This window comes from Salinigranum sp., from assembly GCF_041641895.1.
Lineage (GTDB): Archaea > Halobacteriota > Halobacteria > Halobacteriales > Haloferacaceae > Salinigranum.
On the sequence record NZ_JBEPXO010000022.1, the window covers coordinates 1 to 43,631 of the forward strand.

Annotated in this window: 40 protein-coding genes and 3 pseudogenes; 32 read left to right on the forward strand and 11 right to left on the reverse strand. The window is 65.7% G+C overall.

All coding sequences use genetic code 11. The features are described 5' to 3' along the window. Positions 1–332: 332 nt before the first annotated feature. Positions 333–1,337: a hypothetical protein gene (locus ACESK5_RS06625; protein ID WP_372910763.1), complete on the forward strand. Its 1,005-nt coding sequence runs from the start codon at positions 333–335 to the stop codon at positions 1,335–1,337. Continuing rightward, positions 1,334–2,863, forward strand: coding sequence for a M20 family metallopeptidase (locus tag ACESK5_RS06630; RefSeq protein WP_372910764.1), 1,530 nt, complete (start codon positions 1,334–1,336; stop codon positions 2,861–2,863). The genes ACESK5_RS06625 and ACESK5_RS06630 overlap by 4 nt, the downstream gene beginning before the upstream one ends. Positions 2,864–3,048: 185 nt before the next feature. On the opposite strand, the gene ACESK5_RS06635 is transcribed toward ACESK5_RS06630, so the two are convergent. Both ACESK5_RS06635 and ACESK5_RS06640 read right to left on the reverse strand, forming a co-directional pair. Continuing rightward, positions 3,049–4,149 carry an amidohydrolase family protein gene (locus ACESK5_RS06635; RefSeq protein ID WP_372910765.1) on the reverse strand — a complete coding sequence of 367 codons (1,101 nt, stop codon included), beginning with the start codon at positions 4,147–4,149 and terminating at the stop codon, positions 3,049–3,051. A gap of 154 nt (positions 4,150–4,303) precedes the next feature. After that, positions 4,304–5,623 carry an aspartate aminotransferase family protein gene (locus ACESK5_RS06640; RefSeq protein WP_372910766.1) on the reverse strand — a complete coding sequence of 440 codons (1,320 nt, stop codon included), beginning with the start codon at positions 5,621–5,623 and terminating at the stop codon, positions 4,304–4,306. Positions 5,624–5,713: 90 nt separating this feature from the next. Here ACESK5_RS06640 and ACESK5_RS06645 point away from each other — a divergent pair, with 90 nt between their 5' ends. From ACESK5_RS06645 to ACESK5_RS06675, 7 genes are all read left to right on the forward strand, one after another. Further along, positions 5,714–6,523 (forward strand): succinylglutamate desuccinylase/aspartoacylase family protein, encoded by an 810-nt coding sequence (locus ACESK5_RS06645; RefSeq protein ID WP_372910767.1) that lies wholly within the window; start codon positions 5,714–5,716, stop codon positions 6,521–6,523. 914 nt (positions 6,524–7,437) lie between these two features. Beyond that, positions 7,438–8,421 (forward strand): winged helix-turn-helix domain-containing protein, encoded by a 984-nt coding sequence (locus ACESK5_RS06650; RefSeq protein ID WP_372910768.1) that lies wholly within the window; start codon positions 7,438–7,440, stop codon positions 8,419–8,421. Positions 8,422–8,622: 201 nt separating this feature from the next. Beyond that, positions 8,623–8,766: a DUF2080 family transposase-associated protein gene (locus ACESK5_RS06655; protein WP_372910769.1), complete on the forward strand. Its 144-nt coding sequence runs from the start codon at positions 8,623–8,625 to the stop codon at positions 8,764–8,766. Further along, positions 8,766–9,995 carry an RNA-guided endonuclease InsQ/TnpB family protein gene (locus ACESK5_RS06660; protein WP_372910770.1) on the forward strand — a complete coding sequence of 410 codons (1,230 nt, stop codon included), beginning with the start codon at positions 8,766–8,768 and terminating at the stop codon, positions 9,993–9,995. Before ACESK5_RS06655 ends, ACESK5_RS06660 begins: the two co-directional genes overlap by 1 nt. Before the next feature lie 118 nt (positions 9,996–10,113). Next, positions 10,114–11,484, forward strand: coding sequence for an FAD-dependent oxidoreductase (locus tag ACESK5_RS06665; protein ID WP_372910771.1), 1,371 nt, complete (start codon positions 10,114–10,116; stop codon positions 11,482–11,484). Next, positions 11,481–11,954, forward strand: coding sequence for an ester cyclase (locus tag ACESK5_RS06670; protein ID WP_372910772.1), 474 nt, complete (start codon positions 11,481–11,483; stop codon positions 11,952–11,954). Before ACESK5_RS06665 ends, ACESK5_RS06670 begins: the two co-directional genes overlap by 4 nt. A 412-nt stretch (positions 11,955–12,366) precedes the next feature. Beyond that, the gene (locus ACESK5_RS06675) at positions 12,367–12,666 is read left to right on the forward strand and encodes a hypothetical protein (protein WP_372910803.1); all 300 of its coding nucleotides are present in this window, start codon (positions 12,367–12,369) and stop codon (positions 12,664–12,666) included. Positions 12,667–12,701: 35 nt separating this feature from the next. Here the strand turns inward: ACESK5_RS06675 and ACESK5_RS06680 are convergent. From ACESK5_RS06680 to ACESK5_RS06695, 4 genes and pseudogenes are all read right to left on the reverse strand, one after another. Further along, positions 12,702–13,017, reverse strand: a pseudogene (locus ACESK5_RS06680) (IS5/IS1182 family transposase); the annotation flags it as partial. Positions 13,018–13,120: 103 nt separating this feature from the next. Next, entirely contained in the window at positions 13,121–14,467 is a 1,347-nt protein-coding gene (glnA2, locus tag ACESK5_RS06685; protein ID WP_372910773.1) for a gamma-glutamylputrescine synthetase, read from the reverse strand. 276 nt (positions 14,468–14,743) lie between these two features. Continuing rightward, positions 14,744–15,415: an AIM24 family protein gene (locus ACESK5_RS06690; protein WP_372910774.1), complete on the reverse strand. Its 672-nt coding sequence runs from the start codon at positions 15,413–15,415 to the stop codon at positions 14,744–14,746. A gap of 1,560 nt (positions 15,416–16,975) precedes the next feature. Continuing rightward, positions 16,976–17,278: a PadR family transcriptional regulator gene (locus ACESK5_RS06695; RefSeq protein ID WP_372910775.1), complete on the reverse strand. Its 303-nt coding sequence runs from the start codon at positions 17,276–17,278 to the stop codon at positions 16,976–16,978. A 287-nt stretch (positions 17,279–17,565) separates the two neighbouring features. Here ACESK5_RS06695 and ACESK5_RS06700 point away from each other — a divergent pair, with 287 nt between their 5' ends. From ACESK5_RS06700 to ACESK5_RS06715, 4 genes are all read left to right on the forward strand, one after another. Further along, the gene (locus ACESK5_RS06700; RefSeq protein WP_372910776.1) at positions 17,566–18,918 is read left to right on the forward strand and encodes a bacterio-opsin activator domain-containing protein; all 1,353 of its coding nucleotides are present in this window, start codon (positions 17,566–17,568) and stop codon (positions 18,916–18,918) included. Positions 18,919–18,965: 47 nt separating this feature from the next. Beyond that, positions 18,966–19,274: a HalOD1 output domain-containing protein gene (locus ACESK5_RS06705; protein ID WP_372910777.1), complete on the forward strand. Its 309-nt coding sequence runs from the start codon at positions 18,966–18,968 to the stop codon at positions 19,272–19,274. Then, positions 19,271–19,453 carry a hypothetical protein gene (locus ACESK5_RS06710; RefSeq protein WP_372910778.1) on the forward strand — a complete coding sequence of 61 codons (183 nt, stop codon included), beginning with the start codon at positions 19,271–19,273 and terminating at the stop codon, positions 19,451–19,453. Before ACESK5_RS06705 ends, ACESK5_RS06710 begins: the two co-directional genes overlap by 4 nt. A gap of 78 nt (positions 19,454–19,531) precedes the next feature. Further along, entirely contained in the window at positions 19,532–19,807 is a 276-nt protein-coding gene (locus tag ACESK5_RS06715) for a hypothetical protein (RefSeq protein ID WP_372910779.1), read from the forward strand. Between the two features lie 218 nt (positions 19,808–20,025). Here ACESK5_RS06715 and ACESK5_RS06720 read toward each other — a convergent pair whose 3' ends face one another. Next, positions 20,026–20,784, reverse strand: coding sequence for a YhjD/YihY/BrkB family envelope integrity protein (locus ACESK5_RS06720; RefSeq protein WP_372910780.1), 759 nt, complete (start codon positions 20,782–20,784; stop codon positions 20,026–20,028). Between the two features lie 227 nt (positions 20,785–21,011). Here ACESK5_RS06720 and ACESK5_RS06725 point away from each other — a divergent pair, with 227 nt between their 5' ends. From ACESK5_RS06725 to panB, 4 genes and pseudogenes are all read left to right on the forward strand, one after another. Then, positions 21,012–21,224, forward strand: coding sequence for a hypothetical protein (locus ACESK5_RS06725; protein WP_372910781.1), 213 nt, complete (start codon positions 21,012–21,014; stop codon positions 21,222–21,224). 78 nt (positions 21,225–21,302) lie between these two features. Continuing rightward, positions 21,303–21,533, forward strand: coding sequence for a hypothetical protein (locus ACESK5_RS06730; RefSeq protein ID WP_372910782.1), 231 nt, complete (start codon positions 21,303–21,305; stop codon positions 21,531–21,533). Continuing rightward, positions 21,526–22,026, forward strand: a pseudogene (locus ACESK5_RS06735) (metal-dependent hydrolase). The gene ACESK5_RS06730 and the pseudogene ACESK5_RS06735 overlap by 8 nt, the downstream one beginning before the upstream one ends. 110 nt (positions 22,027–22,136) lie before the next feature. Next, positions 22,137–22,970 (forward strand): 3-methyl-2-oxobutanoate hydroxymethyltransferase, encoded by an 834-nt coding sequence (panB, locus tag ACESK5_RS06740; RefSeq protein WP_372910783.1) that lies wholly within the window; start codon positions 22,137–22,139, stop codon positions 22,968–22,970. Positions 22,971–23,856: 886 nt separating this feature from the next. Here the strand turns inward: panB and ACESK5_RS06745 are convergent. Then, on the reverse strand, positions 23,857–24,618 hold the full coding sequence (locus ACESK5_RS06745) for an IclR family transcriptional regulator (protein ID WP_372910785.1): 762 nt from the start codon (positions 24,616–24,618) through the stop codon (positions 23,857–23,859). 239 nt (positions 24,619–24,857) lie between these two features. On the opposite strand from ACESK5_RS06745, the gene ACESK5_RS06750 reads away from it, so the two are divergent. From ACESK5_RS06750 to ACESK5_RS06760, 3 genes are all read left to right on the forward strand, one after another. Next, positions 24,858–25,646, forward strand: coding sequence for an SDR family oxidoreductase (locus tag ACESK5_RS06750; RefSeq protein ID WP_372910786.1), 789 nt, complete (start codon positions 24,858–24,860; stop codon positions 25,644–25,646). A gap of 19 nt (positions 25,647–25,665) precedes the next feature. Next, the gene (locus tag ACESK5_RS06755) at positions 25,666–26,490 is read left to right on the forward strand and encodes a fumarylacetoacetate hydrolase family protein (protein WP_372910787.1); all 825 of its coding nucleotides are present in this window, start codon (positions 25,666–25,668) and stop codon (positions 26,488–26,490) included. An 83-nt stretch (positions 26,491–26,573) separates the two neighbouring features. Further along, entirely contained in the window at positions 26,574–27,677 is a 1,104-nt protein-coding gene (locus ACESK5_RS06760; protein WP_372910788.1) for a mandelate racemase/muconate lactonizing enzyme family protein, read from the forward strand. Positions 27,678–27,755: 78 nt separating this feature from the next. Here ACESK5_RS06760 and ACESK5_RS06765 read toward each other — a convergent pair whose 3' ends face one another. Next, positions 27,756–28,481: a metal-dependent hydrolase gene (locus ACESK5_RS06765; RefSeq protein WP_372910789.1), complete on the reverse strand. Its 726-nt coding sequence runs from the start codon at positions 28,479–28,481 to the stop codon at positions 27,756–27,758. A 183-nt stretch (positions 28,482–28,664) separates the two neighbouring features. Here ACESK5_RS06765 and ACESK5_RS06770 point away from each other — a divergent pair, with 183 nt between their 5' ends. The 7 genes from ACESK5_RS06770 to ACESK5_RS06800 all read left to right on the forward strand — a co-directional run bounded on the left by ACESK5_RS06770 (position 28,665) and on the right by ACESK5_RS06800 (position 35,273). Next, on the forward strand, positions 28,665–29,498 hold the full coding sequence (locus ACESK5_RS06770) for an NAD-dependent epimerase/dehydratase family protein (protein ID WP_372910790.1): 834 nt from the start codon (positions 28,665–28,667) through the stop codon (positions 29,496–29,498). Then, the gene (locus tag ACESK5_RS06775; protein WP_372910791.1) at positions 29,498–30,442 is read left to right on the forward strand and encodes a nucleoside hydrolase; all 945 of its coding nucleotides are present in this window, start codon (positions 29,498–29,500) and stop codon (positions 30,440–30,442) included. Before ACESK5_RS06770 ends, ACESK5_RS06775 begins: the two co-directional genes overlap by 1 nt. Before the next feature lie 2 nt (positions 30,443–30,444). Beyond that, positions 30,445–30,885 (forward strand): universal stress protein, encoded by a 441-nt coding sequence (locus ACESK5_RS06780; RefSeq protein WP_372910792.1) that lies wholly within the window; start codon positions 30,445–30,447, stop codon positions 30,883–30,885. Positions 30,886–31,020: 135 nt separating this feature from the next. After that, positions 31,021–31,650, forward strand: a complete 630-nt coding sequence (locus ACESK5_RS06785; RefSeq protein WP_372910793.1) for an ECF transporter S component — start codon at positions 31,021–31,023, stop codon at positions 31,648–31,650. 69 nt (positions 31,651–31,719) lie between these two features. Next, positions 31,720–32,499: an energy-coupling factor transporter transmembrane protein EcfT gene (locus ACESK5_RS06790; RefSeq protein ID WP_372910794.1), complete on the forward strand. Its 780-nt coding sequence runs from the start codon at positions 31,720–31,722 to the stop codon at positions 32,497–32,499. Then, positions 32,496–34,253: an ABC transporter ATP-binding protein gene (locus ACESK5_RS06795; protein WP_372910795.1), complete on the forward strand. Its 1,758-nt coding sequence runs from the start codon at positions 32,496–32,498 to the stop codon at positions 34,251–34,253. The genes ACESK5_RS06790 and ACESK5_RS06795 overlap by 4 nt, the downstream gene beginning before the upstream one ends. A gap of 78 nt (positions 34,254–34,331) precedes the next feature. Further along, positions 34,332–35,273: a nucleoside hydrolase gene (locus ACESK5_RS06800; protein WP_372910796.1), complete on the forward strand. Its 942-nt coding sequence runs from the start codon at positions 34,332–34,334 to the stop codon at positions 35,271–35,273. Positions 35,274–36,092: 819 nt separating this feature from the next. On the opposite strand, the gene ACESK5_RS06805 is transcribed toward ACESK5_RS06800, so the two are convergent. After that, entirely contained in the window at positions 36,093–36,740 is a 648-nt protein-coding gene (locus tag ACESK5_RS06805) for a helix-turn-helix domain-containing protein (protein ID WP_372910797.1), read from the reverse strand. Positions 36,741–36,932: 192 nt separating this feature from the next. Here ACESK5_RS06805 and ACESK5_RS06810 point away from each other — a divergent pair, with 192 nt between their 5' ends. The 3 genes from ACESK5_RS06810 to ACESK5_RS06820 all read left to right on the forward strand — a co-directional run bounded on the left by ACESK5_RS06810 (position 36,933) and on the right by ACESK5_RS06820 (position 40,444). Further along, on the forward strand, positions 36,933–37,376 hold the full coding sequence (locus ACESK5_RS06810; protein ID WP_372910798.1) for a VOC family protein: 444 nt from the start codon (positions 36,933–36,935) through the stop codon (positions 37,374–37,376). 83 nt (positions 37,377–37,459) lie between these two features. Further along, positions 37,460–39,388 carry an ABC transporter ATP-binding protein gene (locus tag ACESK5_RS06815; RefSeq protein ID WP_372910799.1) on the forward strand — a complete coding sequence of 643 codons (1,929 nt, stop codon included), beginning with the start codon at positions 37,460–37,462 and terminating at the stop codon, positions 39,386–39,388. 165 nt (positions 39,389–39,553) lie between these two features. Further along, positions 39,554–40,444, forward strand: coding sequence for a carbohydrate kinase family protein (locus ACESK5_RS06820; protein ID WP_372910800.1), 891 nt, complete (start codon positions 39,554–39,556; stop codon positions 40,442–40,444). Positions 40,445–40,494: 50 nt separating this feature from the next. On the opposite strand, the pseudogene ACESK5_RS06825 reads toward ACESK5_RS06820, so the two are convergent. Next, positions 40,495–41,866, reverse strand: a pseudogene (locus tag ACESK5_RS06825) (FAD-dependent oxidoreductase). A gap of 428 nt (positions 41,867–42,294) precedes the next feature. Here ACESK5_RS06825 and ACESK5_RS06830 point away from each other — a divergent pair. Together ACESK5_RS06830 and ACESK5_RS06835 are read left to right on the forward strand one after the other, a co-directional pair. After that, positions 42,295–42,849, forward strand: a complete 555-nt coding sequence (locus ACESK5_RS06830) for a hypothetical protein (protein WP_372910801.1) — start codon at positions 42,295–42,297, stop codon at positions 42,847–42,849. Positions 42,850–42,963: 114 nt separating this feature from the next. Continuing rightward, positions 42,964–43,464, forward strand: a complete 501-nt coding sequence (locus ACESK5_RS06835; protein WP_372910802.1) for an MOSC domain-containing protein — start codon at positions 42,964–42,966, stop codon at positions 43,462–43,464. Positions 43,465–43,631 lie beyond the last annotated feature (167 nt).

Consider the following 43,631-nt stretch of genomic DNA (forward strand, 5'->3'; position numbering starts at 1 on the left):
GACGACATCATCGCCAACTCGATCGACTACTACCCCATCGAGGAGGACAAGTGGGTCGAGACCTGGGAGCGCGCCCGACAGAAGGCCTCGTCGTAGACGTCGGCGTCGGCGTCAGCGTCAGCGTCAGCGTCACGAGCGCGGCCGACTGTGCCGACTCACGACTCGCTCGCTGCCCGCCGGCGTTCCCGTCCGTCGCATCGCACCTCCAGTGAACCACCTCCGACCGCGCCGTCTCCCCACCGTACGATGAGCCACGACCGTTCACCCGCCACCGACCGTCCCGCACAGCCGCTCCCCTCGAAGCACACCGCCACACCGATCCGAGGCGACTGATGGTCCGAGACCGAGACCGAGACCCGCCACCGACGTATCCGCCGGTCGACCTCGACGTCGCGCTCCCGGCCGGATTCCCGGCCGTCCACGAGGCGTACCGGATCCTGCGCGACCAGAAGGACATGGTCTGTGGCGCGTACGCGCTCACGTACCTCCTGCACGCGTACGGACAGACCGAACGCGACGGGGTTGCGATCTCGGTCGACGCCGTGGCTGCGGCCGCAGGCACGACGCTGGAACCCCGGAACGAAGCACGTCTCGCGGCCGTTCGTGAGGCAGTCGCCGCCGGAGAGGTCCCCCCGGCCCGTGCCGGACTGTGGTATCCGCACGACCACTTCGCGTACGACCTCGCCACCGTCGAGGACGAGGGCGGGACGAGTCCACACGGTCTCGTCGTCGCGTGTGAGGCGGCGAGCGACGGGGCGCTCACGGCGATTCCCGTCCCAGCGTGTCGGCGTGACGACGCCGCGGACGGGGAGGAAAACGAGGATGGGGACGCGGGCGCGGTCCAGCTGACCGCAGACCGGTTCGCCGACCTCCTCGGTGCGGTCTGTGACGGGACGCTCCACGCACAGGTGATACTCAACTACAACCTCGCACAGACCCTCGCGCCCGCGAGCCTCCTGGGGCACAAGTACAACCTCCTCGCACTCCTCACGCGGTGGGACGACCCCGACTACTTCCGACGGCTGAACTGGGACGTCGGCCACTTCACGACGCTGGCGGGGAGACTCACCCGCGGGTCGAGCGACACGCGATACCTGCTCGTCCGGGACTCGTACCGCTCGTTCGGCTGGCGAGGCTATCACCTCCAGCCCGAGGAAGCCATCCACGCGGGCCTCGTGCGTGCGGACGACCACCGTGACGGAGGACTCCTGCTGGTGACGCCGACGCGGGACGTCGACGACGCACTCGCCTGGCTCGACAGCCACGACCTCGAGACCGAGGCGTGGGACAATGGAAGCGCATACAAACCCCGGACGCGCCCGTTCGACAACGGATGACCGAAGGCCTCACACCGACGGAGCAGCGGGTACTCGACGCCGGAACCGAGTGGATCGACGAGAACGCCGACCTCCTGCTGTCGTTTCTCGACGCACTCGTGGGACGTCCCGGACTCTCGGGCGAGGAGGGGGTGAGCGACGACCCCGACACGCCCGTCGGTGTGCTGTCCGACCAGCTCGACGCCACGCTCGACGCACCGGGGTTCCACGTCGAGACACAGCGGCTCCGCCCCGAGCACGACTACGTCGACGTCCCCCGCGAGAACCTGTACACGGTCGTCGAGGGAGCCGGCGACGGGGGGTTCGTCTGCACCAGCCACACCGACGTCGTCCCGGCGGGTGACCCGACTGCGTGGCCGGACGACGACCCGTTCGCCGTGACCGAGGGGACGGTCCACTGGCGCGGGGGGACGACCGTCGACCTCGAACTCGACGGGGAGCTGCACACCCGAGAGATCCGCGAGAAGATGGCCCGCGTGTGGCGCCTGCGCGACCGCGAGTCCGCGCCGGTCCTCGTCGGCCGCGGGGTCTACGACAACAAGTCGTCGAGCGTCTGTCTCGTCGGGAGCCTGCTCGGGCTGCAGGCGGCGCTCGGACCGACCGACACGCGACTGGGCGGTGACCTCGTTCACGGCCACCTCGTCGACGAGGAGGTCTACCAGGTCGGCGTCAAGGAGATGGTCGGCTGGCGCGGCGGCGAGAACTGGCTCGGTGACCGCTACGACTCGCTGGCGGACTTCACGGCGGTCGTCCTGGAAGGGTCGTACGGGTTCGTGCCGGTCATCGGCCACCGTGGGCTCGCGTGGGTCGTCCTCGAAGCGACGGGGACGGCCGCTCACGCGTCGACGCCCGAGCTCGGTGCGAACGCCGTCCTCGGGATGTCACGCGCGCTGGTGGCCCTCGAGGAGGAACTGCCTGCCCGGCTCGGCGAGCTGTTCGTCTCGGAGGACGTCCTCGGGCGGTTGACGGTCGCACCGGGGACGACCGTCGTCGGTGGCGGCGTCGAAGCTGTCGAGGCCGACAGCAGACGGGTAGACCGCAGCGGTCTCAACTCGGTCCCCGACTGGTGTGAGGCGACGCTCGACATCCGCCTGCCGCGGTGGACCGACTTCCCCGAAGGGGTCGACGACATCTGTGACCGCCTCGTCGACCGCGTCGAATCGGTCGCGAGCGAGGCAGCACCGAACGTCACGTTCGAGGCACGCGTCCCCGACGACAACTTCTTCCCACCCGTCGCGCTGAGCGCCTCGACCGAGGCGGCGACGGACCACCCGCTGGTGCGGACTGCGGCGACGACGACGGCCAGCCGACTCGGCTACGACCCCGGTGTGGACGTCGCACCGGGTGCGACGGACGCCGCGTTCCTCTACCACGGGACCCGGATCCCGACGCTCGTCGAGTACGGCCCTGCCGGGGGACTCTCACACGAGGCGCTCGAGTACGTGGAACGCGACCAGGTCGTCGAGGGAGCGAAGGTGATGCTCGAACTGACGCTCCGAGAGCTCGGCGTCGTCGACGCCGCGTGACGCCCTTCAAGTCCCGTCCCACGAGTGTCGTCCTCACGAGCGACTGAGGACCGCTTCGGACAGACTCCAGTGGCGAGTGTGGAGCTACGTCACGGGCGCGGGCACGGACATAGACAGACACACTCGTGACGGACTCGACAGACGCGAAGGGGACGCGAAGAGGACGCGAACGAGGGCGAGCCGACTCAGAGGTCGTACAGCGAGTGTGCGTTCTCACGGAGCACGTTCCGTGCCACCGTCTCGGCGTACCGTTCGTCGAGGAAGCCGTCGACCACGAGGTCTTCTAGCACCGTGGTGAGGTCGGCCCGGATGCGGTCCGCGGCGAGCACGTAGAGTTCGGGGATGCAGAACGCGTCGCTCCCGTACATGACTTTACTCGTCGGCGTCACCTCGAACACCTGCCGGAGCAGCGGTTCGACGCCGTTCTGTACGAACGGGAGCGCGAGCGAGATGTCGAGGTACGCCTCCTCGAACGTGGAGGTCACGTACCCCGCCTGGCGCACGTACGGGTAACTCGCGTGCAGGAGGACGACCGGCGTCTCGCGGTGTGTCCGCAGCAGGTCGTAGAGGTACGTCGGGTCGACGAAATGCGGGTGAGCGTCGGCGTCGCCGAAGCCGGTGTGGAGCTGGACCGGGGCGTCCGCCGCTCCGGCGAGGGCACAGGCGCGGTGCAGGAAGAAGTCGACGAGCGGCTTCGACTCCAAACGACCGTCCCAGCCGTCCTCGAGTGTATCGAAGGCTGTCCGCGCGTCACTGCGGTCTGGCGCGCCGACGTCCAGGCCAGTTCGATACGCGACGATGGACTTCAGCGCCACGTAGTCGCCGGCGAGTGCCTCCGTCACGGTCGTCTCGAACTCGTCGACGACGTCGGCGAACGTGTCGTGTGCGTCGACGAGGTCCTCGACGACGGGTTCGATACGCAAGATGGGGCGGACGTCGGCGTCGGTGTACGCTTCGAACTCCATCGGTGAGAGGTCGGGGAAGCCGTCGTCGGCCAGGATGACCTCCGTCCCTGTCTGGCCGATGAGTTCACGGCTGTACGACTCGAGGTCGACCGCCGAGCGACGTCGCAGGAGTTCCGCCTCGTCGTCCGCGTCGAAGTGGGTTCTCAAGAGTGACAGGGCCGCCCGATAGTTCAGCGTGTGGCGGGCGTGGCGTGGGGAGAGTTCACCCTCGGTGAAGAACGTGCTGAACGCCTCGCGGATCGTCTCCGCCGACTGTGGCTCGACCGCGTGTGCGTGATTGTCGACCAGTGGTGTGGAGTCGACGACCTCGGCGATGGTCATACGTGACGATGTGTGACTCGGGACTTGAAGCCTCGCGTCGTTGCGGTCGCGAGACCGAGTCCGAGTCAGAGACCGCATCCACTCTGGTTCTCGCTCTCGTCGCTCGTGTTCGCACCCTCGACGCCCGTGGTCGCGCTCTCGACGCCGCGACCACTCACCAGCCCGCGTACCGCTCTAGGAGTTCCGGGTCGAGCGTCTTCGTCCGTGCGTCGGCGATGGCGGCTGCGAGCAGTTCACAGCCACGGTCCAGCTCCGTCTCGGAGATGGTGAGCGGTGGCGTCAGTTCGAGGACGTTCGAATCCATGCCGACGTAGAAGACGGCGAGGCCGTGCTTCCGCGCCCAGAGACAGGTCTTCGCGGCGAGTTCCGAATCGGGAGCGTGGCCCTCGGCGGAGACGAGTTCGACCCCCTGCATGAGGCCACGACCGCGGACGTCGCCGACGACCGGTGACTCCTCGGCGAGCTCTGTGAGCGACGCGCGGAGGCGGGCCCCGAGTCGTCGTGCGCGTTCCGTGAGGCCCTCGTCCTCGACGACGTCCAGCGTCGCGTGTGCCGCAGCGACCGGAAGCGGGGCGGCGGCCGTCGTCATCATGTGCCCCGCGGGTTCGAAGTCGACGATGTCGGCTCGACCGACGACCGCGCTGATCGGGAGTCCGCTCCCGAGTGGTTTTCCGACGACGACCGCGTCGGGCTCGATACCGGCGTGCTGGTGAGCGAACAACTCGCCCGTCCGGCCGAGCCCCGCCTTGACCTCGTCGACGACGAGATAGGCCCCGTACTCGGTACAGAGCTCCGAGACCCCCTCGAGGAACCCCTCCGGCGGGACGAGCAGCCCGCCGTCGCTCTGTAGTGGTTCCGTGACGACGCCGGCGACGTCGTGGTCTCGAAGGGCCGACTCGACACTGCCGAGGGCTCGCTTGGTGAGTGCTGCCTCGTCGACGCCGTCGAGCCGAGCGCGATACCGATTCGGGAACGGGAGGGTCACGACGGTGTCGGCGTCGAATCCTGCGAGCGCACTGTGTCCCGAGATGGTCGCCGCACCGGCCGTGATGCCGTGGTACGACCCCTCGAAGGTGACGACCGTGTCACCGTCGCCCGCTGCCGGGAGCGCCTTCGAGATCAACTCGCCCGCCTCCGATCCCGAGTGACCGAACCACACCTTCGTCTCGAACTCGGCGTCGAGCAGGTCACGGAGTCGTTCGGCGAGCGCGACCACCGGTTCGTGCGGAACAGAGAGGACCGAGTTCGCGGTGGCCCGGTCGAGCTGTGCCGCGACCCGCTCGCGGACGAGCGGGTGTCGGTAGCCCGTGTTCGCCACCGCCCACGACGCGGTGAAGTCGACGAGTGTGTCTCCCTCTACCCCTGTGAGTGTCGCCCCCTCCTGTGACTCCATGACGAACGGGAAGAACCGAATCTTCATCGCGTCGGAGAGGACGGCCGCGTCGCGCTCGAGAATGTCACGCTCTCGGGCCATAGCACAGATGCTCGGGTCGAGTGGATAAATCGGTCGCCGACCTGTCCCCCGACCCATAGCCTTTTGTGTCGTTCCCGCACCATCGACAGTGTGCGAGTCGAGACACTCGGGTCGGGAACCCCGAAGACTGCAATCGTAGGGGGTGTCCACGGCGACGAACCGTGCGGTCAGGTGGCTATCGATAGGGTCCTCGACCGAGACCCCGACGTCGACCGCCCGGTCCGGTTCGTCGTCGCGAACGAGGAGGCACTCTCGCTGGGGTGCCGATACGTCGAGGCGGACCTGAACCGCGTCTTGCCGGGCGACCCCGACAGCGACGTCCACGAGGAGCGACTGGCCGCGGAACTCCTCGCAGCGGTCGAGGGCTGCACCCCGCTCGGCATCCACTCGACCCGGTCGTACGCGGAGCCGTTCGGCGTCCTCGCGGATCCGACGCCCGCGAAGTGTCGGCTGTTCAGACGGATGAACGTCTCGGCCGTGCTCGACACCACGGGCCTCTCGTCGGGCCGGTGTGTCGACCACGGCTTTCTCGACGTCGAAGCGGGGTTGCAGGGAACGGACCAGGCCGTCGACAACGCGGTCGCGTGCATCGAGTCGTTCCTGACGGCGGCGGGCGCACTCGACTCCGCGGTCACCCCTTCGGAGACGGAAACAGGGACGGGAACGGGAGTAGAGACGGAGACGACACTCTACGAGGTGACCGAGATTATGGAGAAAGAGCCCGGACACGAGTATCGGTTCGTGGCGGAGAACTTCGAGTGGGTCGAGCCCGGGGCGGTGTACGCCGAACGCGACGGCGAGCCGATGGTCGCCGACGAGGCGTTCGTCCCCGCACTCTCTTCGAGCGATGGTCACGCGACCATCCTCGGCTACCGGACCCGTCCCGCCGGCGTGCTGTGAGGTGAGCGCCCACGACGCGACCCGTCAGAACGGCCTTGTTGAACCCCTCAATAGATAGTTCGCCCGAGGGCCCGAGCGAACGTCACCGGATGGGTGAGCGGCGTGAGGACCTGTCCGATTCCCCGCTCGGAATCGTGGAAGATGCCGAGCTGTCGGAGGAGGCTCGGTCGTGGAGATGCGCTTGCCGGCGAGTTTGTTCTGGTCGTCGAACGCGAACACCGCACACACATCGAACGCGACCTCTCGGCCGGTCCCCGAGAGCCCTCGCCAGCTCCCCTCGTAGGTCCCGCTGATGGTGGTCTCTAGAATTACGGACGTACAAGGAGAAAGCCACGGCGTTCACGGCGGGGATGAATCCGCTAGTTCTCCCACAATCACCGGTGTTAAGCCCCTGACAGCGAATCGCGCGGTACGCTCAACGGGCACACACTGGCGGTTGGATTGGGGTCCGCCCGGACGACGAAGGCTACCATACCGTCCCCGCAAGGGCGTCTCCGAGGTCGTGGCGACACGGCAGGCAAAACGCGACCCTCGCTCGATTGTGTCTGCCCATCGTGGCATGAATGGTAAGGCAGGCCGATGGCACGGCCCGTGCCCGGACGCGGGGAAACCCGCGACCGGGGGCGTCCCCGCCGTCTCTCCGAGACGAACGAGAGGCACGGTGCAAGCGAATACCGCGTCCATTCGGACGCGCAACACGCCACACCCCTCGCGGGGCCGACGTATCGCGCACACACCCGGTATCGCCTCACCGGACCTCATCCGGCTGGCGAGAAGTTGCCAGCGGGGACGTGGGTGCGCCCGCTATCCCGCGCTGGAATCCTCGCCCTTCAGGGAGGGGAGGATGTCAAAAACAGGACGCGTGTCTCGTACTCGCCCTACCGTTTTTCCATTGGCGTGCGGTAACTTATCCCATGGAAAACCGGAACGCGACCGAATCACCGCTGGACTCAGCGGCTGGCGCGGCCGGCGCTCGTGCAGTCAACGCCTTCAAGCGAGTCGGTGACGAGACACGCCTGGCCATCCTGCTGGCACTGTGGGAAGCCTACGAACCGTTCGCCGGCGACAACGCACTGTCGTTCTCGGAACTCCTCGATCAGGTGGACTACGACACGTCCGGGAACTTCAGCTACCACCTCCAGAAACTGGAGGGACACTTCGTGGAGTCGACATCCGATGGGTACCGGCTGAAGCAGGCCGGCCACAGACTCGTCCGGGTGATTATTGCTGGGAGCGGTCTCACAGACGGCAGACTTCCACCGACCGAAGTCGACGTGGACTGCCAGATGTGCGGTGCACCGCTCGCGGTTACCTACGAGAACGAGCAGCTGTACACGGTCTGTACCGAGTGCGAGGGACGGTTCGCGTCGGACGATCGAAAGCCACCGGGAGCCATTATGGGGTTCTCGTTCGATCCGGCTGGCCTGTCGCGCTCGTCCCCCGAGGAGATTTTCGCGGCCTCGGTCGTGCGTGCGATGGGGAAGTTCACGATGCAGATGGGTGGTCTCTGCCCCGATTGCTCCAGCCCAGTGGACGGATTGATTCACATCTGCGAGGACCACGACTCGGACGCCATCTGTCCGAACTGTGGCCGACGGGATGAGATCCAGGCACGCTGGGTCTGTACGACGTGCAAAAACGCTGGACACGGACCGCCAGGACCGAATCTCGCCCTGCATCCCCGCGTGGTTGCGTTCTATGCGGATCGGGGACTCGATATCGGATACAACACGAACGACTTCAGGAACATCGTTCGCATGCTGAGAGCGATGTCGAATCACGAGCAGGAAGTCGTTTCGACGGATCCAGTCCGGGTCCGTGTCACGATTCGATACGAGGGTGACCAACTGCGCGTGATCATCGACGAATCGATGCACATCGTCGAAGTCGAGAACTGATAGCTGCAGGGCTCGTGCCTCGTTTACCTGAAATCAGGCGCTAAGGCCCCGTCCTCAAGGAGCAACGCAGGGAGCGAAGCGACCGAGTAGCGCAGTAGGGCGGGGATACAGCGCCGTCATCGTCTCACAAACACTCCGCGACGACCGGCTCACAGGCCCACCGACACGTTTATGAGTCCCGACAATGTATCTACATCGTACATGGACCAGTTCACAATCAACGGCCACGAAGTCGTGGAAGGCGACGTGAAAGCCACTGGCAACGGCGCTCACGTCTACGTCCCGAAGCGATGGCGTGGCGCGGACGTGAAAGTCGTCCGCACATCTGACCCTAACGACGAATAATGAACTACAACTACAGGTATCGGCTGAATCCGTCAGACGACCTCTGCGATCAGTTAGCGTGGACTGTCGATACCTGTAGGCAGGTCTACAACCATTTCCTCCACCGGCTCAATCGCCACGACGATACGTCGGCGTACTCCGAGCAGAAGCGCCTGCCGGACCTGAAAGACTGGTGGACTGACCTGCGAGACGTTCACTCGAAGGTACTTCAGAAAGTCGTCCAGCGGTTGTACGACAACCTCTCGACTCTCAACAGCCGAAAGCAGAACGGCTACAGCGTCGGGGAGTTGAAGTGGAAAGCGCCGGGAGAGTACCAATCGTTCACCTACAGTCAGTCCGGCTTCAAACTCAAAAACACGAGTGGTCGGACCCGCCTGTGGCTCTCGAAGATTGGTGACATCCCCATCACCTTCCACCGCAACCTGCCCGACGACGCCGAACTCAAGACCGTCACGGTCAAACGCGAACCCACCGGCAAGTGGTACGCCATCCTCGGCGTCGAGACACCCGACGACCCGCCCGAGAAGCCCAACGAGGTAACTGACGCGGTTGGCATCGACGTAGGCATCCTGAAATACGTCCACGACAGCGATGGAACCGCCGTCGAGTCGCCGGACCTCTCGGATGAACGCGAACGGTTGGAACGCGCTCAACGCAACCTCTCGCGGAAAGAACACGGCTCGAACAACTGGGAGGAACAACGCAAGACGGTCGCCCGCAGACACGCCGACTTGAAGCGGAAGCGCCGAGACTTCCTGCACAAACTCTCGGCATACTACGCCCGCGAGTACGACCTTGTGGTCGTCGAGGACTTGGACGCGAAGGGACTGGTCGAACTACCGGGCAACTCGCGGAATCGAGCGGGAGCCTCGTGGGGGACGTTCCTGCGAATGCTCGAATACAAGTGCGAGCGGAAAGGGACGCACTTCGTCGCCGTGGCCCCCCGAGGAACGACGAAAGAGTGCGCGTCGTGTGGTGTCGAGACGGACAAGCCGTTGTGGGTGCGTGAGCATTCGTGTCCGTCGTGTGGGTTCGAGGTGGACAGAGACGCGAATGCGTCGTGGAACATTCTTTCTCGCGGTCTCGAAAAGGTAGGGACGGGCTGTCCCGAATCAACGCCTGTGGAGACTGCGCTCCCTACGGACACCGATTCGGTGTCTGCAAAGCGCGTCATGGAAGCAGGAAGCCCCACCCTCAAGGAGCGAACCGCGTCAGCGGTGAGCGAGTAGGGTGGGGAGGAAGTCACTCGTCTCCCGTCGTCGTCAGTTCTCTCGCTTCAGCCACTATAATCTCGTATAGCTAACACTTATCGGCGTTCTGTACGGAGTCTCCGTCAGTGCCTGTGCAATGACGTTGGAGAACATCCCTACGTATGATCCCGAACACGTTGGTAGAGTCGGGGAGCATGCGGTGGTCGTTGGTGCAAGCATCTCCGGCCTCTTGACGACCCGCGTCCTCGCGGACGGGTTCGACCGGGTAACTGTCGTCGAACGGAACGAACTCTCCGACGAACCAGTGGCGCGTGACGGTGCACCGCAAACGCGGCACCCGCACCTGCTACAGGGAGGCGGGCGGGTGATACTTGACGACCTGTTCCCGGACTTCGGTGACGAGTTCGTCGCTGCAGGAGGATTAGTAATCGATGCAGCGTCAGATTTCAATTTCTACGACGAGGATGGGTACGTGGCGCATCCCCCAACTCGGATGCCGCTATACGCTGGCAGTCGACCCCTGTTGGAGTACATCGTTCGAAGGCGAGTCGCGGATATCGATGGCGTACGGGTGTTCGATGGCTGTCACGTCATCGACTACCGGATGGATGATACCGGGAAGGCGGTAACTGGCGTGGAGCTCAGGGGCGAGAGTGAAACGGTACTGTCAGCCGACTTGACCGTCGATGCGACTGGACGCGCGAGTCGGACACCGAACTGGCTCGAAAACCAGGGCTATACGCCCCCCGAGGTCGCCGACGTAACCGTCGATCTCGCCTACAGTACCGTAACCGTCGACCGGGATACCGACGACAAGCGGGCGTTCTGGGCACCGGCGTCCCCACCGTACACCCGTGGTGGAGGGACGATACCGATCGAAGCTGGCCGACGCCAAATGCTCGTCAACGGCGTCCACGGCGACGACCCACCGACGGATATCGACGAGTTCCGTACGTTCGCGTCGACGCTCCAGATCACCGAGTTGGAGGAGATTCTGGAGACCCACGAAATACTCTCCGAGGACGTCGCGTACTATCCGTTTCCGTCGAATCGCCGACGATACTACGAGCAACTCGACCGATTCCCCGATAGGTTGCTCGTCGTCGGTGATGCGATTGCGAGCTACAACCCGGTCTACGGACAGGGGATGTCGGTAGCAGCACTCCACGCACTCGTGCTCCATCACACGCTCGCGGACAACGGGCTCGGGAACCTTGCTATCCAGTTTTTCGACGAAGCCGAACGGGTGATCGACACTGCATGGCTGATGGCCGTCGGTGCCGACTTTCAGTTCCCCCAAACCACTGGTCCGAAACCTCGGGGAACCGCCATCATGGGCTGGTATCTGTCGCGGCTAACGAGAAAAGCTCATACCGACGGCGAGTTGGCCGAGCGTCTCTTTCGCGTGATCCTGATGGAAAAACCGCCTACCTCGCTCTTCCGCCCCAGCGTCGTGGGACGCGTACTCAAACCGTCCATCCGATCTCTCCACCAAACGAACGCATGAATGACTCCGTCTCTCAACCTGAGCGGATCGTCCGTGATTTCGTCGCCTGGGAGAACGGGGACTCCTCGAAGGTGGATGTTGTTTCGGAGTCGCTCGACGTCTACAATCCGGGATTGGATGGTGGAGAAGTCCACGACCGCGAGAGCTACGCTGCGTATCTCGAAGAGGGTCGGTCGGCCTTTCCGGATATACAGATCGCGATCGAGGAGATAGTCGCTAACGGGGACACTGTAATGGCAGAAGTACGGATAACGGGCACCCACGAAGGGGAGTTCAAGCGCCTGCCTCCAACCGGCCGGTCAGTAGACATTCGAGGGATGGGCAAATTCTCGATTCCTGACGGCACGGTCGAAGAGTGCCACCTCTACTATGATTCGCGGGAGATGGCTAACCAACTCGGTATGACGTTCCCAGAGATACTCAGACAGTTACCGAAACTCGCGTGGAGAAAACTCAAATCGAGTGGCTGAGACCGTGGGACTGAACTCAGCCGCTCGCTCGATTCATCACCGTCTTCGGTCTTCTCACTCCGACCACTATAATCTCGTATAGCTAACACTTATCGGTGTCTCGGCACACGTTCTCGATTAGTGTCTGAGCGATGACGCTGGAAAGCGTCCACTCAGCACACCCGACCCACCATCATGAATTCGACATTCCACACCGACCGTACCGATGGGCGACCGACCCGAGGTAACGACGACACGGTCGAGCGCGTCGTTCGGGGCAAGACGTCGGCGTCCGACGCGAATCTTGGGGGTGACACTCGCTGAGATGTCTCGAGCGTTACGAGCCTCGGGGTACGTCGCACTAACGATCCAGATGGCCTGGGGGTTGGTTCAGGTGTTCGCCGTTTCACCTGCAGGTCCCGGATTGCCACCGGTGTCGGTCGGCGCGCATGCGCACTTCGGCATGCTCTCGATACTGGCCGTCGTGACCGGATTCGCGATTGAGCGGACGGCACTGACCGGGACGCTGCGGTCGATCGCCGTCTGGGGCTTCGTCGTCGGCCAGTGGCTACTACCTGCGACAATTCTCGCCGAGATGGTGGCTCCGCCACTCCTCGTCACAGCGTACCTGTGGGGTGCATCACTCACGATTTCGATGGCGATTGTCGCGTGGGGGACGATTACCGCTAGCGACGAGGTGGGGCAGAGTCCACGTGCGACACCCGCCGACTGAGAGAGGTTGCGAGCGCATACCTCCGTGTTCAAGCCGTGCATCCACTCGAACCCGGACGCATCGGTAGGTGACACCGTTCGGTGGCGTGTCCGCGAGCGAGACGTCCAGTACCAACCGCCAGACGGCTGTCTCCAAGTGGTCGAACGTCTTGCAGGGTGTCGAGGGTGCGGGGATCGAATCGAGATCGAGGACACCACGGATTCGAGGCATCTCGATAAGCTCGTCAACGAGGTCGCGGTACGTTGTCGTCTCTTTCACTTTGAGACAGAGTGAGACGACGTGCTGGCGGGGTGTGAACCACTTGCGTGAATAGCGTGTCGAGAATCGCGCCACGGCACGGCGAGCAAGCATCGTAGCCTGTTCACCGAACCGAAGGAGTCGCGACTTCGGGAGCGCACGTCTTCCTCCAGCCACTCACCAGTCACGTTTGTCAGCGAGGGTTTCGAAAAGGCCGTCAGAACGGGTCTGTCTGGTGCTGTAGTTCCCAGTCGGTGACGGAGCTGTTGAACTGTTGCCAGAGGTAGCGTTTCACGGCGAGATACGACTCGTGGAGCGGCTCTCCGAGCGCCTCACGGAGGACATCGTCGTCCGCGAGCGCGTCGAGCGCGCCCGCGAGCGTCTCCGGATACCGTTCGATTCCACGTTCGGCTCGCTCTGCCTCCGACAGCTCCGACGGGTCGGCCTCGAGCGGAGCGCCCGGGTCGAGTTCGCGGTCGATGCCATCTCGTCCGGCCGCGAGGAGTGCGACGAGCGCGTGGTACGGGTTGGCGGTGTTGTCGATTGCCTTGAACTCGATCCGGGTCGAGCCCTCGGGGTTCGACGCCGACGCCGACGGGATCCGAACCATCGCCTCCCGGTTGTCGTGGCCCCAGCAGGTGAACGCGGAGGCCCACGAGTGCGGCTGCAGCCGCGTGTACGAGACGACCGAGGGAGCGGTCAGCGCCAGGATCGCCGGCCCGTGTTCGAGCACGCCACCGATGAAGTGCCGTGCGGTCTCGCTCACCCCGTACCGGCGCTCCGCGTCCGGGTCGTAGAACACGTTGTCGTCGCCGTCCCACAGCGAGACGTGCAGGTGACAGCCGCTCCCGGGCTTGTTCTTGAACGGCTTCGGCGAGAAGAGCGCGCTCAACCCGTGGCGTTCCGCGACAGCCTTCACCGTGAGCTTGTACAGGATATGCTGGTCTGCGGCGGTGATTCCCGGCGAGTGCTTCACGACCAGCTCCTGCTGACCGGGGCCGTACTCGGGGTAGTAGGTGGCTAACTCCATCCCCTGTGCCCGGAGGGCGTCGACCATCTCGAGGACGAGGTCGTGGGTGTTCTGCATCCCGTCGGCGGCGAAACAGCCGCTCTGATCGAACGTCTCACGTCCGTCGTCGGTCTTGCGCGCGAGGTAGAACTCGCTCTCGAACGCGCTGACCGCGTCGTACGGAAACTCCGCCAGGAAATCCACGAGGTTCGACCGCGGGTCGTACGCCCAGTGGTCACCGTCGAGTTCGTGGAGGTTCGCCAACATCACGGCACCGCGGTCCGCGTACGGGAGCGTCGTGAACGTGTCCGGGTCCGGAATCAAGCGGACCTCGCCGACAGGGCCGCCGACTGCCGAGTCGGGTACGGGAATCTCCGTCGCCGTGAACGCCTGCTGGACCTGCGCCAGGTTCGCCCCCTCCGTGAGCACCCCCTCGATGTCGTTCGCAGGCACCACCCGCCCACGGGTCACGCCGCCACTGTCGGTGTAGAGCACGCGGACGAGTTCGACGTCGTCCGTCTCGCACTGTTCGATGACCGCTTGTGTCGAAGGCATGCGGAACCTGAAACACCATCCCGTCTTAGTGTTTTCCCGCGGCCTCCCGCTCTGTGAGGTTCTCACCGGCTCCGACGACCGGAGGCTCGCTTCGAACGCACGTCGCCGTCCCGCGTGGTACGCATACGCGTCGTCGAACTCGCGTTCCCGGCCCATCAGTTTCTCGACCCCGGCCACACAGATGAACGAAGCCGATACCGACAGCCGCCGGTGAGTCCGTCTCCGGGCCGAGAGACACCGAGTAACTGGCTCACTGACGCGAAGCGCACACAGCGGCTACCGGTGGCTCTGACTCACCGACCCCTCCTCGTACGGTTGGACGACGACAAACCCGTCCGGGCCGGTGAACGCCATCTGAATCGACTCGCCGGAGGTCTGGCCGATCTCGAACGTCTTGGCGACCTCCAGCGACGGAGAGAGGGTCGTACTCCACGCGACAGTCGCGTCCGGATCCGTGTAGATGGGCGGTGTCATCACGAGCGGGTCGCCGTGGGTCGTGATGGCGACCTGCCCCGGACCGGTGAGGTAGACGGTGGTCAGCCCACCGGTGGCGGCGCCCGAGAGGCTGCCGATCGTACTGATCTCGTAATCGACCGTGGACTCGAACGCGAGGACGTCGTTGCCGTTGATCGAGATGGACTCGCCCTCGTCGAGGGTGAGCCGCTGTACCTTCTTGCCTCGCTCGGCGACGTAGACGTGGCCAGTTCCCCCGGCCTCCATCACGGGCGTTCCCTCGCCGCTCACGGCCTCTTTGACGAGGCCGGTGATTCCTCCCTCGGGCGATGATTTTCCGGTGAAGGTAACGTCACCGGTGTATGCGATCATCGACCCGGCCTTGATGAGGACGGTTCCGTCGACGGGGACGTCGAGGAACCGCTCGTTCTCCGTCTGGAAGCCGTCGCCGTTCGTCGTGGGGGCGTGAGACTGCGTGAACTCTGCGACGTTCATGGGGACCGTGCTGTCTCGGAGGGTGCGCGCACCCATATGACCGGGGCTAGCTCAAACGAGCGCGTGAGGAACGTGTTCACACGGGCGTACGCTCGCTCGCGCGGGGTCTCCCTCCCACCCCCTCGAGAGTTCCGGGACCGGTCGTGCGCTCCCAGGCGAGTCGCCGACCCGCGACCTCCGACCCCAGACGACAGCCTCAGCTCGCTGTCGACACCGGAACGCCGCTCTCGCTCCCGTTGGCGACGCCGATGCCGACGTTCTCGCCGACGGGTTCATAATCGGACCGAGGCGTGGAGACCGGGGTGAGAACGTGTCTCGCGCGGTCTCCCGTCGTTTCGGACGTTCATAATCGGCTGTCGCGGCCGGAAGAGTGGCTGTGTGGGGCACGAAGCGGACCCGATTCTGGTACGGAGCGATGGCTCACAGGACGTCGCGTCCTCGCGCGACGACAGGTGGAATCGGGTCTCGTCGTGCGATTCAGTGGTGGCTCGGCCGTCGTCGCGACGTGGCCGACCGACTGTCTCGGCTCGAAAATCCTCATAATCGGGTTCCGTCTGCCGATTTCTCTCCTCAGCGTCGCGACGGGTCGTCCGTCCGCTGTCCTCGGCATCGTCACCCAAACCGACAGACAACGACGCACCGGCCGGTTCGACGCCGCTACCCCACCCGCTTCGCTCGCCGACCCCGACTCCTGGGTCTCCTTCTCCCCCCGCGAGGCGAGCCACGACGACGCTTCCTTGCGGCGACGAGGCCGATTATGAACGCCCGCGCACGGTCTGACAGCGCCGAACGACCGCTCTCGGACGCGTTCGGCGGCTTCACCTGATTATGAACGGTCCTCGACGGTGGGGGCTCACCTCACTGACTGCCGCGTGGGTCCCCGGCGCGGGCGCTGTGCGACACGGCGGACCGTCCGAACTGCACTGTGGGCCTACTCCGACTCGAGGAGAGAGTCCCGCCGTTCGCGGCGTTAACGAGACGCTTCGCGTCTCGTCCGCACACCAGAACGCTTCGCGTTCTGGGGACGGGCGTGAATCCGGCCACTCTCGCCACGTATCACGTTCTTATGCTGGTCGGGGTCGTTTATCCGGTAACTCAACGCGGAAAACTGGAGGTGGTTCGGCGTTCCTCCCGTCGGCGTGGTCGATAACACACTTTCGACCGGACTCGCGTCCACCGACGCACCCGCCGAAAGGTTGGCATCAAAAACGCGAGCCTCCCGCGATTGAGCCTGCCCACCGTGGCTCACAGGGCAGGCAGGTCGATGGCACGACTCGTGCCTGGACGCGGCGAAATCGGCGTCCGGGGGCCTCCCCCGACCCCGTCACGGGCGACGGGGATGCACGGTGCAAGGAGATACCGCGTCCGTCGGGACGCCGAAGACGCCACATCCCTCGCGGGACTCACGCACGGCGCACGAACCGAGACACCCCGCTCACGCGGGTGGATTTGCCCCCGTCGGACGACCCGGAGTCCCACGCACCGTCTTGCAGGGTGCGATGGCCGTGGGCGACCCCGAGCGCGGATGGGGAACCCTCGCCGTTCACGGCGAGGAGGATGTCATTCCGAATCCAGTTCCTCGGCGTGTTCGAGAAACTGGTCTTCCCATTCGCGCCGCTCGATAAGGGCCTCCCGGCCTGCCTCGGACAGCGCGTAGTAGTTCGTCCGTCGGTCGAGGTCACCGCGCTCGACGAACCCTTCGTCGACCAGCACGTCGAGGTTGGGGTAGAGACGGCCGTGGTTGGTTTCGACCCCGAGTTCCTCCTCCAATCGCTCTTTGACTCCCTGACCGGATGGCCGGTCGAGACTGGCGATGACGTACATGAGATCGCGTTGAAAACCCGTTAGCTGAAAGAGGGACATGTCCTTCCGACAACAACATTCTCCTGTAGATTAACTAATCGGTCGTTAGAACGAGTTAACGTTCCCCTTCGACGCGCCACCGCCGGACCGGACGGTCGGCCCCGCCCGAACGCGGCCTCGCAGCGTCCGGTCGAAGAGACGGTCCGCCCCCGGCGTTCGGGACACGACGACCCCGCCTGTGAGTGGCCCACGGGGCCCGAGTGACGACGACGGGCCCCACCCGCCGTCTCGAACTCGTAGCGTACTCAGGCACGTCGCTTATGCCGGTCGTTCTCCTCTGAGGACTGATGGGTGACTCCGATTCGGACCCGACAGGAGCGGACGTCCTCGCTGTCTTCGACGGAGTAGACGACCCGCGTGAGCCGCTGGCGACGAGCGAGGTCGCCGACTCGGTCGGCGGTGCCCACCGGACGGTGTACGACGCCCTCGACGCGCTGGCCGAGCGTGGCGAACTCCGGTCGAAACGGGTCGGTTCACAGGCACGGGTGTGGTGGCGGCCGCGCGCAGCGTCCGACGACGCGACGTCGGAGCACACCGGCGCCGACCAGCCGACGCACTCGCCGAGTCTGGCGGACAGGAACCTCATCGAGCAGGTCCTCGACGCCAGCCCCGTGAGCATCGTCGTCGTCGACCCGTCCGGTGACATCACGTTCGCGAACGAGCGCGCCGAAGAGACGCTCGGTCTCGAACGCGCCGCGATTACGAGCCGAACGTACCGCCAGCCGGACTGGAACATCTACTACGACGACCGGACGCCGATTCCAGACGAGGACCACCCCGTCACTCGCGTGCTGGAGACGGGCGACCCCGACTACGGCTTCGAGCACTGGATCGAACTCCCCGACGGCACCGAGCGGTGGCTGTCGAGTAACTCCGCTCCCGTCACGAACGACGACGGCGACATCGAGTACGTCGTCGTCGGCTTCGAAGACGCGACGCCGCTGAAAGAACGAGAGGACAAGCTGACCAGCGACAAGCGGCGGGTGGTCGAACTCTCCTCGGAAGGGCTGTTCGCCCCGTTTCTCGACGCGGCCGACGCACCGATCCGCATCGACGTCGACGAGGTCGTGACGGTCACCGACGGGACGGCACTCCAGTACGTCACGGCGGAGGGCATCTCGGCCACGGCACTGACCGACGTCTTCGAAGGGCACGTCGCCGTCCGTGACGTGCGGCTGCTCAGTTCGACCGAGGAAGGTAGCCGGTTCGAGCTTCGCGTCGACCAACTGACCGTCCCGCTGCTCTTCGACCGACTCGGCGGAAAGGTGACGTCTCTCGTGCGGGCCACGGGTGACGGCCCGCCCACGCTCACCGGCGAACTGCCGGGTGACGTCGACCCGGGGACCGTAATCCGGGAGGCACGACAGATTCACCCGGACATCGAACTGGTGTCACAGGAACTCCGCTACACGCCCCGTCTCCTCTCCGACATCGTCGAAGCGAAGCTCACCAGTCGCCAGTTCGCGGCGCTGCGAACGGCATACTACGGGGGCTACTTCGAGACGCCGCGGACGAGCACCGGAGACGAGTTGGCAGCCCAGTTAGACGTCACCCGCCAGACGTTCAATCAGCACCTCCGGAAGGCCGAACAGGCTGTCTTCGAGCAGTTGTTCGAAGCGTCCGGCAAGGAGGCACGCTGACTAGTCAGCCTGACATCTTATGCCCCCCGTCTCCGTTCGAACGGATAATGGGCTTACATACGGACCGTCTCGGCGACGTCAACTTGGACTACGACCCGGCAACGGACGCGTACCACGTCCAGTGCGACTGGGAGGACCCGACCTCACTCTGTTCGACGGTGGTCAGGACCGTCTCGGCAGTCACCGGACAGGCCCCGACCGCGATGACCCCGCTGTATTCGGTCTTCGACCCCGACGCCCTCGAATCCCTCCTCGCTCCGACTCGAGACCGGGATATCGAACTCTCGTTCACGTTCGAAGGGTGTCGAATCACGGTCGCCGGCAGTGGCGACGTGGTCGTCGGCCCCGAAGAATGAGCGACGGGACGGCGTCGTTTCCCGAAGCGTGTGACCACTGCGGGACGGCGCTCGAAGAGGAAGTCAGGTACCCCACGGCGACCGTCAGCGAGGACGACGGTGACGTGTCGATCTTCACGTTCTGTGACGAGGCGTGCAAGGAGGGGTGGCTCGACGACCGTAGTGGCGACCCCAGATAGTGAGCGCTGACGGCTGTGTGTCCGTTTCACTACCGAGTATCTACCGTCATCGCGTCCGCCCGCCTCGGTCCGGTTGTGATGACGGCACCCACCCACATCACGGGTGGACGCACTGTCTCCAGAGCACTCCCCGTCGCGGTGGTCGTGACGGCTGTGGTCGTCGGCTCCGGCGGAACGGCGGCGGCACCCATCGACGGGAACGGGGACGACCCGTCCCTCGACGGCCTGTCCCCGTCGCTCGATGGCCCGGGCGACGCCCTGACGCTGTCCGCGTCGCTCGACGGCAAAGGCAACGACGTGTACCCCCACCGGGTGTCTCCGCCGCCTTCGACGGGGCGAGCGACGACACGGTGACCGCCGCGTTCCCCATCGACAACGGCACAGCCAGCGTCGGCCGGGGCGGTGGGTCCGAGAAACCCAGCTTCTGAGCCGGTCGGCTCGATCCCTCCGGTCTCTCGGTGTGGCCGTACCGGTCCCCACCTCTCCGACTGTGGCGCTTCGCGCGGGCAGGACGGGATTCACGCTTCGTTCGGCGGCGGCGCTCCGTCTTCAGCGGTCCACGGCCACGGGCTTCAGAGGTCCAGGGCCACGTTCACCACGACCCCGACGAGGAAGACGATTGCACCGAGATAGAGGAACGTGATGAACAGGAGCAAGGCGCCGAGGAGGCCGTACGCGGCGTACTTGCCGGCACTCCCCGCGTAGTAGTAGAAGCCGATCTGGAGGAGCACCCAGCCGACCGCGGCCACGATGGCGCCCGGGAGGGCGTGCCGAACCGTGACGTCCACCGGCGGCATGATGTAGAAGATAGGCAGGAACGCCGCCGAGAGCACGACGATGGCGACGACGTTGCCGACCAGGGTCGGGTACTGGAGGGGGATGTCGACGAACGTGAGCGTCACACTCAGTGTGGAGAGTAACACGAAGCCGACGAGGAGCGTCGCGAGGGCGAGGACGCTCTTCTTCAACTGGTCGAGCAGTGACAGCTCCGACTGCCGGGAGTAGAGCTCGTCGAACGCGACCGTCAGCCCACGGAACACCTTGATACCACTCCACAGCGCGAGGAGACCACCGACCACTCCCGCGACGCCGTGTCCGCGCATGTCGCTGAGGACGCTGTTCAGCACCTCCGAGCCGCTCCCCGAGAGAGCCGAGCGAAGGACATCGATGAGGGCCTGCTTGGCACCGAACACAGAGAGCAGCGCGAGCGTGAGAATGAGCAGCGGAACGAACGACGCGATTGCGTAGTACGCGATGCTCGCCGCCATGAACGGCACCTCCTCCTCGCGGACGAGTTCGACGACGCTCCTACCGGTCCCGAGCACTGACATAGAATCTGGAACTCACTACTCGCTGTAGGTCCTCACGACTGAACAGCCGTGTGCTTTCACCTGCCAGCCGTCGACGCGTCTCGTCGTCGGGAGAGCCGGTGAAGCCGGCACCCGCTGGTTCGCTCCGTCGAGACGGGCTCGGCGCTCGGCAGCTGGTGCCGGGACGGCGCCCCGACTCCCTCGCTCGCTTCGAACGGTCCATGTTCCCCACGACACTCTCCCACGCAATGAGCGCCCTCCACGCTCGTCGGTGGCTGCTCGGGTCGCTCCTGCTCGTGACCCTCTTCGGCCTCTGTGTCTGGTACGGCACGTACGGCGTCGCGCCCGGCCTCGGCGCGTACCCGACCGACCAGGTGGTCGTCTCCACCCCCGCGGAGTACGTCGGCGACGCGGTCACGCTCTCGGGTACCGTCGTCGGGACCGACCCCGTCGAGATGTGAATCGCGGGTGACGGCACGCGACGGACGCTGACGGTCACGGGAGTCGACACACCCGTCGAACGCGGCGACCAGCTCCGCGTGTTCGGACACCTCGTCGACGAGGACACCGTGCAGGTGACGAACGCGTTCCCCGTCCCGCCCAGCGGCTTCATCTACTCCTATCTAGTCTCGTTCGTCGCCGGGCTCTGGGTCCTGGCGCGTCTCCTCACGCAGTGGCGACTCGATACCGCGCGCGGACTCGTCCGTCGCCCCGACGGGCCCACGCTCGCCGGCCTCCGGCGCAGACTCGGGGGTGACGACGATGCCTGACCTGCTCGCGCACGCGCTCGTCGCGTACAGCCTCGCCACCCTCCTGTCGTGGCGCTACGAGTGACTCTCGCCCGCGTACGTCACCGTCGCGATGGCGGGTGCGTTCGTCCCCGACCTGACGAAGGTGTCGCTGCTCGTCCCGAACTCTACGGTGCAGTCGGTCCTCGACGTCCCGTTCTCGTGGTTCGCGCTGCACACTCTCGGGGGTAGCCTCGTCTCACTCGCCATCGGCGTCGTCCTCGTTGCGAGTCCGGAGCGCGAGCGCGTCGCCGCACTCCTCGGCCTCGGCGCGGCGTCGCACCTGCTCGCCGACGCCCTCCTGCTCAACCCGTCGGGGCGCTCGTACCCGCTCCTGTGGCCGCTGTCGTACTACCACCCGCCGACACCCGGGCTGTATCTGAGCACCGATCCCGAACCGATGCTCGTCGCCGCCGCCGTCGCGGGTGGTGTCTTTCTCGCGACGAGATTCCGGCAGGGACGGGACGACACGTAGACACAGGTCCGCCGGCCCGCCGGCGCCCGCCCAGTGACGCGACGTCTCGGCGTTCGAGCAGCGACTCCGAGGGCGAACCTACTACACGCTCCCCGTGAGAGGCTCTTCGTATGGCCCGCACGTCGATTCCGGCGCTCTACGAGAAGTACGAGAACGGCGACCCCCTCACGATGCTGACGGCGTACGACGCACCCATCGCCCGTCTGGTCGACCGTGGCGGCGTCGACATGGTGCTCGTCGGCGACAGCGCCGGCGACAACCACCTGGGGTACGACGACACGCTGCCGGTGACGCTCGACGAGGCGCTGTCGAACACTGCGGCGGTCGACCGGGCCGTCGAGGAGGCGATGGTCGTCGCCGACATGCCGTTCCTCTCGTACGGAGCGTCGCTCGAAACGTCGGTCGAGAACGCCGGCCGCTTCCTGAAGGAGGCGGGAGCCGACGCCGTGAAACTGGAGACGGCACCGCGCGGCGAGACGACCATCGACATCGTCTCGCGACTCACCGAACTCGGGGTGCCCGTCGTGGGGCACATCGGGTTGACGCCACAGCGGATGAGACAGCTCGGTGGCGGGTACGTCCAGGGGCGGGGCGACGGGAGTTCGGCCACCGTCGAGGCGCTGGTCGACACCGCGACGCGGTTGGCGGACGCCGGCGCGTTCGCGATTGTCCTCGAGGCAGTCACCGAGGCGACGGGGAAGGAGGTCACCGAGGCAGTCGACGTGCCGACCATCGGTATCGGGGCGGGACGGTACGTCGACGGACAGGTGCTCGTCGTCACCGACCTCCTGGGGCTGAGCGAGGAGTCGTACGGCTTCTCGAAGGCGTACGCCGACCTCGGGTCGGCCGTCGAGGAGGCAGTGGCGGCCTACGTCGACGACGTCAGCAACGGATCGTTTCCGGCGTCCGAGCACGTCTTCGACCCGGTCGACGGGGTGGAGTAGCGCCACGCCCGTCGAGACGTTCACCCATCTCCCGACCGACAAGTTCGCGGCCGTGAGGTGGCTGTCCTGCTATCGGACCGGTAGTCGCGCGCCGTCCGGTTCCGATTCACAGCGAGACACAGACACCCCGTCGCCCGCCGGTGACCCTCACGCACTTCTCTTCACCGGGGTTCGAACTCCCTCTGTGACGGGTATAAATAGAAGTACTTGTACAACACCGGGTTCCGATCGCCGTCGTCGGTCGCGACGTACCGACCAGTCAGTCGAGAGACCTGTTAGCCTCTAGGTTACGACGACAATAAGATTGAACAAAGTGCTGATTAAACCGATAACTATCTCTAGTGTTTAACTAAGTGATGACTTTATCACTGAAATACATCGTCGTACCCCACGTCGGTCTCGGTTCTCGACTCGAACACCCTCTCACGGTGGCCCCGACTCGACCGTGTCTCTACAGCTGATAAATCGGCCCGCGCTCGAGGCATACAATTAGTTATCTCGCTTTGCCCTGAGAGATGTGATTCTCCACTCCCTGGGCTGTCGTCCCTCACGGTGCGGCCGGGACCTGAGCGGGACTCGGAACAGTGGACCGCCGACGAGTGGACGCTGACACGGAGCGGCACGTCGGCACGACGGTGAGTCGCTGGCTGCCCGTGTCGCTCGCCGGGTCCGGGTCCTCGGCCGGCCACACGGCCTCAGGACGGCCGTCCCCGCTCGACGTCGTGGGCCACTGAGAACGCGCCTCACGGACGCCCCGTCGACACGCCGGAACAGGTGGCCGTCCCTGAACGTCAGAACATTACAGCAGTACAGCTGTAATGAACACCCGCTGGCCGAGGACGCACGTCGGATTCCGGGAACCGTTTAGACGTAGTAAACACAGTCGTTACGTGTACGAGAGATTGATGCTGATGACGTTCGCGGCCCGTTCGACGAGGTCGGGAACGGTGGTTTCGAGGTACTCTCCGCGCATTCTGCTCGCGGGCCCAGCCACGCTGACGGACCCGCGAACGACACCGTCGTTGGTGATGACGGGGGCAGCGACACAGCGGATTCCCTCCGCGCGCTCTTGACTGTCGATGGCGTAGCCCCGTTCGCGGACTTCCGCAAGCTCCTCGAAGAGAGCGTCGCGCGTCGTGATGGTCTGCTCGGTACTCGGCTCGAGACCGTGCTCCTCGACGATCCGCTCGACGCGTTCGCGGGACAGGTTGGCGAGGATCGCCTTCCCGAGTGCAGTCTGGTGGAGGTAGACCCGCGACCCGATGTCGGTGTCGAGCGACAGGGCGTTCTCCCCCTCCGCACGGTAGAGGTAGGTTCCGAGACCGTGCTCCTCGACGAGGATGTTACCCAGTTCTCCGGTCTCTTCGGCGAGTTTGTCCGCTTCGGGCACACCTACCTGGTAGATCTTGTGCTGGTTCTTGACGTGTTCGCCGTACTCGAAGAAACGGAGGCCCAGACGGAACTCGTCCCCGTCTCTGACGACCAGCTTGTTCTCCTCGAGGGTCGTGAGGTGGTTGTGTACCGTCCCCTTCGTGATGTCGAGGTGATTCGACAGTTCGGTGACCCCTGCGCCGTTCAACTCGAACAGCTTCTGGAGGATCGTCGTGGTCGTCCCCACGGCCATCACCGGGTTTTTCGCGTGTCCCATGTTCGCACGTCTATCGGCCAGCTACAAAAAACTGTTCAGCCGAGCTAAACACACGCCGGACGCTCAGCAGGGGGTCGCTGACGCGTCCGGCCCTCACGGCACGATTCGAGACGCTGTCGGGCTCTGACCGTCGACACGAGGGCGGTCGAAGCCTCGACCGCGTTTGGAGTAACTAAACACAGTGAGGGGTGTTTCCGTCAGAAACGTTTACAAGAGATACGCCACACCTTCAGACGAAGATGGACTACGGATTAGCCGGTAATACAGCTCTGGTCGCCGCTTCCACCAGCGGTCTCGGAAAGGCGTCGGCGAAAGCGCTCGCACGCGAAGGAGCCGACGTCGTCATCAACGGCCGCGACGAAGACCAGCTGGACGCAGCGGTGACAGACGTACAGCGTGTCGGCGAGGGCGACGTCCTCGGCGTTCAGGGTGACCTGACGGATGCTGGTGCCGTCGAGCGACTCGTCGACCGAACGGTCGCACACTTCGGCGGCATCGACCACCTCGTCACGAACGCGGGTGGCCCACCGAGTGGCTCGTTCCTGGAGACGGAGGACGACGACTGGTACGACGCGTTCGACCTGCTCGTGATGAGCGTCGTCAGACTCGTCCGCGAGGCGGCGCCCCACCTCCGCGATGGGGGTGGCACCGTCGTCACCATCACGTCGCGGAGTGTCAAGGAAGCGATTCCCTCGCTCGTTCTGTCGAACTCGGTGCGGATGAGCGTCATCGGATTGGAGAAGACACTCTCGAAGGAACTCGCACCGGAAGTTCGCTCGAACGCCGTCCTCCCCGCACCACACGAGACGGACCGACAGCGAGACCTCATCCAGGCAGCCGTCGACCGTGGCGAGTACGACAGTTACGAAGAGGGGCTCGAGGCTAAAGGTGAGATCAACCCTCTCGGGCGCATCGGCGACCCCGCAGAGCTCGGTGACGTCGTCGCCTACCTCTCGTCGGAACGCTCCAGCTTCGTCAACGGCGTCGCGATCCCCGTCGACGGAGGCCAGGGCGCAGCGAACCTGTAACCGCCACAACTCCCTACCAATGCCACGACTCGCACGAACTATCGACGGTCGAACCATGCTCGGTGGCCGGAGTGGCTTCGTCCCGCTCTCGGCGGCCGCACCGACCCACACGACGGTCAGGGATGCCCTTCCACTGGCCGCCGAGGGGAACCTGCCCACTCCCGGGGACGCGTCCGCGGCCGCCGTTCCACCGGAGCACCTCTCGTTCGCCGCACCACTCGACACGCCGGGAAAGCTCTGGGGAATCGGGTTGAACTACGCCGACCACGCATCGGACCTCGACGAGGAGTGGCCGAAGGAACCAGCCAGTTTCATGAAGCCAGCGACTGCGGCTACCGGACCGGGAGGCCCTATCCGACTCCCACCCGAGGACGTCTCGGAGCGCGTCACCGCCGAGGCGGAACTCGCAGTCGTCATCGGAAAGACGTGCTCCGACATCGACCGCCTCGACCGGGTCGACGACGTCGTCGCCGGCTACGTTCCGGTCATCGACATGACGGCCGAAGACATCCTCGAACGGAACCCACGGTTCCTGACCCGGTCGAAGAGTTTCGACTCGTTCCTGGTGTTCGGTCCGTGGCTGGTCACGACCGACGAAGTCGGGCCGCTCGACGACCTCACGGTGAGCACTGTCGTCAACGACGAAGTGGCTGCGGAGAACCGCGTTCGGAACATGATGGTCTCGCCCCGGGAACTGGTGCGGTTTCACTCGAAGGTGATGACGCTCGAAGCCGGCGACGTGATTTCGACGGGAACGCCCGGCGCGAAACACATCCGTCCCGGCGACGAGGTCAGAGCGGAGGTCGAGGGAGTCGGGACCGCCCGGGCGAACGTGGTGCGATGACGGACGATGCGGTGGTCCCTTCACGTGTCGTTCCGCGGTCGGAATCGTTTTACCGACAGACATAGACGTTCACAACCATACCGATGAAAATTGCTGAAGTCGAGAGCTTCGCAGTATCGATTCCGCTGAAAGAACCCGTCGCCTTCGCGACTCGCGTCGTCGAGGAGCGCGACCACGCGATCGTCTACGTCCGGACCGAAGACGGTACCGAGGGACTGGGGTACACGCTCGGCTACGGCGGTGCGGACGTCGTTGCACAGGCCGTCGAAAGCGTCCTCGCACCGATGGTCGAAGACGAGGACCCCCGCGACACGTCTCGCCTCTGGCGCGAGATGTTCGACGGGACTGTCCAGATCGGTCGGAAGGGAGTGATGCTCCGCGCCATCTCGTGTATCGACACGGCCCTGTGGGACATCAAGGCGAAGGCCGCGGGGATGCCGCTGTACAAACTCCTGGGAGGACACACTGACGAACTGCCGGCGTACGCCAGCGGTGGCTACTACCGCGACGGGAAAGGTCTCGAGGGGCTCCGAGCGGAGATGGAACGGTACGTCGAGCGCGGCCACGACGTCGTGAAGATGAAAGTCGGTCGCAAACCTCTCGAGGAGGAGATCGAACGGGTTCGCGTCGCCCGCGAAGCCATCGGACCGAACCGGACGCTCCTGATGGACGCGAACGGCAAGTGGAAGAACAAGCAGGAGGCGGTCCGTGCCTGCCGGAAGTTCGCGGAGTACGACCCGTACTTCATCGAGGAGCCGGTGATGCCCGACAGCCTCGACCTCTACCGCGAGGTGAACGGGGCGCTCGACTACGCGGTCGCCGGGGGGGAACTGGAGTTCAGCCGCTACGGATTCAGGGACCTCATCCGCGAGGACGCCGTCGAAATCATCCAGCCGGACGTGACCGTCGTCGGCGGGGTGACCGAGTGGATGCGGGTCGCACAGACGGCAGCGAGCCACGACATCCCGGTCGCACCGCACTACAACTGGGACCTCCACATCCAGTTGCTCGCGGCCATCGAGAACAGTCTCTGGATCGAGTACTTCTACCGTGACTCGGACGTGAAAGCGTTCGACGACGTACTCGAGCACCAGATCGAACCCGTCGACGGGATGATTCAGCTCCCACAGCGACCCGGCCACGGTGTCGAACTCGACAGAGACGCTCTCGAGGAGTTCCGCATCTAGGGACTGGTGGTCGCGCAGTTCGACACCCCGAGAGCGTGAGAACGGACTTCGACGGGAGGCTTCCCGTTCGAGCGTGGCTTACAGTTCGTAGCGCTCGTCGGCCGACAGTTCGACGACGGACGGCCCTCCGCCGGTTCGGCGACGGTCCAGTTCCCGCCTGAACTGGTCGACTTCGTCGCTCCCGGGGACGTAGTGGACCGGTACGACGGTGTCGACTGACAACCACGTGGTCGCGATCGCGGCGTCGCGCGGTGGAAGCGGCGCACGGTCTCCGGGTGCGCTCCCGACCGGGAGGAGGACCACGTCCGGCGCGTTCACGTCGACGAACAGTTCGAGGTCACTGAACAACGAGGTATCGCCCACGTAGTAGAGACTCCCCTGGGAGAGCTCGAAGTGGAACCCGAGCGGCATCCCCGACACACGCTGGCCGTCCGACTCGAAGTACGACAGGTGACGAGTTTCGACGACCCGAACCCCGACCCCCGCTGCGGTGAGCGTGTTCCCCCAGATTACCCGGTCGACCTGTGACTCGGGGAGTCCCTCACGGACGAGGTGGTCGGCGACAGCCGGCTCGGTGTACACCGACGCACCGGACGTGTCGGCGATCTCCACCGTATCGCCCAGATGGTCGTACGCACCGTGGGTGACGAAGATCGCGTCCACGTCCGCGAAGTCGGAGACCGTCGCGCGAGTCCAGTCGGGGTCGGTCACCCACGGGTCGACGAGGAGTCGCGTCTCACCGTCTGTCAGGGTGAACGACGAGAGCCCGAAGTACTCGAGAGCGGGCCGTCTCGGAGGTGACATGGCCTCGTATCGACCACCGAGTCACAATACTGTTACGGCTGCTGGTCTGCTGCGACCGAGACGGGGCGCGTACGGTTCGAGCCGAACCGGCCCGTGAAGGGCTCCCGGCGGCCAGCACGGACAGTCCGTCGACGACTGACCTCAATACTTTTACCGGCGCGGGGAGACGTACGACCACAGGATATGAGCCAGAACGTCCTACTGACTGGTGCGTTCGGTCGGGTCGGCACGGCGATTATCGACCACCTCGCCGACCGTGACGAGTACGAGTTCACCTACCTGAACCGATCTGACCGTGAGGAGTACGACGCCGTCGTCGCCGACGTCTCGAACTACGAGGAGATCCGGCCAGCCTTCGACGACGTGGACGCGGTAATCCACCTCGCGGGGTACCCCGAGACCGACGGAACGTTCGAAGAGGTGCTGGAGAACAACATCGTCGGCATGTACAACACGCTCGAAGCCGCGACGGACGCAGGCGTGGAGACGTTCGTCTTCGGGTCGACCAACCACGTCGTCGGGATGTACGAGGTGGAGTTCGCCCCGGACCTCTACGAACCGGACTTCGACCTGCTGGTCGACGAGGAGTCGCCACGACGGCCGGACTCACAGTACGGATCCTCGAAGTCGTACGGGGAGGACCTCGGCAGGTACTACACGGAGAACTACGAGTACCCGACCCAGTTCTACGCGCTCCGTATCTGCAGCGTCCGACACGAGCAGTACGACCACCCGTACGGTGACGCCGAACACGGTGTCGACGACGGGAAGTGGGAGCGGGACAGTCCCGAGTACCAGCGTCAGGTCGCGCGGATGAAAGCTATGTGGCAGTCACGGCGCGACCTGGCACAGGAGGTCGACTGCTGTCTTCGCGACGACGACGTGGAGTTCGACGTGTTCTACGGCGTCAGCGACAACGACCGCCGCTGGTTCAGTATCGAGCACGCACGGGACGTCCTCGGGTACGACCCACAGGACAACGGTGAAGAGTGGGACGCCCCGCCGGAGGCGATCTGATGGCCGAGAAACTGCTGCTCGACGTCGACCCCGGCATCGACGACGCGCTCGCGGTCCTGATGGCGCTCGGGAACGACGACGTCGACGTCGTGGGCCTCACGACGGTGATGGGCAACACCACCGTCGAGAACACGACCACCAACGCGCTGGCCCTGCTCGAGTTCGCGGGCCGAACGGACGTGCCCGTCGCACGGGGTGCGGGCCGGCCGTTCGCCGACGAACTCGTCATGGCCGAGTACGTCCACGGCCCGGGTGGGATGCCCGAGACGGTCCGCGAGGCGCTTCCCGCTCCTGCCGCGGAGCCGGTCGAGACGCACGCCGTCGAGTTCATTCTCGAACAGGCCCGCGAACACGGTGACGACCTGACTATCGCGGCCGTCGGCCCACAGACCAACCTCGCACTGGCGGTGGCCCGCGACCCGACCCTCCCCGAACGGGTCGCCGACATCTACCAGATGGGTGGGGCGCTGAAGACGACGGGGAACGTGACGCCGCAGGCGTCGTTCAACTTCTACGTCGACGCCGCGGCGGCGGCCCGGGTCGTCCAAGACGCGTGGCCGACGGTCGTCGGTCTCGACGTGACCGAACCGGCGTACCTCCCACCGGCAGCGCGCGAGCGGTTCCGTGGTCGTGGCGTCCACGGCGACGTCGTCGCCGACATCCTGGCGTACAAGGCACAGGGACCGGACGGTGCGGTCGCCGAGGGCGGCTCTATCACGAGTGACGCAGTCGTCCTCGCCGGTATCCTCGGTAACCCGCTGACGTACGAGGACGCGTACGTCCAGGTCGACACGACCGGCGGCCCGTCGAACGGGGCGACCATCTACGACGAACACGGCGTCTACGAACACGCCCCCAACTGCACAGTGGCGCTCGACGTCGATGTGGAACAGTGTCGCGAAGTGATACTCTCGAACCTGGAGGGCCTCGTCGGCCGCCTCTGAGTATGAACGGAATACTTGTCGCCGTTGCGCCGACGGAAGCCGACGTGGAACTCCTCGAGGAAGCGGGAGCTGTCGCCGCAGCGACCGGCGTCGACGTCGTCGTGCTCGCCCTCGCGATCGAGGAGAGTGACCACGCGTCTATCGACGCGATGCGACAGTGGGAGGGGTTCGAAGACTCCATGGGAGACACCCCCCACGACTTCGCGGACCACCTCGGGGGTGTGACTCTCGCCCCGCGAGGCGTGGAGTACATCGCCGTCGGTGAGCGAGTGGAGGCCACGCGACCGTCCGAGAAGATAATCGACGTCGCGAGGAACCACGGCTGCGACCACATCTACGTGCTGAACCGCAGTCGGTCACCGGCGGGGAAGGCGCTGTTCGGAGACACCACACAGTCGGTCATTCTGAACTTCGACGGGTTCGTCACGGTCCGAACCCCGTGACGTCCTCCCCGGCCACCGTCTGCTGCCGGTTGCGGCCGCGACACCGTCAGCCGTACGTCTCCCCCTCCCCCGCCCCACCCCACTGTCGACCCAAAAATTTAATATGGGAAACGGTAGAGTATGCGATGGAAGACCATGTCAAAGACAGGCACTGCTAGCGGCGAGAGTCGTATCGAACGGTTGCGCGACAGCATCGGGACGGACTTCACGACCACGACGTGGGTGCTGGTGCCGCTGGGAATCGGTATCAACGCCATCGGCGGGTTCATCGCGAGTACGCTGAAGCTCCCGCTGTTCCTCGACAACATCGGCACCATGCTGTTGGGCATCCTCGCGGGGCCGTGGGCGGCAGCATTGACGGGCGGGCTTGCCAACATCGTCCAGGCGATGCTGGGTAACCCTGTTCAGCTCGCGTTCATGCCTGTTCCGGTGGCGATCGGGCTCGTGACCGGCTTTCTCGCCCGGAGAGGCTGGTTCGACAACGTCAAGAAGGTGATCGTTCCAGCGATCGTCCTCACGCTCGTCGCGACGATCATCGCGACCCCGATCGTGGTCCTCGTGTTCGGCGGCGTGACGAGTTCGGGTACCAGTCTGGTCACGGCGACGCTCGTTGCGACGGGCCGCAGTCTCGTCGAGAGTGCAGCAACCGCACAGATAATGGTCGAACTCGTCGACAAGGGCGGGTCGGCGTTCGTGGCCTTCTTCATCGCGAAGTCCGTCCCGAGTCGCTACCTCCCACCACAGGGACAGGACATATTCTCGTAATCGCCCACCCACCGACGATGAACAGGAGACGAACGAATCTCGACCGTCAGTATCCAAGCGTGATGCACAATGGCTGACTCGGACATGACCATCTACCAGCCCGGTGAGAGCATCCTCCACCGGATGAATCCCGTCACGGAAGTCGTCCTCGCCACCGCTCTCTCACTGGTCGTGTTCGTCCTCAGTGACTACCGAGTCCCCCTGGCGCTGGCACTCGTCATCCTCGTGCTGCTCTTCGTGGGACGAGTGCACGGACCCGTCCTCAAACTGTACGCAGCGGTCGCCGTCCCGTTCGCGTTCTTCCTGTTGCTCATCCAGGGCATCCTGCTCACGCCCACCGACCCGACGCCGTTGCTCGTGGTTGGACCCGTCACGGTGTGGCAGTCCGGGTTCGAGGAGGCGCGACTGATCTTCCTCCGTATCAGCGTGCTCATCCTCGCGTTTCTGCTGTTCGCCACGACGGCACAGCCGCAGCGACTGCGCGTCGCCCTCATGGAGAAGGGCGTCCCGAGCAAGCTCGCGTACGTGTTCATCGCCTCCCTGATGATAATCCCCGAAATCCGTAACCGAGCGACGGCGATCACGGAGGCGCAACAGGCGCGGGGGCTGGACACGGAGGCGGACGTTCGGACGCGCCTCTCTTCCATCGTCGCGCTTCTGGCACCGCTTCTCATCAGCACGCTCATCGTCGCGAACACGCGCGCGCTGGCACTGAACGCTCGTGGATTCCAGGCGACCGGCGACCGAACGTATCTGTACGACGTTCCGGACCCGACCAGCGAACGGCTGCTCCGTTATCTCAGCGGTGTCGCCGTCATCGGTGCGGTCGTGTGGAGGGTACTGGCATGAGTCTCATCGAACTGACGGACGTGACGTTCCGGTACGGCACACAGCCGGAGGGCGAGTACGCGGTGGCCGACCTCGACTTCGCCATCGAGGGCGGGCAGTTCGTCGGCGTTACGGGACAGAGCGAGGCGGGAAAAGCGACCCTCAGCCGTCTCATCTCGGGACAGATACCTCACTTTTACCACGGCGAGCTTTCAGGTGACGTCACTGTCGAGGGGATGTCGACCGCGGAGTCGACCGTCGGTGAGCTCTCGAAGAAGATCGGGTACGTCTTCGAGAACCCGTACGACCAGCTCACGGGGGCGTCCTCGACGGTTCTCGAAGAGGTCGCGTTCGGCCTGGAAACACACGGACTCACACGAGCGGAGATGCGCACTCGGGCGAAAGAGAGCCTCGCCGCCATCGGTGTCGAGGACCTCGTCGACCGCGACCCGATGCAACTCTCCGGAGGACAGTGTCAGCGTGTCGCCATCGCGTCGGTGCTCGCGATGCAACCGGACGTCCTCGTGCTTCAGCAGCCGACGGCGCAACTCGACCCAGAGGGGACGGATGAGGTGTTCGAGGTGGTCGGCGAGATGAACGACCGTGGCTACACCATCGTGATGATCAGCCACGAGCTGGATCGGCTGGTCCCCCACCTCGACCGGCTCGTGGTCATGGACGACGGCGAGATACGGCTCGATGGACCGCCGGACGACGTGCTCGTCGACGCCACGGAACAGGGGCTCCCGCTGTTCGTCCCGACGCCAATCGCAGTCGGGCAACGGCTCCGTGAGGCCGGTCTCGTCCCGGACGACGAACCCCTGCCCGTGACCCGCTCCGACTGTCTCGCCGAACTCCGGCGCGTCGCCCAGACACCGTTCCCCGACGGAGACCGAGACGACCCCGTCGGTGTCTCCTCGCGAGCGAGCCCCGATGCGACCGACGGGTCGCTCGACTCGGACGACGAGGTCGTCCTCGAGGGCGTCCATCACCGGTACCCCAGCGGCGTCGAGGCGGTTCGTGGTGTCTCGTTCTCACTCGATGCGGGGTGTGTCTGTCTCATCGGCCAGAACGGGGCGGGGAAGTCGACGCTCGTGAAGCATCTGAACGGGCTCCTCGACCCGACCGAGGGCGTCGTCTACATCCGCGGCGCGGACACACGGGACCACACCACTGCAGAGCTCGCGCACGACGTCGGGCTGAGCTTCCAGAATCCCGACGACCAGCTCTTCCACAGCACGGTCGAAAAAGAGGTGCAGTACGGGCCGACCAACCTCGAATACGACAGCGAGGGGGTCGTCGACAGAACCGAGACCGCGCTGGACCTGCTCGGACTCTCCGAGCGTCGGGACGAGAACCCCTACGACTTCGGCGAGCCGTGGCGGAAACGCGTCGCCGTGGCGTCCGTGGTCGCGATGGATACCGACACGGTCATCCTCGACGAGCCGACGAGCGGGCAGGACGCCCCGGGGTACGAGCAACTCGGCGAAGCCGTCGAGACGCTCGTCGACCGGGACAAACTAGTCATCGTCGTCACGCACGACATGGATTTCGTGCGCGAACACGCCGACCGCGCGGTTCTCCTCTCGGAGGGACGGGTCATCGCCGACGGCGACCCACGCCACGTGCTGGGCGACCCCGACACGCTCGCACGGTCGAACGTTCATCCGCCGACCGTCACGCAACTCGGTCTCGCGCTCGGCGTCGGGCCGACCCTCTCGGTCGAAGAACTGTTCGAGGCACTCGACGGAGAGGTGACCGATGCATCGGTGTAGCACAGGCGCTGAACCACACGAGACCACACACGGGTCTCCTGTCACGACAACGACTGAACCCATCACGGAACTATCACCATGAGTACGAAACTCCTACTGGACGTCGACCCCGGAAACGACGACGCGATTGCGCTGTTCATCGCTCTGGCCGCGGACGACGTCGACGTCGTCGGGGTCACGACGGTGGCTGGAAACACTACCGTCGAGAACGCGACACGGAACACCCTGTCACTGCTCGAACTGGTCGACAGGTCCGACGTCCCCGTCGCAGAAGGGGCACACCGCCCACTCGCGGACGGCCTGGAGACGGCCGAGCACGTCCACGGACCGGACGGACTCCCCGAGGCAGTGCGTGAGGGTCTCCCCGACCCGACGGCCGAACCGACCGAGACGCACGCCGTCGAGTTCATCATCGAACAGGCCCGCGAACACGGTGACGACCTGACCATCGCGGCACTCGGCCCGCAGACCAACCTCGCACTGGCGGTCGCCCGTGACCCGTCTCTCCCCGACCGCGTCGCCGACATCTACCAGATGGGTGGGGCACTGAAGACGACGGGGAACGTGACGCCGCAGGCGTCGTTCAACTTCTACGTCGACGCCGCGGCGGCGGCCCGGGTCGTCCAGGACGCCCGTCCGAAGGTCGTCGGGCTCGACGTGACCGAACACGTCTACGTCGGGACGGACGAGATTCGTGGGCTGGCCGAAGAACCGGCTCCGTTACCGACGATGGCTGCGATACTGGAGTTCAGCATCGAGGAGGTCCGTTCCAAGTTCGGACACGACGGTGGGCTGGCGAGCGATGCAGTCGTGCTCGCCGACATCGTGAACGACGCCCTCGACTTCGAAGAGGCGTACGTTCAGGTCGACACGACCGGCGGCCCGTCGAACGGGGCGACCATCTACGACGAACACGGCGTCTACGAACACGCCCCCAACTGCGAGGTCGCCCTCGACGTCGACGGCGCGGTGTATCAGCGAACGGTACTCGAGAGTCTCAGACGCTTCGCCGAAGGGTAGTCTCGTCGCCACTGTCGCCTCTGTTCTCGCTCACTCGGTGTCGGCGACCGGAGGGACCCGAACCGACCCCAGTGGGGGTCGCTGTGTCTCCCGACGATACGGTGTCCACGGCACAGTTCTGGAGAGTGAACCGGTCGGTGTCCACCTCGAACTCACACGAGTCCGTGCCTCGTTATCGAAAATTTGAATATTGATAATTGTACGAACGTGGGGAGAACGTTGCTCTCACGACGACGACGGCTCGGAGCTAGCTGGCGCTCGGATGTGTCTCGTACATCCCTATTTCCACTGAAAATGCCCAATTTTGCGAGAAATACGAACAAAACCCGACAAATCTCACGGTATAGTGTTCGGACCTTCGACTTACCGACATCGTTCTCGTCGGTTCAATTCGGGATCGACTCGCCTACTTCTACAATTGTTTTTCTGCATGAACTCGGAGTACGGGATTCGTCGCGGTCTCGAACCGGCTGTCACAGTCCCGGTCCGTCACTCGCACAGTGAGGAACCGTTCGTCTCCACGATGGTCGCGCTCCAGCAGGTGTGAACGGAACCGTCTCTGAACGGTTCCGACGGAGCACTCGACGGTTGCTCTCCCTCGCTCTCTCTGCCACGGTCTTCGCAGTCTCTCCGGTCAGAGGGGAGAGACAGTGGACCCGAATCGAGCGGCAGCGAGTGGACCTCAGGGGTGTAGGTTCACCCGGCGGGTGCGGTGTGACACCACCCACTCGTTCGTGCCCGGATTCCGTAGACCGGAGTGGGAGATAGTCTTCGTGGTTGACTACGTAACCAGTTCAAATCGAGCCCCGGGACGAGTCGCTAGTCACTGCGAACCAGCGTCTCCTCGATGAGCCGTCGAGTCCCGCGCTTGAGCCGGTTCGACACCGCCTGTCTCGAGATGCCGAAGTACTCCCCGAGTACCGAGAGGTTCGTCGTCCGCGGGCTGTCGTAGTAGCCGCGTTCGTACGCGAGCAGTAGCGCCTCTCGCTGGCTGTCGGTCAGGCTGCTCCCGTTGTCGTGCGACTCCGACTCCAGCCTGTGGAGCGTGCCGAGTTGCATCTCGATTCCCCGCTCGGTGCACATCTCGTGGAACCGTGCGATGGTCTGGCGGTCGTCACCTCTCACCTCCACCTGCCACCCCTGGGCAGTGCCGACTGCCGACAGGAGCGTCACCTCCGACCGCTCGATGGCCTCCGCGAGGCCGTCGTGGTTCGTCGCCCGCTCGATACGCACCAGCGACCGCCCGCCGAGTTCGTCGACCAGCTTCAACCGCTCGATACCTCGGTCGGGGTCGAACCCGTCGTCGACGTGTAACCCCTCGGCTCCCGCGACCCAGAAGTACGGGACGACCCTGTTCTGCAGCGGGACCACCCGTTCGAGTTCCACTGTCGCCTCGGGGTACCGTTCGAAGAGCCTGCGGAGCGGCACCGCGTCCAGGCCGAGTTCGAACTGAGCGATTGCGACCATGTGTCACTGTACTGAGCGCAGACACATCTCGTGTTCGATAGCCGGGACGCTCTCGCCCCGGCACAGCGGTCGGTGTCGACCACACACCGCGGTTCGGCGGGACGCTCCGGACGTTCGAGGCTGTCCGCCTCGGCGGTCCCCGCGGCGGTCAGCCGCCGGTGTCCTTACACCTCTTCGCGTGCCACCGACGGTATGTCCCGCGAGAGCACGGTCACGGGAATCGACCACGTCGAACTGTTCGTCGCCGACTGGGACGCCGCCGCCGCATGGTACGAGCACGTCCTGGGGCTGACCCCGGACCCGGCGTTCGAAGACTGGTGGACAACCGGGCGGGGGCCGCTAGTTCTGTCCGTCGACGGCACCACGAAACTGGCGCTGTTCGAGCGCGAGTCCGCGACCCGTGGGGCGGACGTCAGCCCGCACCGGGTCGCGTTCCAGACGGACGCCGACGGGTTCCGCTCGTTCGTCGACCGACTCGACGCGCTCGACCTGACAGACCGCGACGGCGAGTCGGTGTCGGCCGACGACGTCGTCGACCACGGACTCTCGTACTCCCTCTACTTCACCGACCCCGACGGGAACTGGCTCGAACTCACGACGAACGACTACGAGGCCGTCACCGCCGAACGTGAGTGAGTCGGCCGACTCCCGATGGGGTGCTGCCCACGGCCGACAGCCGAGTCCGGGGATATTTGAACGCGAACCCGATAGCAGGAGTCATGCCAGACGACCACGGGGGCTTCGAGCACGTCCGCGAGAACGTCGACGGCCACCCGATGGTGAACCTCCTCGGGTACGCGAGCACGTACTGGGTGCGGCTCTCGCTCGGCGTGCTCGCGGCGTTCCTCACCCGCTTCGCCCGTCTCGTACCGCCCATCGTCGTCGCGGCCGCCATCGACCGGGCCATCCGACAGTCGGGCGAGGCGGGGCTCCTCACGGACGTCGGCCTCCTCCCGGCGGCACAGATCACCGGGCAGGCCGCCCGCCTCGCCCTCCTCGAACGACTCGTCGCCATCGCGGTGCTGGCGTACCTCCTCCGCTCTGTCGCCCGCTTCGCCTCTCGATACCTCCTCCAGTCGACGGCACAGAAGGTCCAGCGTGACCTCCGCAACGACACGTACGACCACCTCCAGCACCTCTCGATGGACTTCTTCGTCGACCACCAGACCGGGGGGATGATGTCCATCCTCAACAGCGACATCAACCGCCTCGAGCAGTTCCTCAACACCGAGTTCAGACAGCTCATCCGCGTGGTCGCCACCGTCGGCGGCATCGCGGTCATCCTCTGGACGTACTCGCCGAAACTCGCGCTCGTCGCGCTCGCGCCGGTCCCGCTCATCGGGCTCGCGAGCGGGCAGTTCCTCACCTGGATCGAACCGCGGTACAAGTCCATCCGCGAGACCGTCGCCCGGCTGAACACCCGACTGGAGAACAACCTCGGCGGGGCGGCCGTCATCAAGACGTTCGACCGCTACGACTTCGAACGCGAGCGCGTCGCCGCCCAGAGTGAGGCCTACCACGACGAGAAGGTCCACGCCCTGCGCATCCGCCGCGGCTTCTTCGCCACCCTCCGCCTCCTCACGGGCGTCGTGTTCGTCCTCGTGCTCTATCTGGGCGGGACGGACATCATCACCGGCACGCCGGGGACGGACGGCGCGCTCACCCTCGGTGGGTTCGCCCTCTTTTTCCTCCTCCTCCGTCGGCTGTACTCGCCGATGCGCCGCGTCGGCAAGTCCGCCAACAAGTACCAGCTCGCGAAGTCCAGCGCCGAACGCGTCTTCGGCCTCCTGGGCCGCGAGCCGACCGTCACGAGTCCGACCCCGGCACACCACCCCGACGGTGTCGACGGGGACGTCGCGTTCGACTCGGTGACGTTCTCGTACGGCGACCGCGACCCCGTGCTCCACGACGTTTCGCTCGACGTGCCTGCGGGCACGACTGTGGGGCTGGCGGGCGCGACCGGAGCGGGCAAGTCGACGCTCGTGAAACTCGTCGCCCGCTTCCACGACGTCGACGAGGGGGCCGTCCGCGTCGACGGCGTCGACGTCCGCGACTACGAACTCCAGGCGCTCCGCGACGAGATCGCCATCGTCGAACAGAACCCCTACCTGTTCTCGGGGACGGTCGCCGAGAACATCGCCTACGGCGACGCGGCGACGCTCGAAGCGGAGTGGGCCGGCGACGGTGACGACGAGGCCGGCGGCGACCAGACGGCCCGCGAGCGCGTGGTCGAGGCCGCGACTGCCGCGGCCGCCGACGAGTTCATCCGTGACCTCCCCGCAGGCTACGACACGCAGGTCGGCGAGCGCGGCGTGAAGCTCTCGGGCGGCCAGCGCCAGCGGCTCGCCATCGCCCGCGCGCTGGTGAACGACCCCGCCATCATCATCTTCGACGAGGCGACTTCCGACGTCGACACCGAGACCGAGGACCTCATCCAGGAGAGCCTCGAGCGACTGGTCGAAGAGCGCACCGCGTTCGTCATCGCCCACCGCCTCTCCACCATCCAGCACGCCGACGAAATCGTCGTCCTCGACGACGGGCGCATCGTCGAACGGGGCGAACACGCGGACCTGGTCTCCCGCGGCGGCGCGTACGCCGACCTCTGGAACGGCCAGGTCGACGCCGACCCGCGACCGGCAGACGACTGAGGTGAGACCACCGGGTCGAGCGGGACCTCACCCGAACCGATGGTCGCCGAGCGTGAGTAGCCGCCTCGAACGCAGCGCCCCGCGTGCGGCATCGGACCCGTCGGCGACCGGTTCGGGCCCGCCGGTGAGCGGTAAGACTAACGCCCGCGCCCGAGTCGCCACCACATGACCCTGCTCGTCGTCGGCGGCTGCTCGTACAACTCGATGCTCTACCTCGACGAGTTTCCGCGGGAACCGGGGACGTACGTCGCGACCGACTTCCACGAGACCGTCGGGTCGACCGGTGCGGGCAAGTCGCTGAACCTCGGTCGGCTGGGCATGGACGTGACGTTCCACGCCACCATCGGCCGTGACCGCTACGGCGACGTGATCAGGGACACGTTCGCTGACGAGCCGGTGACGTTCGTCCACGACGTGGACCCGAACGGGACCGAACGACACGTCAACCTGATGAACGCCGACGGCGACCGTATCAGCGTCTTCGCCGTCGAGCCGACTCCCGGACTCGACGTCGACGACGGCCGACTCGAGGGCCTCGTCGAAACCGCCGACGCGCTCGTCGTCAACCCCGGCGACTACACCCGCCCGCTCCTCGCGGCGGCCGACCGGTACGACGTCCCCGTCTGGTGTGACGTCCACGCCTACGACGGTTCGGACCCACACTTCGAGCCGTTCGTCGACGCCGCCGACTACCTCTTCCTGAGCGACGAGGGGATGGACGACCCCCGCGAGTTCATGCGCGAGCGGGTCGACGCCGGGACGGACGTCGTCGTGTGTACGCGCGGCTCAGACGGGTCGATGGCGCTCACCAGCGACGGGTCGTTCCGCGAACTGCCCGCAGAGTCGTTCGAGATGGTCGACACGAACGGGGCCGGCGACGCGTACGTCGCGGGGTTCCTCTACGGCCACTCGCGCGGGGAAGACGTCGAAACCTGCATGCAGTTCGGGACGCTCGTCGGCGGGCTGTCGGTGAGTTCCTGGGACCTCGCACACGCGGACCTCTCGGCCGACTGGCTCCACGCCGCGTATCGGCGTCGCTACGGTGACACCGGCTGACGGGGGGCGGCAGGGGAGACGAGCACGGCAGAGGAACCGCTCGCGTTCGGTCACCGCTTCCCGTCGACCACCTTCGCCGCCGTCAGGACCGGGTCCCACGTCGTGTTGAACGGCGGCGCGTACGCGAGGTCGTAGTTGGAGAGGGCGTCGACGGTGATGCCCTCGGTCACAGCACCCACGAGCGCGGGGCTCCGGTGGACGGTTCCCCTCGCCGTACTCGGAGACGAGGCTCCCACCGAGCCCTCGCCCGGACGGGCGGTCGACGATGAGCGTCACCCGGACGGTCCCGCCCACGGGATAGTAGCCGGCGCGGGAGTTCGCCTCGATGGCCTCCGTCGTCGGGTCGAACCCCGGCCGCGCGAGCCACCTCGTGGTCGAGAACCCCCGTTCGGGCGGCCTCGACCTCGAACGCCTTGACGGTCGCCGTCCCCGCGACGCCGCCGCCTGCGGTCGGCGTTCCGGCGACCGTCCGACCGATGGCTCGCCCGTGTCGGTTGGCGGTCAACGCCAGCGGGACGTACGTCGGGTCGGCGGTGACGACGCGGCGGGACTCCGAGCAGTCACCCGCCGCGTACACGTCCGGGACGTTCGTCTCGCGGTAGGCGTCGGTCGCGATGGCCCCCGTCTCGCCGAATTCGATTCCGGCGTTCGTGGCGAGGGCCGTCCGGGGCCGGACGCCCGTCCCGACGAGTACCATCTCGACCGGGACGCGTTCGTCGTCCGTGACGACCGCCTCCACGCGGTTGCCCCCGGCGAGTTCCTGCACCTCCGCGTTCAGGTAGACTGCGACCTGTTGCTCGTCGAGGTAGTCGAGGACGGCCGCACTCGTCGCCTCGCTGAACGGCTTCAGGATGCGGTCGCCGCGCTGGAACAGGTGGACCTCGAAGTCGTTGGCGGCCAGGGCCTCGGCCATCTCGACGCCGATGTACCCCCGCCGACGATGCCGACCGGGCCGTTACACGTCTCGAGGAACTGGCAGGCAGGCCCGCGGTCCGGTTCCTGGAGGTTCCCGTCCGCCCGGGTCCGTCCCACGTACTCCCGGAGTTCCTTCCCGTCGGACATCGACCCGAGCGTGTACACGCCCTCCCGGTCGAGTCTGTCGATGGGCGGCGTGACCGCTTCTGCCCCCGTGGCGACGAGCAGCGAGTCGTACCCCTGGACGACGGTACCGTCCTCGTTTCGGGCCGTCACGGTCCGATCGCCCGGGTCGATGGCGACCACCTCGTGTCCCGTCCGGAGGTCGATGTCCCGCTCCGCACAGAACTCCTCGAGGGTGACCGAGACGAGGTCCTCGAGCGACTGGATGTCGCCCTTGATGTAGTACGGGAGCCCACAGGCCCCGTACGAGACCCACTCGCCCTTCCCGAAGACGACCACGTCGAGCGTGGGGTCGTCCCGCTTCGCTTTGCTGGCTGCCGACATCCCGGCGGCGTCACCGCCGACGACCACGAAGGTAGTCACGACCGTCGCATCGGCGAGTGTCGGTATAAGCGCACGCCGGGCGTGCGACCGACGTCCAACACGGCCCCGTGTCCGTGCACCCGGGTCGACCCGCCGTCCGAACGGCGGGATACCCAGTCCGTGGGAACGTGGGGTGGGTTATATTGGCCGATTGGCCGTAGGTGGCACCAGGGCTGTCTCATGGAGGGTGCACGGAATGATACGAAACTGGTGGCGGGTCCTCCCGTGGGTGGACCACCGGGGGCTCTACTGCGAGTGCCGCAGGTGCGGCACCACTGTCGACGTGGCCGCCGACGAGTGTCCAGGCTGTGGGTCCACGCGAATCGCTCGGTACGAACTCCCGTGACCCCGAACCGTCCGCGCGTGTCGACGCGACCCAGAATCCGACTGTGACCCGAGCCGACTCCCTTCGAGCCGAGTACGCGACCAGTCAGGAGCTGATGGACCTCGTCCGGTACACCGCCGAGACGTTGAGCATCGAGTTCGACCGATGGGACGAGCAGTACGTGACTGGTCCGAGCCTGTACTTCCTCATCGTCGCCGACATCGACTTCGGTGACTACACCGACCCGCTGGGCGGGAACGTGTGGCCAGTCGAGTGGTGTGAAGTCGTCTCCGACGACCCCGAATCGTTCATCGAGGCGGCCAGAGACGTCGCGTTCAACCGAGACGGTGCCGTCGTCATCTCGGGCGACGGCACCGTTCAAAAACAGATGGTCCGGGTGCGGAACCTGAGCAATGCCGAGAGGGAGCGTAGTGACGACATCGTCGCCGCCGAGTGGATGGGGACGAAGCATCTGAGCGCGCTGGAGGCGTCGACCCGTCGGCAGGTCCTCTGGGCGATTACGCTGAGCGAGGAGGACGGGCGTGTCACCACGTTTCTGGACGGGACGTACAAGGACTACCAGCGCGACGAACTCGGGGGGCGGTGGCGACCCGAGTGACGGCGCGTTCGTTCCCGCGTGCGGCGCTTCTCGTTCGGTTCGGTCGCGAGACGCACCGGGTGGCTCTCTCGCCGGTGGGCTCAAGCCCACCCGTGTCGTGACGCACAGGTAGCGATGAACGACGAGACAACCGCCTCGCCGCACGGCCCACGCGTCGGGTCGGTCGAGGCGATTCACGTCGCCACCGGGACTGGCGGCAGCCCCGAGCCACGGGAATCGGTCACTGCCGTCGCCGGCCGCGGCATCGAGGGGGACAGATACTTCGCGGGCGACGGCATCTACAACGAGCGCGACGACCTCGACCCCAGCGACGTCACGCTCGTCGAGGCCGAGGCGCTCGCGGCGGCCGCCGAGGCGTACGACGTGGACCTTACGGGCGGTGCGCACCGACGGAACGTCACCACTCGCGGGGTCGCCCTCAACCACCTCGTCGGGCACCGGTTCCGCGTCGGCGAGGCGGTCCTCGAAGGCGTCGGCCTCTGCGAACCGTGCGGCTACATGGAGTCGCTCGCCGACCAACCCGACGCCAAGCGCGCGCTCGTCCACCGCGGTGGCCTCGACGCCCGAATCGTCGAGTCCGGCGTCGTCGAACGCGGGGACGACGTCGTCTGGTGAGGCCTGCGTGTAGTCGTTCGGACGTCTCGTGGGCGACGCTGACCGTTCGCACTCACCGTGCGACCCGCCGCACGTTGCGGCGGACGTTCGCCCCGTTCCGCTCTCCCGGTCGGACGGGCCCGCCCTGCGAACCGATGGGGGGTCGTCCCGTCGGAGTCCCGGACTCC

Coding starts and splice junctions, on each gene's coding strand:
- ACESK5_RS06635 (WP_372910765.1), bottom strand. CDS start 4,149: ATGACCATCGCCGAGGTCGTCGACTCCACACCACTGGTCGACAATCAC.
- ACESK5_RS06760 (WP_372910788.1), top strand. CDS start 26,574: ATGAAAATTGCTGAAGTCGAGAGCTTCGCAGTATCGATTCCGCTGAAA.
- glnA2 (WP_372910773.1), bottom strand. CDS start 14,467: ATGCCTTCGACACAAGCGGTCATCGAACAGTGCGAGACGGACGACGTC.
- ACESK5_RS06810 (WP_372910798.1), top strand. CDS start 36,933: ATGTCCCGCGAGAGCACGGTCACGGGAATCGACCACGTCGAACTGTTC.
- ACESK5_RS06665 (WP_372910771.1), top strand. CDS start 10,114: ATGACGTTGGAGAACATCCCTACGTATGATCCCGAACACGTTGGTAGA.
- ACESK5_RS06655 (WP_372910769.1), top strand. CDS start 8,623: ATGGACCAGTTCACAATCAACGGCCACGAAGTCGTGGAAGGCGACGTG.
- ACESK5_RS06745 (WP_372910785.1), bottom strand. CDS start 24,618: ATGGGACACGCGAAAAACCCGGTGATGGCCGTGGGGACGACCACGACG.
- ACESK5_RS06820 (WP_372910800.1), top strand. CDS start 39,554: ATGACCCTGCTCGTCGTCGGCGGCTGCTCGTACAACTCGATGCTCTAC.
- ACESK5_RS06660 (WP_372910770.1), top strand. CDS start 8,766: ATGAACTACAACTACAGGTATCGGCTGAATCCGTCAGACGACCTCTGC.
- ACESK5_RS06640 (WP_372910766.1), bottom strand. CDS start 5,623: ATGGCCCGAGAGCGTGACATTCTCGAGCGCGACGCGGCCGTCCTCTCC.
- ACESK5_RS06720 (WP_372910780.1), bottom strand. CDS start 20,784: ATGTCAGTGCTCGGGACCGGTAGGAGCGTCGTCGAACTCGTCCGCGAG.
- ACESK5_RS06625 (WP_372910763.1), top strand. CDS start 333: ATGGTCCGAGACCGAGACCGAGACCCGCCACCGACGTATCCGCCGGTC.
- ACESK5_RS06770 (WP_372910790.1), top strand. CDS start 28,665: ATGAGCCAGAACGTCCTACTGACTGGTGCGTTCGGTCGGGTCGGCACG.
- ACESK5_RS06805 (WP_372910797.1), bottom strand. CDS start 36,740: ATGGTCGCAATCGCTCAGTTCGAACTCGGCCTGGACGCGGTGCCGCTC.
- ACESK5_RS06695 (WP_372910775.1), bottom strand. CDS start 17,278: ATGTCCCTCTTTCAGCTAACGGGTTTTCAACGCGATCTCATGTACGTC.
- ACESK5_RS06800 (WP_372910796.1), top strand. CDS start 34,332: ATGAGTACGAAACTCCTACTGGACGTCGACCCCGGAAACGACGACGCG.
- ACESK5_RS06790 (WP_372910794.1), top strand. CDS start 31,720: ATGGCTGACTCGGACATGACCATCTACCAGCCCGGTGAGAGCATCCTC.
- ACESK5_RS06780 (WP_372910792.1), top strand. CDS start 30,445: ATGAACGGAATACTTGTCGCCGTTGCGCCGACGGAAGCCGACGTGGAA.
- ACESK5_RS06725 (WP_372910781.1), top strand. CDS start 21,012: ATGAGCGCCCTCCACGCTCGTCGGTGGCTGCTCGGGTCGCTCCTGCTC.
- ACESK5_RS06835 (WP_372910802.1), top strand. CDS start 42,964: ATGAACGACGAGACAACCGCCTCGCCGCACGGCCCACGCGTCGGGTCG.
- ACESK5_RS06765 (WP_372910789.1), bottom strand. CDS start 28,481: ATGTCACCTCCGAGACGGCCCGCTCTCGAGTACTTCGGGCTCTCGTCG.
- ACESK5_RS06710 (WP_372910778.1), top strand. CDS start 19,271: ATGAGCGACGGGACGGCGTCGTTTCCCGAAGCGTGTGACCACTGCGGG.
- ACESK5_RS06690 (WP_372910774.1), bottom strand. CDS start 15,415: ATGAACGTCGCAGAGTTCACGCAGTCTCACGCCCCCACGACGAACGGC.
- ACESK5_RS06785 (WP_372910793.1), top strand. CDS start 31,021: ATGTCAAAGACAGGCACTGCTAGCGGCGAGAGTCGTATCGAACGGTTG.
- ACESK5_RS06630 (WP_372910764.1), top strand. CDS start 1,334: ATGACCGAAGGCCTCACACCGACGGAGCAGCGGGTACTCGACGCCGGA.
- ACESK5_RS06705 (WP_372910777.1), top strand. CDS start 18,966: ATGGGCTTACATACGGACCGTCTCGGCGACGTCAACTTGGACTACGAC.
- ACESK5_RS06795 (WP_372910795.1), top strand. CDS start 32,496: ATGAGTCTCATCGAACTGACGGACGTGACGTTCCGGTACGGCACACAG.
- ACESK5_RS06750 (WP_372910786.1), top strand. CDS start 24,858: ATGGACTACGGATTAGCCGGTAATACAGCTCTGGTCGCCGCTTCCACC.
- ACESK5_RS06775 (WP_372910791.1), top strand. CDS start 29,498: ATGGCCGAGAAACTGCTGCTCGACGTCGACCCCGGCATCGACGACGCG.
- ACESK5_RS06815 (WP_372910799.1), top strand. CDS start 37,460: ATGCCAGACGACCACGGGGGCTTCGAGCACGTCCGCGAGAACGTCGAC.
- ACESK5_RS06700 (WP_372910776.1), top strand. CDS start 17,566: ATGGGTGACTCCGATTCGGACCCGACAGGAGCGGACGTCCTCGCTGTC.
- ACESK5_RS06755 (WP_372910787.1), top strand. CDS start 25,666: ATGCCACGACTCGCACGAACTATCGACGGTCGAACCATGCTCGGTGGC.
- ACESK5_RS06650 (WP_372910768.1), top strand. CDS start 7,438: ATGGAAAACCGGAACGCGACCGAATCACCGCTGGACTCAGCGGCTGGC.
- panB (WP_372910783.1), top strand. CDS start 22,137: ATGGCCCGCACGTCGATTCCGGCGCTCTACGAGAAGTACGAGAACGGC.
- ACESK5_RS06670 (WP_372910772.1), top strand. CDS start 11,481: ATGAATGACTCCGTCTCTCAACCTGAGCGGATCGTCCGTGATTTCGTC.
- ACESK5_RS06715 (WP_372910779.1), top strand. CDS start 19,532: ATGACGGCACCCACCCACATCACGGGTGGACGCACTGTCTCCAGAGCA.